This window comes from Modicisalibacter sp. MOD 31.J, assembly GCF_020147985.1.
In the GTDB taxonomy this organism is placed as follows: Bacteria; Pseudomonadota; Gammaproteobacteria; order Pseudomonadales; family Halomonadaceae; genus Modicisalibacter; species Modicisalibacter coralii.
Window position 1 is genome coordinate 339,768 of record NZ_JAGXFF010000001.1, and the last position, 48,621, is coordinate 388,388.

The 48,621-nt window shown below is 65.3% G+C and carries 40 protein-coding genes and 1 pseudogene (1 of these 41 cut by a window edge); 25 read left to right on the forward strand and 16 right to left on the reverse strand.

Going from position 1 to position 48,621, the window contains the following annotated elements; translation table 11 throughout:
• A protein-coding gene (locus KGR00_RS01540) for a transporter substrate-binding domain-containing protein (protein ID WP_224417948.1) crosses the window boundary here: on the reverse strand, nucleotides 1–628 show its 5' portion. The gene continues 200 nt to the left of window position 1, outside the view; the window shows 628 of its 828 coding nt (coding positions 1–628); its start codon is at nucleotides 626–628; its stop codon lies beyond the left edge, outside the window.
• Between the two features lie 627 nt (nucleotides 629–1,255).
• Between KGR00_RS01540 and KGR00_RS01545 the strand changes: the two genes are divergently transcribed.
• The 11 genes from KGR00_RS01545 to KGR00_RS01595 all read left to right on the forward strand — a co-directional run bounded on the left by KGR00_RS01545 (nucleotide 1,256) and on the right by KGR00_RS01595 (nucleotide 12,427).
• The gene (locus tag KGR00_RS01545; protein ID WP_224417947.1) at nucleotides 1,256–2,077 is read left to right on the forward strand and encodes an amino acid ABC transporter ATP-binding protein; all 822 of its coding nucleotides are present in this window, start codon (nucleotides 1,256–1,258) and stop codon (nucleotides 2,075–2,077) included.
• Nucleotides 2,078–2,088: 11 nt separating this feature from the next.
• A complete protein-coding gene (locus KGR00_RS01550) occupies nucleotides 2,089–2,760 on the forward strand; it encodes an amino acid ABC transporter permease (RefSeq protein WP_224417946.1) in 672 nt (223 codons plus the stop codon).
• A 10-nt stretch (nucleotides 2,761–2,770) separates the two neighbouring features.
• Nucleotides 2,771–3,433 (forward strand): amino acid ABC transporter permease, encoded by a 663-nt coding sequence (locus KGR00_RS01555; RefSeq protein WP_224417945.1) that lies wholly within the window; start codon nucleotides 2,771–2,773, stop codon nucleotides 3,431–3,433.
• A 64-nt stretch (nucleotides 3,434–3,497) separates the two neighbouring features.
• Nucleotides 3,498–4,370, forward strand: a complete 873-nt coding sequence (dapA, locus tag KGR00_RS01560) for a 4-hydroxy-tetrahydrodipicolinate synthase (protein ID WP_224417944.1) — start codon at nucleotides 3,498–3,500, stop codon at nucleotides 4,368–4,370.
• Nucleotides 4,371–4,436: 66 nt separating this feature from the next.
• Nucleotides 4,437–5,684 (forward strand): FAD-dependent oxidoreductase, encoded by a 1,248-nt coding sequence (locus KGR00_RS01565; protein ID WP_224417943.1) that lies wholly within the window; start codon nucleotides 4,437–4,439, stop codon nucleotides 5,682–5,684.
• A 24-nt stretch (nucleotides 5,685–5,708) separates the two neighbouring features.
• A complete protein-coding gene (locus tag KGR00_RS01570; RefSeq protein WP_224417942.1) occupies nucleotides 5,709–7,190 on the forward strand; it encodes an aldehyde dehydrogenase family protein in 1,482 nt (493 codons plus the stop codon).
• A gap of 65 nt (nucleotides 7,191–7,255) precedes the next feature.
• Nucleotides 7,256–8,275 carry a proline racemase family protein gene (locus KGR00_RS01575; protein WP_224417941.1) on the forward strand — a complete coding sequence of 340 codons (1,020 nt, stop codon included), beginning with the start codon at nucleotides 7,256–7,258 and terminating at the stop codon, nucleotides 8,273–8,275.
• Nucleotides 8,276–8,336: 61 nt separating this feature from the next.
• On the forward strand, nucleotides 8,337–9,050 hold the full coding sequence (locus tag KGR00_RS01580; RefSeq protein ID WP_224417940.1) for a GntR family transcriptional regulator: 714 nt from the start codon (nucleotides 8,337–8,339) through the stop codon (nucleotides 9,048–9,050).
• A complete protein-coding gene (locus KGR00_RS01585; protein WP_224417939.1) occupies nucleotides 9,047–9,676 on the forward strand; it encodes a short chain dehydrogenase in 630 nt (209 codons plus the stop codon). Before KGR00_RS01580 ends, KGR00_RS01585 begins: the two co-directional genes overlap by 4 nt.
• A gap of 424 nt (nucleotides 9,677–10,100) precedes the next feature.
• Nucleotides 10,101–11,051: an ornithine cyclodeaminase family protein gene (locus KGR00_RS01590; protein ID WP_224417938.1), complete on the forward strand. Its 951-nt coding sequence runs from the start codon at nucleotides 10,101–10,103 to the stop codon at nucleotides 11,049–11,051.
• Nucleotides 11,052–11,143: 92 nt separating this feature from the next.
• On the forward strand, nucleotides 11,144–12,427 hold the full coding sequence (locus KGR00_RS01595) for a D-amino acid dehydrogenase (RefSeq protein WP_224417937.1): 1,284 nt from the start codon (nucleotides 11,144–11,146) through the stop codon (nucleotides 12,425–12,427).
• Nucleotides 12,428–12,474: 47 nt separating this feature from the next.
• Here KGR00_RS01595 and KGR00_RS01600 read toward each other — a convergent pair whose 3' ends face one another.
• The 3 genes from KGR00_RS01600 to KGR00_RS01610 all read right to left on the reverse strand — a co-directional run bounded on the left by KGR00_RS01600 (nucleotide 12,475) and on the right by KGR00_RS01610 (nucleotide 16,266).
• The gene (locus tag KGR00_RS01600) at nucleotides 12,475–13,836 is read right to left on the reverse strand and encodes a VOC family protein (protein ID WP_224417936.1); all 1,362 of its coding nucleotides are present in this window, start codon (nucleotides 13,834–13,836) and stop codon (nucleotides 12,475–12,477) included.
• Between the two features lie 72 nt (nucleotides 13,837–13,908).
• Nucleotides 13,909–15,162 carry an aspartate aminotransferase family protein gene (locus tag KGR00_RS01605; RefSeq protein WP_224417935.1) on the reverse strand — a complete coding sequence of 418 codons (1,254 nt, stop codon included), beginning with the start codon at nucleotides 15,160–15,162 and terminating at the stop codon, nucleotides 13,909–13,911.
• Between the two features lie 159 nt (nucleotides 15,163–15,321).
• Nucleotides 15,322–16,266 carry a LysR family transcriptional regulator gene (locus KGR00_RS01610; RefSeq protein WP_224417934.1) on the reverse strand — a complete coding sequence of 315 codons (945 nt, stop codon included), beginning with the start codon at nucleotides 16,264–16,266 and terminating at the stop codon, nucleotides 15,322–15,324.
• A gap of 122 nt (nucleotides 16,267–16,388) precedes the next feature.
• Here KGR00_RS01610 and KGR00_RS01615 point away from each other — a divergent pair, with 122 nt between their 5' ends.
• The 3 genes from KGR00_RS01615 (at nucleotide 16,389) to KGR00_RS01625 (ending at nucleotide 20,877) form a co-directional block, all read left to right on the forward strand.
• Nucleotides 16,389–17,882, forward strand: coding sequence for an aldehyde dehydrogenase family protein (locus KGR00_RS01615; protein WP_224417933.1), 1,494 nt, complete (start codon nucleotides 16,389–16,391; stop codon nucleotides 17,880–17,882).
• Nucleotides 17,883–17,979: 97 nt separating this feature from the next.
• Entirely contained in the window at nucleotides 17,980–19,446 is a 1,467-nt protein-coding gene (nhaC, locus tag KGR00_RS01620) for a Na+/H+ antiporter NhaC (protein WP_224417932.1), read from the forward strand.
• A gap of 150 nt (nucleotides 19,447–19,596) precedes the next feature.
• Nucleotides 19,597–20,877 (forward strand): FAD-binding oxidoreductase, encoded by a 1,281-nt coding sequence (locus KGR00_RS01625; protein WP_224417931.1) that lies wholly within the window; start codon nucleotides 19,597–19,599, stop codon nucleotides 20,875–20,877.
• Between the two features lie 14 nt (nucleotides 20,878–20,891).
• Here the strand turns inward: KGR00_RS01625 and KGR00_RS01630 are convergent, their stop codons facing one another.
• The gene (locus tag KGR00_RS01630) at nucleotides 20,892–21,461 is read right to left on the reverse strand and encodes a hypothetical protein (RefSeq protein ID WP_129139466.1); all 570 of its coding nucleotides are present in this window, start codon (nucleotides 21,459–21,461) and stop codon (nucleotides 20,892–20,894) included.
• 209 nt (nucleotides 21,462–21,670) lie between these two features.
• On the opposite strand from KGR00_RS01630, the gene KGR00_RS01635 reads away from it, so the two are divergent.
• Nucleotides 21,671–23,080, forward strand: coding sequence for a PLP-dependent aminotransferase family protein (locus KGR00_RS01635; RefSeq protein WP_224417930.1), 1,410 nt, complete (start codon nucleotides 21,671–21,673; stop codon nucleotides 23,078–23,080).
• A gap of 33 nt (nucleotides 23,081–23,113) precedes the next feature.
• Here the strand turns inward: KGR00_RS01635 and gnd are convergent, their stop codons facing one another.
• The 4 genes from gnd to KGR00_RS01655 form a co-directional block, all read right to left on the reverse strand.
• On the reverse strand, nucleotides 23,114–24,091 hold the full coding sequence (gene gnd, locus KGR00_RS01640; RefSeq protein WP_224417929.1) for a phosphogluconate dehydrogenase (NAD(+)-dependent, decarboxylating): 978 nt from the start codon (nucleotides 24,089–24,091) through the stop codon (nucleotides 23,114–23,116).
• A gap of 94 nt (nucleotides 24,092–24,185) precedes the next feature.
• Complete coding sequence (locus KGR00_RS01645) at nucleotides 24,186–24,593, reverse strand: NUDIX domain-containing protein (RefSeq protein WP_224417928.1); 408 nt, start codon at nucleotides 24,591–24,593, stop codon at nucleotides 24,186–24,188.
• A 68-nt stretch (nucleotides 24,594–24,661) separates the two neighbouring features.
• A complete protein-coding gene (locus KGR00_RS01650) occupies nucleotides 24,662–25,912 on the reverse strand; it encodes a ribonucleotide-diphosphate reductase subunit beta (RefSeq protein WP_224417927.1) in 1,251 nt (416 codons plus the stop codon).
• Nucleotides 25,913–26,039: 127 nt separating this feature from the next.
• Nucleotides 26,040–28,949: a ribonucleoside-diphosphate reductase subunit alpha gene (locus tag KGR00_RS01655; RefSeq protein ID WP_224417926.1), complete on the reverse strand. Its 2,910-nt coding sequence runs from the start codon at nucleotides 28,947–28,949 to the stop codon at nucleotides 26,040–26,042.
• Nucleotides 28,950–29,546: 597 nt separating this feature from the next.
• On the opposite strand from KGR00_RS01655, the gene KGR00_RS01660 reads away from it, so the two are divergent.
• From KGR00_RS01660 to KGR00_RS01670, 3 genes are read left to right on the forward strand one after another with little or no spacing between them, the layout of a single operon-like run.
• Complete coding sequence (locus tag KGR00_RS01660) at nucleotides 29,547–30,263, forward strand: response regulator (RefSeq protein ID WP_224417925.1); 717 nt, start codon at nucleotides 29,547–29,549, stop codon at nucleotides 30,261–30,263.
• 5 nt (nucleotides 30,264–30,268) lie between these two features.
• Entirely contained in the window at nucleotides 30,269–31,906 is a 1,638-nt protein-coding gene (locus KGR00_RS01665) for an ATP-binding protein (protein ID WP_224417924.1), read from the forward strand.
• A gap of 23 nt (nucleotides 31,907–31,929) precedes the next feature.
• Nucleotides 31,930–32,382 carry a lipocalin-like domain-containing protein gene (locus KGR00_RS01670; RefSeq protein ID WP_224417923.1) on the forward strand — a complete coding sequence of 151 codons (453 nt, stop codon included), beginning with the start codon at nucleotides 31,930–31,932 and terminating at the stop codon, nucleotides 32,380–32,382.
• A 13-nt stretch (nucleotides 32,383–32,395) separates the two neighbouring features.
• Here KGR00_RS01670 and KGR00_RS01675 read toward each other — a convergent pair whose 3' ends face one another.
• Nucleotides 32,396–33,310 (reverse strand): LysR family transcriptional regulator, encoded by a 915-nt coding sequence (locus KGR00_RS01675; RefSeq protein ID WP_224417922.1) that lies wholly within the window; start codon nucleotides 33,308–33,310, stop codon nucleotides 32,396–32,398.
• A 134-nt stretch (nucleotides 33,311–33,444) separates the two neighbouring features.
• Here KGR00_RS01675 and metE point away from each other — a divergent pair, with 134 nt between their 5' ends.
• The 3 genes from metE (at nucleotide 33,445) to KGR00_RS01690 (ending at nucleotide 37,380) form a co-directional block, all read left to right on the forward strand.
• Nucleotides 33,445–35,730: a 5-methyltetrahydropteroyltriglutamate--homocysteine S-methyltransferase gene (gene metE, locus KGR00_RS01680; protein WP_224417921.1), complete on the forward strand. Its 2,286-nt coding sequence runs from the start codon at nucleotides 33,445–33,447 to the stop codon at nucleotides 35,728–35,730.
• 139 nt (nucleotides 35,731–35,869) lie between these two features.
• On the forward strand, nucleotides 35,870–36,664 hold the full coding sequence (locus KGR00_RS01685) for an MliC family protein (protein ID WP_224417920.1): 795 nt from the start codon (nucleotides 35,870–35,872) through the stop codon (nucleotides 36,662–36,664).
• Between the two features lie 101 nt (nucleotides 36,665–36,765).
• Nucleotides 36,766–37,380, forward strand: a complete 615-nt coding sequence (locus tag KGR00_RS01690) for an NAD(P)H-dependent oxidoreductase (RefSeq protein WP_224417919.1) — start codon at nucleotides 36,766–36,768, stop codon at nucleotides 37,378–37,380.
• Between the two features lie 476 nt (nucleotides 37,381–37,856).
• On the opposite strand, the gene KGR00_RS01695 is transcribed toward KGR00_RS01690, so the two are convergent.
• The 3 genes from KGR00_RS01695 to KGR00_RS01705 all read right to left on the reverse strand — a co-directional run bounded on the left by KGR00_RS01695 (nucleotide 37,857) and on the right by KGR00_RS01705 (nucleotide 41,072).
• Nucleotides 37,857–38,894, reverse strand: a complete 1,038-nt coding sequence (locus tag KGR00_RS01695) for an IS110 family transposase (RefSeq protein WP_224424105.1) — start codon at nucleotides 38,892–38,894, stop codon at nucleotides 37,857–37,859.
• 213 nt (nucleotides 38,895–39,107) lie between these two features.
• Nucleotides 39,108–40,433, reverse strand: coding sequence for a DUF2252 family protein (locus KGR00_RS01700; protein WP_224417918.1), 1,326 nt, complete (start codon nucleotides 40,431–40,433; stop codon nucleotides 39,108–39,110).
• A gap of 75 nt (nucleotides 40,434–40,508) precedes the next feature.
• Nucleotides 40,509–41,072, reverse strand: coding sequence for a DNA-3-methyladenine glycosylase I (locus KGR00_RS01705; protein ID WP_224417917.1), 564 nt, complete (start codon nucleotides 41,070–41,072; stop codon nucleotides 40,509–40,511).
• A 129-nt stretch (nucleotides 41,073–41,201) separates the two neighbouring features.
• Here KGR00_RS01705 and gloA point away from each other — a divergent pair, with 129 nt between their 5' ends.
• Both gloA and KGR00_RS01715 read left to right on the forward strand, forming a co-directional pair.
• Entirely contained in the window at nucleotides 41,202–41,642 is a 441-nt protein-coding gene (gene gloA, locus KGR00_RS01710) for a lactoylglutathione lyase (protein WP_129139451.1), read from the forward strand.
• A 65-nt stretch (nucleotides 41,643–41,707) separates the two neighbouring features.
• Nucleotides 41,708–42,400, forward strand: a complete 693-nt coding sequence (locus tag KGR00_RS01715) for a uracil-DNA glycosylase family protein (protein WP_224417916.1) — start codon at nucleotides 41,708–41,710, stop codon at nucleotides 42,398–42,400.
• Here the strand turns inward: KGR00_RS01715 and KGR00_RS01720 are convergent, their stop codons facing one another.
• The 3 genes from KGR00_RS01720 to KGR00_RS01730 all read right to left on the reverse strand — a co-directional run bounded on the left by KGR00_RS01720 (nucleotide 42,401) and on the right by KGR00_RS01730 (nucleotide 44,423).
• On the reverse strand, nucleotides 42,401–42,805 hold the full coding sequence (locus KGR00_RS01720) for a DoxX family protein (RefSeq protein WP_224417915.1): 405 nt from the start codon (nucleotides 42,803–42,805) through the stop codon (nucleotides 42,401–42,403).
• A 148-nt stretch (nucleotides 42,806–42,953) separates the two neighbouring features.
• A complete protein-coding gene (locus tag KGR00_RS01725; protein WP_224417914.1) occupies nucleotides 42,954–43,430 on the reverse strand; it encodes an NUDIX hydrolase in 477 nt (158 codons plus the stop codon).
• An 84-nt stretch (nucleotides 43,431–43,514) separates the two neighbouring features.
• On the reverse strand, nucleotides 43,515–44,423 hold the full coding sequence (locus tag KGR00_RS01730; RefSeq protein WP_224417913.1) for a LysR family transcriptional regulator: 909 nt from the start codon (nucleotides 44,421–44,423) through the stop codon (nucleotides 43,515–43,517).
• A 137-nt stretch (nucleotides 44,424–44,560) separates the two neighbouring features.
• Here KGR00_RS01730 and aceE point away from each other — a divergent pair, with 137 nt between their 5' ends.
• Nucleotides 44,561–47,251 carry a pyruvate dehydrogenase (acetyl-transferring), homodimeric type gene (aceE, locus tag KGR00_RS01735; protein WP_224417912.1) on the forward strand — a complete coding sequence of 897 codons (2,691 nt, stop codon included), beginning with the start codon at nucleotides 44,561–44,563 and terminating at the stop codon, nucleotides 47,249–47,251.
• 69 nt (nucleotides 47,252–47,320) lie between these two features.
• Nucleotides 47,321–48,621 (forward strand): annotated as a pseudogene (aceF, locus tag KGR00_RS01740) (dihydrolipoyllysine-residue acetyltransferase); the annotation flags it as partial.

A 48,621-nucleotide genomic window follows, 5' to 3' on the forward strand; every position in this document is an offset into this window, starting at 1 on the left:
GCTGAAAGAGCAGGTTGGTATCGTTGGCGTCGGCCAAGACGTCGGCGCGGTGGGACATGACTGCCAGGCGTGTCTCGTCCATGCCGGGCAGGCGCATGATCTTGGCCTTGTCGGTACTCTGGGTAACCGTCTTGTCCTGCACTGTGCCTGACATGACCGCAATGGTGATGTCCGGCTTATCGATGTCGTCCAGGGAGTCTATGTCGCCCGACAACTTTGGGTTGTCCTTGTTGTAGAGGAAGGACACTTGGTAGAGAGAGACGGGCTCCGAAAATTGGATGGCTTTGGCGCGTTGCGGTGTCTCGTTGAGTGCCATCCCGAGATCCCAGCGATGACTCTGGACGCCTGCTACGAGGTTGTCCCAGTTGGTATCGACGAAAGTGGCCTCCACACCGAGATGATCAGCGAATTCCCGGCACATCTCGACGAAGAAGCCGCTGTAGTCGTTGGTCCTGGGGTCTTTCATGACATAGGGAGCCGCGATGGCGGCACCGCACCGCAACTCTCCCGAATCCTTGACGGCCTCCCAGGTACTGTCGGCGGCGAAAGCCGTGGAGGTCGTGGCTAAACCGAGAGAGGCCACACAGCATGCCGTGGCAAACGAGCAGAGATTCTTGAGGTTGATCATTTCATAAGTCCTTATTTTTTATGACTGTTAATGAGGATTAAGAATGTCGTTAGACAAAGGTCGAGTGAGTTCACCTTCTTGCCTGGGGGATTTCAGGTCACATTATTCTAGGTATGCAGACCTGCATACAACGTAGGATTCCGATTCTGGAAAGTCAATAATTCCCTGCTGAGTGTCTAGCGGCTCGGGAGCCGGTCTCACGCTTGTCTGTGCCGACCAATGATCGCTTTTCTGGCTTGAACTTTCGTCGAGTGACGCCTCATGGGGCGCTGCCCCAGACAGGTGGAGGGGGTGTTTCGTCGATGGTCATGATTCGAATTTCTTCGTATAATTCCTTTTATTTCAAATACTTATAAAATAATAGGCCAGCATTTTCCGCTTTGGGAGAGCTTTTTCAGGGGATCTCTTGACACCTGTTGAAGGTGGTGCCTACATTTGTATGCAGATTTGCACACAACGGGTAGACCCCTGAAGGAACTCCAAGAACAAGTAGCAGCAGTTTCGTAGCGCGCTGGCGCAAAGGCTGGTTTCTCAGTTTCACCGGGGCTTATCGAGGCCGCTGGTGAAATCAGAAGGTTACGAAAAATATCCGATATTAGACGAATAAGATGTTGGTCGGAGAGGCTCATGAACATGGCGGAAAGACTCGACAGGAAAAACGTGAAATCGGGTATAGAGAATCCCGAGGTTGGCTTGAATCCTTTGGTCGATTTTAGAGGGGTGTGTAAGAAATTCGGTGATACTTGTGTCATGGATGACATGGATCTCAAGATGGAGCCGGGCGACAGGCTGGTTATCATAGGTCCCAGTGGCAGTGGCAAGAGCACGCTGTTGAGAGTCTTGATGGGGCTGGAAAAGATCGACAAGGGTGAAATCCATTTCGACTCGACGCCCTATATCAACGTCGACAAGAAGGGGAGAACGAATACCGACCTGTCAGTGCGGAACAAGATAGGCATGGTTTTTCAGCATTATACGCTTTTTCCCCACCTCTCTGTCCTGAGCAACCTGACGCTCTCGCCGGTCAAGGTGCACGGTGTGGCCAGGTCGGAGGCCGAGGATCGCGCCAGAGAATATCTGGCCCGCCTGGGCATGGAAGACAAGATATCCAGCTATCCCAGCAAGCTTTCAGGTGGTCAGAAGCAACGCGTGGCCATCGCCCGCGCACTCATGCTGGAACCGAGGCTCATGCTGTTTGATGAGGTGACGTCGGCCCTGGATCCCGAAATGGTCGCGGAAGTTCAGAAGGTAATGGTCGATCTTGCCGAGCAGAAAATGGCGATGATGATCGTGACTCACGATATGCACTTCGCCAAGCAGATTGCGACCGAGGCGGTCTTCGTGGCAGGCGGGAATGTCGTGGAGAAGTGTGACCCCAGAATCATGTTCACGAGCCCCAAGGAGGAGCGTACTCAGGATTTCCTCAACAAGGTCCTTCACTTGCAATGAGGTAAATCGACATGAGTTATGATTTCGACTTCAGTGTGGTTTTCAACAATTTCTGGCCTCTCCTCGAAGGGCTTGAAACCACGATTTTGCTTGCCCTGGGTGCCAATGCTCTGGGGTTGACGGTGGGCTTCATCGTTTGTCTCATGACCCTGAGTCCATTCTTGATTCTAAGAGCGCCGGCGAAGTTGTTCATCGAGTTTTTTCGTTGCACGCCGGTGTTGATACAGGTGGTCTGGTTCTTCTATTGCGTTCCCATTCTCTTCAACGTGTACCTGGACCCTATGACCATGGGGGTGCTCGCCCTGGGGCTGAATCTCATCGCTTTCAACGCCGAAGCCTATCGTGCCGGTGTCCAGGCAGTGCCGAGGGAGCATCTCGATGCGTGCGTTGCACTGGGTTTGGGGCCCTGGAACAGGACGGTCTATGTCGTTTTGCCTCAGGCCTTGAGAAATGCAATCCCGGTGCTCATGACCAACGGCATCACCATTCTTCAGCAAAGTGCACTCGTCGCCATCGTGGCGGTGGCGGATCTGATGTACGCGGGAAAAATCCTGGCAACGGATACGTATCGACCGCTCGAAGTCTACACGGTGGTGGCGGTTATCTATTTCCTCATGTCATTACCCATATCGCAACTGGTGACCATGATCGAGCGTCGCCAAGATGCCGCTGTGGAACGCTGAGGTAATTATCATGAATTTCGATTTCTTCCGCGTCTTCGACTACTGGGATGTGCTCCTTCATGGCTTGGGGATCACGCTGTTCTTCACGGTGACCTCGGCGGTCATCGGCACCCTGCTGGGATTCGTTGTCAGCCTCATCCGGATGGCGCCGAACCGCGCGCTGAAGTGGCCGGCACGGTTGTATGTGGAGTTCTTCCGCGGGACCCCGATGCTGATACAACTGTTCTGGATATTCTTTTGTCTGCCGTTGGTGATTGGGCAGGATATCCCCCCGTACCTGTCTGTATTGCTGTCAATGGTCTTGTTCATGGCGGCCATCACCAGCGAGACATTCCGGGGTGCGCTCAAATCCATCTCCGGTGAGCAGTACGACGCCTGTGTCGCCTTGGGTCTGAATTTCAGAGTCAAGTCGATCTATGTCGTCTTTCCGCAGGCCCTGCTTCGCTCGGTTCCTCCGCTGCTGTCGAACGTGGTGTCGCTCTTCAAGGAGAGTGCCTTGATTTCGTCCGTGGGGGTTGCCGATCTGATGTTCGTCAGCTCGACCATTTCATCCAGTACGGCTCGCCCCGTCGAGTTCTTGTCCGCCGCCGCGGTGATTTACTTTGCCGTCGCGTTTCCTCTGACACGCCTGGTTGACGTGTTCGAGAAAAAGATGTTGAGCCGCTACACATAAGCGATTCATTACATAAGATCTTCGTTGATGACAACGCTGTCAGGTATTAACAAGGAGAAAATCCATGAAGCTCGAAGGTATCATTCCCGCTCTCGTGACGCCGTTTGATGACGACGACAAGATCAATCATCAGGTCTTGGCCGATCTGCTCGAGCACCAGCTGAAGATGGGGGCCAGCGGTTTCGCCCCGCTGGGCTCCACCGGCGAGTCTTACGCAATGACCAACGAGGAACGTCGTGAGGTCCTGAAGACCGTCAAGGAAGTGGTCGGTGGCCGCGGCATGTTGATTGCCGGTGCCAACGCGCCCTCGACACGCGAAGTCATCGAGCAGGTCAAGCAGAACCGTGACGCGGGTTACGACGCCGTGCTGATCGCGCCGCCGTTCTACTCCGTGCCGTCCGACGAGGAGTTGCTGGGACACTACCGTGCCATTCTGGATGCGGTACCCGATGTCGAGCTGGTGCTTTACAACTATCCGATGCGTGTCGCCATCGAACTCGGTTACAGCGTACTGGATGGCCTCCAGGACGACCCGCGCGTGATCGCCATCAAGGAAAGCAGTGGTGAGCTGATGCGTGCCATCGATATCGGTACCAAGTACAAGGGCAAGATCGATCTGTGCTGCGGGTCCGACGATATCGCGCTGGATTATTTCCTGTGGGGCGCTACCAGTTGGATCAGCGCGCCGGCCAACATCATGCCGGAGAGCATCAACAAGTTCTACAAGGATTTCATGGCTGGTGATATCGAGAGTGCCAAGACCATCTCTCAGAGAATCTTTCCGGTCATGAACAGCCTGGAAACCAGCAAGTTCATTCAGAAGATCAAGTACGGTTGTGAGCTCAATGGCTTCCCGGTGGGCAAGGCCCGCATGCCACTGCAACCGCTGAGCGATGCCGAGAAGGCCGAGTTCCGCAAGGCCTACGAGCAGGTCTGATACCGAGGGTCGTCTGGCACGGGCGAGGAGTCGTTCGTGCCTGTCTCTACTGCGAGAGGTCAACTGATGAGCGTGGCTCCATCGACTGTCGTCATTGGCGGTGGCATCGTGGGCATTTGCTGTGCCCTTTACCTGCAGCGGGAGGGCATGCACGTCACCCTGGTGGATCCTGCCGAGCCGGGCGACAGCACCGCCAAGTGGAGCTGTGGGCAGATGGCGGTCAGTGAAATCATCCCACTCTCCAAACCCGGCATCATCAGAAAGATTCCGGGTTGGATGCTGGATCAGAAAGGGCCGCTGGCCCTGCGACCCGCGGCTGTTCCACAGCTGGCGACCTGGATGTTGCGCTTCATGGCCAATGCGCGGCGTTCCCGTATCGAGCGGATCGCGCAAGAGTTGGCCAGCCTCACGGCCACGGCCTATGAAGACTACCAGCCGCTGTTGGATAACTGTGAGGACAAGCAACTGTTCGGTACTACGCCGACACTGGAAGTCTTCGGTGACGCCGCGGGACTGCAGGAAGAACAGGAGTACATCGCGCTTCGCCGCCGACTTGGCTACAAGGTGGAGCCGCTGGGTGCCCAGGAGATCGCTGACCTGGAGCCGGTACTGGCCGGCAAGTTCTCACACGGCTTGTTGCTGGAGGACTGGCGAACCGTCAAGGACACCCAAGGCTTCATGGTGGCGTTGACCCGGAGCTTCCTCGCTCAGGGCGGGAGCCGGGTGCAGGGCAAGGTTCAGGAGATTGGGGCGCGTCAAGGCAAGGCCGAGCGGGTCGTTCTGGACAATGGTGAATCATTTCCCGCTGACCATGTCGTGGTCGCGGCCGGTAATGGCAGCAAGGCGTTCTTCAAGATGCTTGGTGTCAAGGTGCCGCTGATGGCCATTGGTGGCTATCAGGTGGTGGTGCGCGATGCTGGTCTCGACCTGCGGCATGCCACGGTTTATGCCGATGGGGGCTTCGGCTTCATTCCCATGAGCCGTGGTCTGCAGATTGGCGGGACGATCGAGTTCGCCGGCGATAACGCCGAGCCGAATCATGACCGCTGCGCGATCATTCTGGAAAAGGCCAAGCGCTTGTTTCCTTCGATGAATACCGCCGATGTCGAGTTCGGCACTGGATGGCGGCCTTTTCTGCCGGACACCAAGCCGGTGATCGACCGGTCACCAGCCCTCGAAAACGTCTACATGGCGTTTGGCCACGGCCAGCTCGGCTTGACCCTCGGTGCCACCACGGCGCGCTTGATCGCCGATATGGTGCAGGGCCGGCAAACTGCCCTGGACCTGGGCCCCTTCCGGGCTTCCCGTTTTTGAACCGCTTCGAAATAAGGTTTCGTCATGACAACGTATACGAATCTGTACATCGATGGGCAGTGGGTCGCGCCCGTTCTGGGCAAGACCTTCCCGGCCATTGATCCCAGTGACGAGGGGCTTATCGCGGAGGTGGCTTCTGCCACTGTCGAGGATGTCGACGCTGCCGTCCGGGCCGCGCGGGCAGCCTTCGACAATGGGCCTTGGCCGACGATGAGCGGCGAAGCGCGCGCGGGATATCTGCGTCGCGTCGCCAACGGGATCCGGGCGCGTATCGACGAGCTGGCCCAACTGGAAGTCCGGGATAATGGCAAACCCCTGCCCGAAGCCATCTGGGACATCGAAGATACGGCCGGTTGCTTCGACTTCTATGCCGACCTGGCCGAGCGAGGCGACGAGGCGCTCGAGAAGCCGGTGACGCTGGCGGATGACGGCTTCGTTTCCAGGGCCATCAAGCAGCCGGTGGGCGTTGTCGCCGCGATCACGCCATGGAATTTCCCGATGCTGATGGCGTCCTGGAAGGTCGCCCCGGCCATTGCGGCAGGCTGTACCGTGATACTCAAGCCGTCGGAGGTCACCTCGCTGACCGCGCTGGAACTGGCGGCTATCTGCGATGAGGCGGAGATCCCCCCCGGGGTCGTCAACATCCTGCCCGGAACCGGGGCCGAAGCGGGGGCACCGCTCACCGAACATCCGCTGGTGGACAAGATCGCCTTTACCGGCAGCGTGCCGACCGGCAGCCGGCTCATGAAGGTGGCCGCCCAGGACATCAAGAACATCAGTCTGGAGCTCGGTGGCAAGTCACCGCTGATCATCTTCGATGACTGTGATCTCGAGGAGGCCGTCGAATGGCTGATGTTCGGTATCTTCTGGAACAAGGGGGAGGTCTGCTCCGCGACGTCTCGCGTGCTGGTGCAGGAAGACCTCTATCCGAAACTGCTCGATCGTCTGGTCGAGGAGGCCCGCAAGCAGAAGATCGGCAACGGCCTGGAACAGGGAGTTCTGCTCGGGCCACTGGTCAATGCCGCCCAGTACGAGAAGGTGACCGCAGCCATCGCGGCGGGCAAGCGTGCCGGCGCCACTCTGCTGTACGGGGGCGAGCGCCCGGCCGGGCTCGACCAGGGTTACTATCTGGAACCCGCCATCTTCGTTGACGTGCCGGAGGAGAGCGATCTTTGGAAGGAAGAGGTCTTCGGTCCGGTGGTGGCGATCCGCCGCTTTGCCACCGAGGACGAGGCCGTGCGTGTGGCCAACGATTCCGAGTACGGCCTGGCCGGCGCCGTCATGTCCAAGGATCTCGAGCGTTGCGAACGGGTCGCCCGCGCGCTGCGTGCGGGCATCATCTGGATCAACTGCTCGCAGCCCACCTTTGTGGAAGCGCCCTGGGGCGGGTACAAGAAGAGCGGTATCGGCCGTGAACTGGGTGAGTGGGGTTACGAGAACTACTTCGAGACCAAGCAGATCACCCGTTACATCAGCGACAAGCCCTGGGGCTGGTTCATCAAGTAAGCCGGCGGGCCGGTCGTTGCCACCGAGCGGCCCGCTCGACAGCGGTATCGTACCGGGAGGGACATATGCGTTGGCGTAAGGCTCTACAGTTGGTCGACGTGCACTGCGAAGGTGAGGTGGGCAAGGTCATTACCGGCGGCGTGCTCGACATCCCCGGGAAGACGATGCTCGACAAGATGGACTACATCAACGATGTGGATGATTCCTTGCGCCGCTTGGTGACCCGGGAGCCGCGTGGCTGTCTCCAGATGTCGGTCAATCTGCTATTGCCGGCGACACGCCCGGAGGCGGATACCGGCATGATTATCCTCCAGGCCGACAAGGCGCATCCCATGTCGGGCAGCAACTGCATCTGCGTGGTGACGGCCCTGCTCGAGCTGGGCATGGTGGAGATGGTCGAGCCATTGACCCAGGTGCGCGTCGACACGCCCGCCGGGCTGATCACGGCTCGGGCTCAATGTGAAAACGGCCGGTGCAACAGCGTGAGCCTCGACATGGTGCCGGCGTTCGTCGACACCCTCGACCGGGAAGTCGATGTCCCCGGGGTAGGGCGCATCACGCTGGACATCGCCTTCGGCGGCGTCTTCTATGCGCTGGTCGATGTCGACCAGATCGACGTGGAGATCATTCCCGAGAACGCTCACCGCCTCGCCCAACTGGGGGCGGCGATCAAGAAGGTCGTCAATCGTGAAATCGACGTGCAACACCCCGAACTGGAGTCGATTCGCGGCGTAGCCTACGTCATGTTCCGGCATCGGGTGGCCGACAAGACCTACCAGACGTGCACCACGCTTCCGCCGGGGCGGGTCGATCGCTCCCCCTGCGGCACGGGGAGTGCTGCCAATCTGGCAACGCTGGTGGCCCGTGGGCTCGTCGAGAAGGGTGATACGCTGGTCTCGCGATCGATCATCGGCGGCGAGTTCCAGATCGGGCTACGCGATATCGGTGAAATCGCCGGCCGGCCGGCGGCCTTGCCGACGGTGACGGGCCGCGCCTGGGTCTATGGTTTCCACCAGCTCGGGGTCGATCCGAGTGATCCCTTGTCCGACGGCTTTACATTGTCTGACACCTGGGGCGCCGGGTAAGCGCCCTGTACAGCCGGGTGTCAGTGTAGAGCCCCCTTTTCGAGGCTAGCAGGAGACGACTATGGCTGGCACAGCAAAGCGGCACGGAGGCCGCTATATCTACGAGACCCTGCGACGGCGCATCCTGACACTGGAGATCAAACCCGGTAGTCCTCTCGATGAGGTGTCGCTGGCGGAACATTTCAATCTATCCCGGTCGCCCGTACGGGACGCCTTGGCTCGGCTCATGAGCGAAGGGCTGGTCACCGTGTTGAGCAATCGCAGCGCCATCGTCAAACCCATCGAGTTCGATCAACTGCCTCGCTATATCGACGCGCTGGATCTGGTTCAGCGTGCCGTCACACGGCTTGCGGCAGGGCAGCGGACCGCGTCCGATCTGGAAGCCATCCATGCCAAGAATCAGGAATACATGGCGGCCGTGGAACAATCCGATTTCTGCCTGATGTCGGAAAAGAACAAGGAGTTTCACCTGAGAATCTCCCTGGCGGCCGGGAATCCCTATTTCACTCAGTACTACGAGACGCTACTCGACGAAGGGCAGCGCCTGATTCATCTACAACTGAGTTTCATCGTCAGCGACATGGATCGCCAGATCGGCAACGATCACGAAGACATCATCCAGGCGATCACGGCTGGTGATGCCGACTGGGCCGAAAAGGCCGCGCACGAGCATACCGAGCTATTTCGTAAACGCTTCATCGACTATCTGAGCAAGAGCCATTCCAGCGAGCTTTCCCTCGATTGGATCGATCAGGAAACGGAGACGACAGAATGAGTGACAAGCGTCTGAAGATTCTGCTTATCGGGGCAAGCGGCACGATCGGCAGTGCCGTCAAGGAGCACCTCTCCGAGCGCCACGAGGTCATCTCGGCCGGCACGAAGAGTGGTGACATCCAGATCGATATCACGGATGTGGCCTCGATCAGGCAGGCCTTCGAGCAGTTGAGACCGCTGGATGCGGTGATCATGACGCTGGGCAAGGCGACCTTTGCTCCCTTCACCGAGCTCGAACCGGCCGAGTTGAACCACTCCCGTCATTTGCTGGGGATCGAGAACAAGCTGATGGGCCAGGTCAATGTCGCCCAGGTCGCCAGGGATGAACTCAACGATGGCGGTTCCATCACCTTGACCACAGGCATCCTCAACGAACATCCGGTACCTGGCAGTGTTTCTCCCAGCATGGTCAACGGCGCTCTCGATGCCTTCGTCAAGGCGGCCGCCATGGAGATGCCGCGGGGTATCCGCATCAATAGCGTCAGCCCCAGCGTGTTACGACAGTCCCTGGGCAAGTACGGTCCGTTCTTTCGTGGCTTCAAGCCAGTGGAAGCGGCCGATGTCGCCCTGGCCTACAGCCGCAGCGTCGAGTCGCTGGTGACCGGCGAAATCCTCAAGGTCTGGTGAATGGCCTCAGCCGATGCGCCATGGGCGCGCCCATCGGGCGTCGAAAACCGGCCCGCTTGCGAGTCGGGCCGGTCGAGGCCGGCTACGCAGAGAGTCGCCCTGTCCACCGGCATGTGGCGCTGTTTCGGGGTCTGCCAGGCCATCACTCCGCGGGGCCGAACATACCCGCTCAAGGCCAGTGGAGAGGGCATGCCACGGACGCCCTGATTGGCTAGTCTGAAGGGCAACGCGCTGTCGAGGCGCGTGACAACAACGAGCCAGGCAAGGAATTCCGCATGACCCTACGCAATCGTTCTGCTACCGACGCCTGTCGGCGGCTTCGGCTTTCTCAATCCTGCGGTGCGTGCCTGCGTCGAGATTCGGCTGGCCAGGCCGGCATGCAGCGCCGGAAGCATGGTGACATCCGCTCAGGAGGAGGGCCGACATGCGCATGATTACCGCGGAGGACGTGGCCGGGGCGTTGCCCTGGGTACCGCTGGTCGATCGTCTGGAGCGCTGTTTCGTCGAGGGCATCGAGTCGCCGCCGCGCCATCATCACGCCATCCCGCGCAGCGACGGCGAGGCCACCATGCTGCTGATGCCGGCCTGGGAGAAGGGCGGCTACATCGGCATGAAGATGGTCAATGTCTTCCCGCAGAATGCCGACCAAGGACTGCCGGCGATCGCCGGGGTCTATCTGCTCTGCGAGGGCGAGCATGGCCGCCCCCTGGCCTGCATCGAGGGCAGCGAGCTGACGCGCCGGCGGACCGCGGCGGCGTCGGCACTGGCCTGTCGCCGGTTGGCCCGCGCGGACGCCGAATCGTTGCTCGTCGTCGGCACCGGCAAGCTGGCGCCGATGCTGATCGAGGCCCATGCCGCGGTACGCCCCATCAAGCGCGTGCGTGTCTGGGGGCGTAATCCGGCCAAGGCCGCCGGACTGGCCGAGGAATACGCCGGGCGTTTCGACTGCGCGGCGGTCGAGGATCTGGCCTCGGCGGTGGGCGAGGCCGATATCGTCAGCTGCGCGACCCTGGCCAGCGACCCTCTGATCCATGGCGAATGGCTCAAGCCCGGGGCGCACCTCGACCTGGTCGGCGCCTTCCGGCCGACCATGCGCGAGAGCGACGCCGCCTGCCTGACGCGCGGCGAGGTCTTCGTGGATACCTACGCCGGCGCTCGGGGGGAGGCGGGGGATATCCACCAGGCGATCGAGGAGGGGGCCTTCACGTTCGAATCGATTCGCGGCGACCTTGCCGAATTGCTGCGCGGCGAGCGATCGGGGCGCGGTGACGCGCGGGCGATCACTGTGTTCAAGTCGGTCGGCGCCTCGCTCGAGGACCTGGCCGCGGCGATCGAGGTCTGGGAGCGGCTGGCCGATCAGCGGGATGCGTCCTGACACGCCCCAGGCCGGCTATCACTGGCATGAACGCGGCTGCCGGCTACGCGACTTGATCGTCGCTCGGTGGCGGCCTCGACGGAGAGCGGACCATGCATATCGGCATCATCGGTGCGGGGGTGGTGGGCGTGACGACCGCCCATGCGCTGGCTAGCCGTGGCCATCGGGTCACCGTGATCGAACGGCTCGACGCCGCCGGACTCGAAACCAGTCGGGGCAACGCCGGGCAACGCTCCTACGGTTACGTCTATCCTTGGGCCTCGCCGGCGATGATCAAGAAGGCATTGCCCTGGCTGATCAAGCCCCGCGGCCCGCTCAAGATGCGAATACCGCCGACGCCCTGGACCCTGCGTTTCCTGGCGGCGACCTGGCGCTTCGCCAATGCGCCGGGCGTCTTCGAGGCCAACAAGCGCGCGATGCTGCGCCTGGGGGCTTACAGCCGGCAATGTTTTCTCGAACTCGAGGAACACCGGGGGCTGGCTTTCGACGGCTCGCACGGTGGACTGATCGATCTGGCCAGCGACCCAGCCACCGCCGAGAGTCTCAAGGCCACCATGGGCCTGCTCGAGGAGATGGCGATCGATCATCAGTGGCTGACCCCCGAGGCACTGGCCGAGGTCGAGCCGGGGATGGGCGGCGATGCTCCGCTGGTCGGGGCGTTACGGCTGCCCGGTGACGGCACCGGGGACTGCCAGCGTTTCACCCAAGCGCTGGCCGACGAGTGCCGGCGGCTCGACGTGACCTTCCGCTATGCCACCGAGGTCGGAGAGATCGTCCGCGCGCGTGGCGTGGTTCAGGCATTGCGACTCGCTCCCACCGGCGTGGACGCGGCGGACGGCGGCGAAGACCTCTCGGTGGACGCCCTGGTGATCGCCGCCGGTTGCGCCTCCCCGGGGCTCGCCGAGGCGGTCGGCGTCAGGTTGCCGATCTATCCGGTCAAGGGCTATTCGCTGACGGCGCCGCTCCTGGACCCCGCCCGGGCGCCGCGCTCGACGGTGATCGACGATCGCTACAAGGTCGTGGCGACCCGCCTGGGGAACCGCCTGCGTGCCACCGGCTTCGTCGAGCTGGCCGAGTTCGACCGGTGGATTCCCGAGTCGCGCCTGGCGACCATCCGGGAGGCGGTGTCCTCGCGCTTTCCCGGCGCCGCCGATCTCGAGCGGGCCGAATCCTGGACCGGCTTTCGGCCGATGACCCCCGACGGCCCGCCGATCATCGGCCGGGCGCGGCTCGACAACCTGTATTTCAACACCGGCCACGGCACCTTCGGCTGGACGCTCTCGGCCGGTAGCGCGCAATTGATCGCGCAACTGGTCGATGATGACTCCCTGGCGCTGGATGTCGCGGCGTTCCATCCACGACGGTTCGGCCAATAAGCGTTCCTTCAACCGATCGCTGATCGCGATGTCGCCGGTGGCGGGCGTCAGCGCCCCAGGGCGTCCCGGGTGGCGCGCCAGGAGGTTTTCTCGCGCTCGGCATACAGCGCCAGCTCGTCGGTGACCGGGGCACCCAGTGCCGCCTCGAAGGCCTCGCGATTGGCGTTGCCGGTATAGCCCTCGTGCGTGCCATCGCCGAGGTTGGAGCGGAAGATGCCCGCCGCGCTCACCGGCAGGAAGTCCTCGTAGGTGATCGGCCGCGCGGTGATCAGGCCGCGCTCGAGCAGGGCCTCGCGGTCGTCGGTATCCACCGGCGCGGCGTCCCGGCCGGCCTGAGTGGGGCGGTACTCGAAGAACGCCAGCTCCCGGCGGCGCAGTTCTGCCTCGTCATCCGGGAAGGCGGCGAAGACCTCGGCCAGCTCGCGCTGGTGCGCCGCGTTGTCGTCGAGCCCTGCCGTGCGCTGGCGCGACTCGCCGAGCAGCCGGTCATAGAGGGCGCGGCCCTCGGCGGTCAAGGCCATGCCGCGCTGTTCGATCTCGCCGAAGCGGGCGGTATGCGAGCCCTGGCGCTCGCCGGCGAAGCGGATCGTTTCCTCCAGCGCCTTGAAACTGGTCTGGCGCAACAGGATCGGGCAAGTGCGGCGGGGCGGCCCCTCGATCACCGCCTTGGGGTTCATGCCCGCCTGGGGCATGCGCCGCTGGACCTCGTCGATGTCGAGGGTGCGTGGGGTCAGGTGGTTGATGTGCGGACCGCGAAAGCACACCACGTCGGCGATCAGGCGATGCTCCTCGTGCAGCGCCTGATAGGTGTCGAGATCGACGGTGGCGTCCTTGTGCCAGCGGAACGTCTCCAGCGCCTCGGCGACGAAACGCTCCGCCTGCGCCTCATCCAGGCCGCCCTGCTGCTCGTGACGCGCGATCAGTTCGCGCACGCCCGGGGTGAAGATGTCGCGCTCTTCGAGGATCGCCGCGGCGCGCTCGCGCAGCGCCGGGTCGTCGATCAGTTCCAGGCGCAGCAGCGAGGTGAACAGGCGGAAGGGGTTACGGGCCAGGGCGGCGTCGTCCACCGGGCGGAAGGCCGTGGCGTGGACCGGCACACCGGCCTCGGAGAGATCGTAATAGCCCACCGGATACATGCCCATCACCGCGAACAGGCGGCGCAGCATGGCGAGTTCGTCGGCGCTGCCGACGCGAATGGCGCCGTGGCGCTCGACACCCAGCCGGTGGAGCTCGTCGTGGGCCGCCAGACGCTCGGCGAGGGCGCTATCCCGCTCGAGCGTCTCGCGGTTTACCTGTTCGACCAGCTCGAGCAGCGTCGCGTACTGGGGCACTTCGCTCTGGTACATGGCCGACATGGCTTTCGAGAAGCGGTCGCGAATCTCGTCGCTGGGTAGGTGGGGCTGAGTCATGATCGGGCTCTCTCCGTGATGGTTGGTGTTGTACGAAAGCTGCCGTGAGACGCGAGGTCGACGCCGGAACGATCACGGCTGCAGCGTCTGCATTGCCCGCTCCAGGCGCGTCAGTCCGTCATCGAGCCGCTCGGGCTCGATGGTCAGCGGGGGCAGAAGGCGCAGGACGTTGCGCTTGCGCCCGCAGGGCATCAGCAGCACGCCGTGCTCGCGACCGGCGGCCAGCAACGCCGTGAGATGCTCGCCGCCGGTGGCGTTGGCGGTGTCCTCGAAGACGATGCCACGCATGCAGCCGATGCCGGTCAGCCGGCCGAGCATGGGAAAGCGCCCGGCGGTCTGCCAGTCGTGATAGGCCGCGACGATCGCCCGCTCCTGATGTTCGCCCCAGCGGGCGAGGTTCGCCTCGCTCATCAGCGTCATCACCGCCTGCGCCGCGGCGCAGGCCACCGGGTTGCCGGAATAGGTGCCGCCCAGCCCGCCCTTGGGCAGGGCGTTCATGATCTCGGCCTTGCCGGCGACCGCAGCCAGCGGCAGGCCGGCGGCCATGCTCTTGCCCATCAGCAGCAGGTCGGGCTCGATCGCCAGGTGCGAGAAGGCGAAACGCCGCCCGGTGCGGCCGAATCCGGACTGGATCTCGTCGACGATCAGCACGATGCCATGAGTATCGCACAGTGTGCGCAGGCGGGCGGCGAAGTCGCCATCGAGTAGCCGGAAGCCGCCTTCGCCCTGGACCGGCTCGACGATGATCGCGGCGACCTCGTCGGCCGGCAACTCGACCTCGAAGAGTCGTTCGAGAGCGGCCAGGGCGGTGTCAGCGTCGACGCCGCCGTCGCGGCTCGGGAACGGCAGGTGGTGTACCGGGCCCGGCAGCGCGCCGAGCCGGTTCTTGTAGGGCTTGACCTTGCCGTTGAGGTTGAGCGCGGCCAGGGTGCGCCCGTGGAAGCCGTCGTCGAAGGCGATCACCGCCTGGCGCCCGGTCCGGGCGCGGGCCACCTTGAGGGCGTTCTCGGTGGCCTCGGCGCCGCTGTTGGTGAGCATGCAGGTCAGCGGATAGGACACCGGCACGAAGGCAGCGAGTGCCTCGGCGACCGCCAGGTAACCGCGGTGAGGCACGGCATTGAAGGCGCTGTGCATCAGGGTATCGACCTGCGCCTTGACGGCCTCGACCACGGCCGGATGACCGTGTCCCAGGTTGAGCACGCCGATACCGCCGACGAAGTCGATGTAACGATGGCCGTCCTCGTCCCAGACCTCGGCATTGCGGCCGCGTTCGAGGCACAGAGGATGAACGATACCGAGCGAGTCACTGACGTAAGGGAAGGTCATGCCGGAGTCCTGTCGATTCAGCGGAGGGCGAGGGGTGCATCGATCAAAGCAGACGCCGGCGTCGCGCTTCAAACGAAAAAAACTGGCCAGTGCATTCCAAAAAAGACTGAATCTCGCGGTGTGGGACCCCGGGCCGGCACATCAGCATGAAGGGCGCCTTCAGAGCTCATTCGCCGATGGAATGGCAGGACGGGGTGGGCGTGCCGAGAGTTCCGGGCCGTCGACGTGTTCGAGTATCCAGTCGATGAAGCCCCTGACCTTGCCGACGTCACCCTTGTGCTCGGGATAGGCGAGGTAATAGGCGCTGCGGCTGAGCATCGAGAATGACCAGGGGACCACCAGCTGGCCGGCGCGTAGCTCCTCCTCGGCCAGAAAGCGCGGGACCAGCGCGACGCCGCAGCCGGCGCGGGCCGCCTGCATGGCCATGTAGAAGGTATCGAAGCGCGGACCGTGATAGCTGTGCGTGGTGTAGCAGCCCTGGGCCTCGAACCAGTCGTGCCAGGCCTCGGGGCGTGTCGCGCTCTGCAGCAGGACCAGCCGGGTCAGGTCGAGCGGATCGTCGAGCCCTTCGGCGGGCACCAAGGCGGGCGCGCAGACGGCGACCACCCGTTCGTCGAGCAGCTTGATGCACTCGGCTCGGGGCCAGGCGCCATGACCGAAGAAGAAGGCCACGTCGACGCGCTCGGCTTCGAGGTCGAAGGGCTCCACCCGGTTACTGATATCGAGATAGACGTTGGGGTGGCGGAAGCGGAAGCCGTTGAGGCGCGGGATCAGCCAGCGCGCGCCGAAGGTGGGCAGGGTGGTGACGTGGAGGACTTCGCTCTGGCCGCCGTAGGACTGCATGTAGCGGGTCGACATCTCGACCTGGGCGAGAATCTTGCGGACCTCGGTGAGGTAGAGCGAGCCCTCCGGGGTGACCTGAAGGCGCTTGCGCACACGCCGGAACAGCGGGTGCTCGAGAATCGACTCGAGTTGGGCGACCTGCTTGCTCACTGCGCTCTGGGTCAGGCTCAGTTCGTCGGCGGCGCGGGTGAAGCTCAGATGGCGGGCCGCGGCCTCGAAGCACTGCATGGCGGTGAGAGTCGGCAGGTGACGACGGCCCATGCGGCCCTCCTGACAAGAAAAAAAGGAATGATGTCGGTATAAAACGTCGTTTGAGGCAGGTCAAGTGGCGTGACGATACTGCTGGTGATTTCCCTCACCCCCGTTCAGCAGTAGGAGGAAGAATGATCGACACCATCATGCAGCGCCTCGGCGTGGCCGAGTCCCTGTACCGCGGCGGCGATTACGGCGTGTACTCGCCCACCGATGGCGCCGAGATCGGTCGGGTTCACCGGGAGAGCGGCGAGCAGGTCCAGCAGCGCATCGATCGCGCCCAGACGGCCTTCGAGGCCTGGCGGCGGGTGCCCGCGCCGCGCCGTGGCGAACTGGTGCGGCTGTTCGGTGAGCAACTGCGTCGCCACAAGGAAGACCTCGGCACCCTGGTGACCCTGGAGTGCGGCAAGATTTACCAGGAAGGCCTCGGCGAAGTGCAGGAGATGATCGATATCTGCGATCTCGCCGTCGGCCAGTCCCGCCAGCTCTACGGCCTGACCATCGCCTCCGAGCGCCCCGGCCACCACATGCGCGAGAGCTGGCATCCGCTGGGGCCGATCGGCCTGATCACCGCCTTCAACTTCCCGGTCGCGCCCTGGGCCTGGAACGCCGCGTTGGCGCTGGTGTGCGGCAACAGCCTGTTGTGGAAGCCCTCCGAAAAGACCCCGCTGTGTGCACTGGCCTGTCAGGCACTGCTCGAGCGGGCGATGAGCGAATTCGGCGACGAGGCGCCGGCGGATCTCAGTCAGGTGGTCATCGGCGAACGCGAGGCCGGCGAAGTCCTCACCGACGACCCGCGGGTACCGCTGATCAGCGCCACCGGCAGCACCCGCATGGGCCGCGAGGTCGCGCCGCGGGTCGCCGCGCGCTTCGGCCGCAGCATTCTCGAACTGGGTGGCAACAACGCCATGATCCTGGCGCCCAGCGCCGACCTGGACATGGCCGTGCGCGCCATTCTGTTCTCGGCGGTGGGCACCGCCGGCCAGCGCTGCACCACCCTGCGCCGCCTGATCGTTCACGAATCGGTGCGCGACGAGGTGGTCGAGCGGGTCAAGAAGGCCTATGCCAACGTCAGCATCGGCGATCCGATGAAGGGCAATCTGGTGGGGCCGCTGATCGACGCCCAGGCCTTCGATCAGATGCAGTCAGTGCTCGGCAAGGCCCGCGAGCAGGGCGCCCGGGTGTTCGGCGGCGAACGCCAGCTGGCCGATACCCATCCCGACGCCTATTACGTCTCCCCGGCCATCGTCGAGGTCGACGCCCAGGACGAACTGGTCAAGAACGAGACCTTCGCCCCGATCCTCTACGTGATTGGCTATCACGACTTCGACGAGGCACTGGCGCTGCAGAACGACGTGCCCCAGGGGCTCTCTTCGTGCGTGTTCACCACCGACGTGCGCGAGGCGGAAACCTTCGTCTCCGACATCGGCAGCGACTGCGGCATCGCCAACGTCAACATCGGGCCGAGCGGCGCCGAGATCGGCGGCGCCTTCGGTGGCGAGAAGGAGACTGGCGGCGGCCGAGAGTCCGGCTCCGACGTCTGGAAGAGCTACATGCGCCGCCAGACCAACACCGTCAACTACTCCCGCGAACTGCCGCTGGCCCAGGGCATCAAGTTCGACTGATGACACGCCGGAGCGCGTCGCGCTCCGGCGTTCCTTCCAGTACGTCTAAAACGCGATCCCCGATCCGCGCGCCAATAACAACTCCGGGAGAAGGTCGATGAGTGACAACGTTCGTGTGGGCGCCATTCCCAGCCTGCCCATGGCCCTGGCACCGCTACTGCTCACCGTGGCGCTGCTGATGACGCAGTTCTTCGTTTTCGGCGATTTCACGCCGCATATTCCGCTCGCCTTTGGCATCCTGATCTGCGCCTTCTTCGCGCGCCTGCGCGGTATCGCGTGGACGCGCATGGAGGCGTCGATGCTCAAGGTGATCAAGCTCGGCCTGCCGGCGATCCTGATCCTGCTCGCGGTGGGCATGCTGATCGGTACCTGGATTCTCTCGGGGACGGTGCCGACGCTGATCTACTACGGCATCAACCTGGTCTCGCCGGGCTGGTTCCTGGTCGCCACCTGTCTGATCAGCTCGCTGATCTCGCTCGCCGTGGGGACTTCCTGGGGCACGGTGGGCACCGTCGGCCTGGCGCTGATGGGCATCGGCCAGGGACTGGGGATCCCGGTCTATCTGACCGCGGGGGCGCTGGTCTCGGGGGCTTTCTTCGGCGACAAGATGTCACCGCTCTCCGATACCACCAATCTCACCCCGGCGGTCTGCGAGACCGACCTGTGGACCCATATCAAGAGCATGATGGCGACCACGGTGCCGGCGATGACGCTGGCGCTGCTGGCCTATGCCTGGCTGGGTGCCGGCTACGCCGATCAACTGGTCGAAGCCGGCAGTATCGACACGCTGCGTCGGACGCTGGCCGAGCATTTCACCCTGAGCTGGGTCACGCTGATTCCGCCGGTGGTGGTGATCTCGCTGTCGATGGCCAGACTGCCGCCGTTCCCCACCATCTTCGGCGGTGCCGCGCTCGGCGGTGTGGCCGCGATCCTGCTGCAGGGTAGCGACGTGCAGGCGGTGTTCGACGTGATGCAGAACGGTTATGTCGCGGAAACCGGCAACGAGGCGATGGATACGCTGCTCTCCAAGGGCGGGGCGATGTCGATGACCTGGGTGGTGACGCTGACGCTGTTCGCACTCGGTTTCACCGGGATGCTCGAGGCCTACGGCACCATCGACGCGATCATGATGCACCTGGCCAAACTGATGCGCGGACGCTTCAGCATGGTGCTGACCAGTTCGGTCACCACCGCGTCGGTGGGAACCGTGGTCGGCGACGTCTATACCACCCTGGTGCTGCCGGGGCGGCTGCTGCACGGGCAGTACCAGCAGATGGGCTACCGCACCTCGGTGCTGTCGCGCACCATCGAAGACAACGGCACGCTGCTGTCGCCGCTGATCCCCTGGAACATGGGCGGGAGTTTCGTCGCCGCCACCACCGGCGTGCCCACGCTGCTCTATGCGCCGTTCGCCTTTGCCTGCTGGCTGTCGCCGCTGTTCGGCCTGCTGTGGGCGCTGCTCGGTCGCTTCGTTCCGCGTGAATCGGCGCCGGCACACGCGGCGACTGAGGCTGGCTGGACCGGCGCCGTGCCCGGGGGCGCGACGCGGGCAGGTGGCGCCTGAGCGCGCGGCGTGATCGAGACGCCATCCCACGCGATGTGATCGGCGTGACAGTGGCCGGCCGGTAGTACCCGGCATTCCTGAACCGGGCTGACGCCCTGACCGAGAGGCCCGTCCGGCACCTTGCCGGGCGGTGCCGCGAGAGGAGGTAGCATGCAAGAGCAATGCCTGTGGCACACGACGTCCCCCGAAGCGGCGCCGGCATTGCCGACGCTAGAGGACGACCATCATGCCGATGTGGTGGTGGTCGGTGGGGGCATCACCGGTCTCAGTACGGCGTTGCACCTCGCCGAGGCGGGCGTCGATGTCGCCCTGCTGGAAGCGGGCGAGATCCCCAGCGGCGGCTCGGGACGCAATGTCGGCCTGGTCAACGCCGGGCTGTGGATTCCGCCGGACGATATTCGCGAGGCGCTCGGGGAGGCCGACGGCGAGCGCGCCAACACCATCCTGGGCGGCGCGCCGGGCGAGGTTTTCGCGCTGATCGAGCGTCACGGTATCGACTGTCACGCGACGCGCACCGGGACCCTGCACCTGGCCCACAATGCCAAGGGCGAACAGGAACTGGCGCGGCGCGCCGAACAGTTCCAGCGTCGCGGTTCTCCCGTCGAGCTGCTCGAGGACGATGCTTGCCAGCAGCGTATCGGTACGCCGCGCATCCGTCGCGCGCTGCTCGATCGGCGTGCCGGCACCATCAACCCGGCGGCCTACACCCGCGGACTGGCGAGAGCCGCCGCATCGGCCGGCGCGCGGCTGTACACGCAGAGCCCGGTGACCGGGGTGACCCGTGAAGGCGACCGATGGCGGGCGACCAGCGAGCGCGGCAGCGTGCTCGCCTCGCGGCTGGTGTTCGCCACCAACGCCTATACCGAAGCGGACTGGAATCGGGTTCGCGAGCACTTCTTCCCCGGGCATTTCTTCCAGGTCGCCTCGCACCCGCTACCGGACGAACTCGCCAGCGAGATCCTGCCGGAGCGGCAGGGCGCCTGGGATACGCGCATGGTCCTGAGCAGCATGCGCCTCGATGCCGAGGGACGGTTGATCCTGGGCAGCCTGGGGCGCGGCGAGGGCCGCCCGCTGTCCTACATCCGCTGCTGGGCGGACCGTATCCAGCGCCATTACTTTCCGCAACTCGGCCGGGTCGACTGGCAGTGCACCTGGTCGGGGCGGATCGCCTTCACCCCCGACCACACCCTGCGGCTGTTCGAGCCGGCGCCGGGCATCCTGGGCGTCACCGGCTACAACGGCCGCGGTATTACCACCGGCACGGTGGTCGGCAAGGGCTTCGCACACTATCTGACCCAAGGTGACGACAGCCTGTTGCCGCTGCCCATCCGCGCCCACCGGCCGATCCCGGCCCGGCCGCTGTGGAGCACCGGCTACGAGAGCGGCTTCACCCTCTACCATGCCGGGCAGTGCCTGCGCGTGCTGATCTGACGCTTGGCGATGTCTCAGGCGTGGGCCAGCGTCTCGTCGAGCCGGCCGATCTCGTAGAGGTCGTGCAGGTACTTGTCGAGCTTGGCCAGCAGGTGGGTGACCAGGATCAGGCCATAGGTCACGCCCATCAGCACCCAGGGTTCGTTGACCCAGGCGAGCCCGGGGCTTGTGACCTCGTAGGCGATGGTATAGACGCTCAGTCCGCCGACGAACAGCACCGCCAGACAGCAGGCGAGGATCAGCATCAGCAAGGGGGTGCGGCAATCCCGGCGCGGCGGGCGGGTGTGCCAGAACGCCAGATGGCGGATCCGCAGCCCGTTGGCGGCGACGAGCCGCTGCTGACGGCGGCGCAGCGACTCCGTGGACAGCCGCTGCGATTCGTCGGCCAGCACCCGGCGCACCCGGGTCTCGTCGCTGCCGGTGGTCGCCGCCAGCAGCCGGGACAGGGCGTCCACGTTGGGCACGTCGCCGTTGGCGTGGCGCTCGTCGTCGCCGAAGTTCTGGTCATAGTAGATGTCGTAGAGCTGATAGATCGAGAACGCGACCCCGGCGAAGATCATCAGCAGGGCGAAGGCGTCGAGCATGGCGCAGGTCTCCATTGCCGTTTCGGCCTAGGGTAAGTCAGCGGGCGGGTCTGTAACAGAATCAGCTGCGTCCGAAAAAACCGGATCAGTTGATATCGGTCAGGGTTTGCGGGGCGTCTCGCCAGAGTGCGGATTCCCGGTTCGGCGAGTCGGCGGCGTGGCCATTGTTGACGTATGCTGAGCGGTCGATATGCCACGACCCGGGTTCCATGAAACGTTACGAGCAGTTCGCCGAGGAGATTGCCGCCCTGATCCGCAGCGGTGTGCTGGCGCCGGGCGAGCGCATCCCCTCGATCAGACAGGCCAGTCGCCGTTATGGCATCAGTCCGTCGACGGTCTTCCAGGCCTACTACCGGCTCGAGCACCGGGGGTTGATCGTCGCCCGGGCGCGCTCGGGCTATTTCGTGCGCGAACAGGCCCGGCGGCTGTTCGCCGAGCCGGGCGTCGCCGCCCAGCGTGCCGATCCCGCCGAGGTGGCGGTCAGCGAGCTGGCCTTCTCGGTGCTCGATTCCCTGCGCGATAGCGACACGGTGCCCTTCGGTTCGGCGTTTCCCGCCCCCGAGCTGTTCCCCCTGGCGCACCTGGCCGGCAGCATGACGCGCGGCCTGCGCGGGCTGTCGGCCGAGGCGATCACCACCGCCATGACCGATGGCCACGTCGACCTGCGCCGCCAGATCCTGCTGCGCTACGCCTTGAACGGTCTGTCGCCGGCGCCCGAGGAACTCGTCGTCACCAACGGCGCCATGGAAGCGCTGAACCTGGGGCTGCAGTGCGTCACCCGACCGGGGGATCTGGTAGCCGTCGAGGCGCCGGCCTTCTATGCCTGCCTGCAGGTGCTGGAGCGCCTCGGCCTGCGGGCGGTCGAGATTCCCGTTCACCCCCGCCACGGCATCGATCTCGAGGTGCTGGCCGAGCGTCTGGCGACGCTACCCGTGCGGGCCTGCTGGCTGATGAGCCACCTGCAGAATCCGTTGGGCGCAAGCCTTGATGACTCGGCGAAGCGGGATCTCTACGCGCTCCTGAAGCGGTATCAGGTTCCTTTGCTCGAGGACGATGCCTATGCCGAGCTGCATTTCGGCGCCCGCCCACCCAGGCCGGTGAAGGCGTTCGATGACGAGGGGCTGATCATGCACTGCGGCTCGTTCTCGAAGTGCCTGGCGCCGGGGTATCGCATCGGCTGGATGGCGGCGGGGCGCTTTGCTGGCGCGGTCTCGCGGCTCAGGCTGATGACGACCATTTCCCCCTCGGTGCCGGCGCAGGCGGCCATCGCCGACTACCTGCAACGTGGTGGTTACGACCGCCATCTACGTCGCTTGCGACTCGCCCTGGAGTCGCAGCAGCAGGCCATGCTGGCGGCGGCCGACCGCCACTTCCCGGCCGATACCCGCATCACCCGGCCGGAGGGCGGGTATTTCCTGTGGTGCGAGTTCCCCGAACGGGTCGACTCCCTGGCGCTTTTTCGGCGGGCGCTGAAGGCGGGTGTCAGCCTGGCGCCGGGGCCGATCTTCTCCGCTACCCAAGGGTTCGGCCACTGCATTCGGCTGAGCTACGGCCACCCCTGGACGGCGCGCAGTGAGCGGGCCATGGCGACCCTGGGCCGGCTGCTCGCGGATTTCTGAAGGCGCTACTGACGCGCAGGCCTTGCCACGCTGCTACTTCGGCGGTTCGACGTGGCCACCGAAGCCGAAGCGCATGGCCGAGAGCAGACGATTGGCGTAGGTGTTCTCCTGGCGCGAGGCGAAACGCGCGAACAGCGCATTGGCCAGCACCGGGGCGGAAACGCCCTGCTCGACGGCGGCGTCGACGGTCCAGCGCCCCTCGCCGCTGTCGGCGACGGCGCCGGTGTAGTGATCGAGGCGCGGATCGCCGGCCAGCGCCTGGGCGGTGAGGTCGAGCAGCCACGACGAGACCACGCTGCCTCGCCGCCACACCTCGGCGACGTCGGCCAGGTTCAGATCGAAGCGCTCGCCTTCCGGCAGGTCCGGCGAGGCCTTGCTCTGCATCAGTTCGAAGCCCTCGGCGTAGGCCTGCATCAAACCGTATTCGATGCCGTTGTGGACCATCTTGACGTAGTGGCCGGCGCCCACCGGGCCGGCATGGATGTAGCCGCGCTCGGCGCGGTCGTCCGGGGCGTTGCGGCCGCGGGTGCGCTCCAGGTCGCCATAACCGGGTGCCAGGGTGTCGAACAGCGCATCGAGGTGCTCGAAGACCTCGCGCTCGGCACCGACCATCATGCAGTAGCCGCGCTCCAGCCCCCAGACGCCGCCGGAGGTGCCCACATCGACGTAGTGGATGCCCTTGGGCGCGAGCGCCCGGGCGCGGCGGATGTCGTCCTTGTAGAAGGTATTGCCGCCGTCGATGATGATGTCGCCCGCCGTCATCAGCTCGGCCAGGGCATTGATGGTGGTCTCGGTGGGCTCGCCGGCGGGCAGCATCACCCACACGGCGCGCGGCGCCTCCAGGCCGGCGACCAGTGCGGCCAGGCTCTCGGCGTGGCCGATGCCGTCGTCGTGCAGCGCCGCCACGGTGGCCGGGTTCTGGTCGTGGGCGATGACCGTATGGCCGCCGCGAGTCAGCCGGCGGGCGATGTTGCCGCCCATGCGGCCGAGACCGATGATACCGAGTTGCATGCGGATTCCTCGATGATACGGAATGGGGAGTCGGGACGGCGGCAAGCCTACCGTCAGCCGGGGCGGGACGCAAAGCACGACCGTCCCACGCGATTCACGCTGTCCACTCGGGATACGCCAGCGGCAGGACGTGTTCCCGGGTCAGGGCCGCCAGGGCGAGTGTCCCGGCCTGGTGCCGCGTGACCCAGCGCACTTCCTCGATCTCCGCGGCCGCCACGGGTGGGGTGTCGATCGTCACCCGGAACAGCTCGGCGTGCACCGTGACACCGGGTTCGTTGGCCGCCGGGGCTCGGTAGGCGCCCAGGTGGCGGCACGCGGTGACCGCCGATCCCAGTTCTTCGCGAAGCTCTCGATGCAGGGCCTGCTCGGGCGTTTCGCCCTCATCGATCTTGCCCCCCGGTTGCATGAACCACGGACTGCCGCGCTTGCGCACCAGCAGCAGGCGCTGGCGGTCGTCGACGATCACGGCGGCGGCGATGGGCAGAACGGTGGGGGCAGGCATGGGGGCTCCAGGGGGATGACACGAAGAAGCCCCGCCGTGGCGGGGCTCGTGGTCGCTTGCGTCGGGGCTCAATCCCAGCTCAGCGCGCCGCCGACCTGATACTCGGTGACACGCGTCTCGAAGAAGTTCTTCTCCTTGCGCAGGTCGATGATCTCGCTCATCCACGGGAAGGGGTTCTGTGCACCGGGGAACTGCTCCTTGAGGCCGATCTGGGCGAGGCGGCGGTTGCAGATGAAGTGCAGGTACTCCTCCATGATCGCCGCGTTCATGCCCAGCACGCCGCGGGGCATGGTGTCGCGGGCGTAGGCGACCTCCAGCTCGGTGCCCTCGAGGATCATCTGGGTGACCTCGTCCTGGAACTCGGCGGTCCACAGGTGCGGGTTCTCGATCTTGATCTGGTTGATCATGTCGACGCCGAAGTTCAGGTGCATCGACTCGTCGCGCAGGATGTACTGGAACTGCTCGGCGACGCCGGTCATCTTGTTGCGCCGACCCATGGAGAGGATCTGGCTGAAGCCGCAGTAGAAGAAGATGCCTTCGGTGACGCAGTAGAAGGCGATCAGGTTGCGCAGCAGCTCCTGGTCGGTCTCCGGGGTGCCGGTATGGAAGTCCGGGCGCGCCAGCGACTGGGTGTGCTTGAGGCTCCAGGCCGACTTGGCGGAGACCGACGGCACTTCGCGGTACATGTTGAAGACTTCGCCTTCGTCCATGCCCAGCGATTCCACGCAGTATTGATAGGCGTGAGTGTGGATCGCTTCCTCGAAGGACTGGCGCAGCAGGTACTGGCGGCACTCGGGATTGGTGATCAGCCGGTAGACGGCGAGCACCAGGTTGTTGGCGACCAGCGAGTCGGCGGTGGAGAAGTAGCCCAGGCTGCGCTCGACGATGCGCCGCTCGTCGGCGGTCAGGCCGTCGCTGCTCTTCCACAGCGCGATGTCGGCGTTCATGTTGATTTCCTGGGGCATCCAGTGGTTGGCGCTGCCATCCAGGTACTTCTGCCAGGCCCACTCGTACTTGAAGGGCACCAGCTGGTTGAGGTCGGCGCGGGCGTTGATCATGCGCTTGTCATCGACATCGATGCGCGCGGCACCCATCTCGAGCTCTTCCAGGCCGGCGGCGACGTCGAGCTCCTCGAGCGAGGCGCGGGCACGCGCCAGGCGGTCGCTGTCGGCGGCCTGGTAACGGCCGGCCGCTTCCTTCACCGCCGTGGCGTCGGGTTCCGCGGCCGGTGCGGCTGGCGCCGGCTCGGGAGCCTTCGACTGGCTAGGCTGTTCGGCGGTGGGGGCGTCGTCTTCGTGGAAATCGTCCCAGTTCAGCATGATCGTCCTCGTTCCTCGGAGGTGGAAGAGACAAGAGGGAAGCGCCCTTCGGGCGGAAGAGCAGGCGGCCATGAGCCTTCCTGCTGCGTCGGCGCGAAGCGCCGCCTTCCCTCTTCCTTCTTGGTCGTTACTGGCAGGCCTCGCAGCCCAGTTCGTCGATCTCGCCGGCCGACGGCGCGCGCGACCCGCTGCCGCCCTTACCGGTCAGGAAGTCGTCGATGCCGCGCGGCTCGGGTTTCGGCGCCTCGGTGGCCGGGGCGGGCGCCGGTTCGCCAGTGCTGCCGCCGGCGTTGCCCACGGCGTTGAGCTTGCCGCGGTCGACGGTCGATTTCTCCACCGAGGTGGCGCTCAGGGCGCGCAGGTAGTAGGTGGTCTTGAGACCGCGGAACCAGGCCATGCGGTAGGTGACGTCGAGCTTCTTGCCCGAGACCCCGGCGATGTAGAGGTTCAGCGACTGCGCCTGGTCGATCCACTTCTGGCGGCGCGCGGCGGCCTCGACCAGCCACTTGGGCTCGACCTCGAAGGCGCTGGCGTAGCGCGCCTTGATGTCGTCCGGCACGCGGTCGATGGGCTGGACGCTGCCGTCGTAGTACTTGAGGTCGTTGATCATCACCTCGTCCCACAGGCCGCGTTCCTTGAGATCGCGGACCATGTAGGCGTTGACCACGGTGAACTCGCCGGACAGGTTCGACTTGACGAACAGGTTCTGGTACGTCGGCTCGATCGACTGCGAGACGCCGCAGATGTTGGAGATCGTCGCGGTGGGGGCGATCGCCATGACGTTGGAGTTGCGCATGCCCTGGCTGGCGATCTTGTCGCGGATGCGCTGCCAGTCCTGGGTCGTGGAGGTGTCGACCTCGATGTAGTCGGCGCCGCGCTCGGCCTTGAGCTTCTCGATGGAGTCGATCGGCAGGATGCCCTGGCTCCACAGCGAGCCGTCGAAGCTCTGGTAGGTGCCGCGCTCGGCGGCGAGATCCGAGGAGGCTTCGATGGCGTGATAGCTGACCAGCTCCATGGAGGTGTCGGCGAAGCTCACCGCGTCGTCCGAGGCGTAGGCAATGCCCTGCTTGTACAGCGCGTCCTGGAAGCCCATGATGCCGAGCCCCACCGGACGGTGCTTGAAGTTCGAGTTCTTCGCCTGCGGCACCGCGTAGTAGTTGATGTCGATGACGTTATCGAGCATCCGCACCGCGGTCCTGACGGTCTTGCCGAGCTTGTCGCCGTCGAGCTTGCCGTCGACGATGTGCTGCGCCAGGTTGACCGAGCCCAGGTTGCACACCGCGATCTCGTCGGCGCTGGTGTTCAGGGTGATCTCGGTGCACAGGTTGGAGGAGTGAACCACCCCAGCGTGCTGCTGCGGGCTGCGCAGGTTGCACGGGTCCTTGAAGGTGATCCACGGGTGGCCGGTCTCGAACAGCATCGACAGCATCTTGCGCCACAGGTCCTTGGCCTTGACGCGCTTGAAGAGCCTGAGCTGACCGGTGTAGGTCATCGCCTCGTACTCCTCGTAGCGCTTCTCGAAGGCGGCGCCGTACAGATCGTGCAGGTCCGGGCAGGTGGACGGCGAGAACAGCGTCCAGTCCTTGTCGTCGAACACGCGCTTCATGAACAGGTCCGGCACCCAGTTGGCGGTGTTCATGTCGTGGGTGCGGCGGCGGTCGTCGCCGGTGTTCTTGCGCAGCTCGATGAACTCCTCGACGTCGAGGTGCCAGGTCTCGAGGTAGGCGCATACCGCGCCCTTGCGCTTGCCGCCCTGGTTGACGGCCACCGCGGTGTCGTTGACCACCTTGAGGAACGGCACCACGCCCTGGCTCTTGCCGTTGGTGCCCTTGATGTAGGAACCCAGTGCGCGTACCGGGGTCCAGTCGTTGCCCAGGCCGCCGGCCCACTTGGAGAGCAGGGCGTTGTCGCGGATCGCGCTGTAGATGCCGTCGAGCTCGTCGGGCACGGTGGTGAGGTAGCAGCTGGAGAGCTGGCTGCGCACGGTGCCGGCGTTGAACAGGGTCGGCGTGGAGGCCATGTAGTCGAAGCTGGAGAGCAGCTCGTAGAACTCGATGGCGCGCGCCTCGCGATCGTCCTCGTTGAGCGCCAGGCCCATGGCGACGCGCATGAACATCACCTGCGGCAGCTCGTAGCGGACGTCGTCGCGGTGGATGAAGTAGCGGTCGTAGAGGGTCTGCAGGCCCAGATAGGTGAACTGGTTGTCGCGGGTGTGATCGAGCGCATCGCCCAGGCGCTCGAGGTCGAACTCGGCGAGTGCCGGGTCGAGCTGCTCGAATTCGATGCCCTTGGCGATGTAAGCCTGGAAGGCCGGCTTGTAGAGCTCGGCCATCTCCTGATAGGTGGCTTCCTCGGCGATGCCCAGGAAGGCCAGCGCCTCGCGACGCAGGTTGTCCTGCAGCAGTCGCGCGGTGACGTAGGTGTAGTTGGGTTCCTTCTCGACCAGCGTGCGCGCGGTCATCATCAGCGCCTGCGACACGCCGTCGACGCTGACACCGTCGTAGAGGTTCTTCAGCGAGTCGTCGACGATCTTCTTGGCGTTGACGTTCTCGAGCTCGGCGCAGGCGTCATGCACCAGCGTCTCGACGCGGCCCAGGTCGAGCGGACGCACGGTGCCGTCGGCGAGGGTGACGTTGAGCGTGGGGTGCGGCTTGGCGATGTCGCCGCCGGCGGCCTGGCGGGCGCGGGCGTGCTCCTCGCGGTAGAGCACGTAGGCGCGGGCGACCTTCTGCTCGCCGGCACGCATCAGCGCCAGTTCGACCTGGTCCTGGATGTCCTCGATGTGCAGGGTGCCGTTGTCCGGCGTGCGCCGCTCGAAGGCCTCGACGATCTGCGCGGCGGCCTCGGCGACGAAGTCGCGGATGCGCGACGAGGTGCCGGCGTTGTCGCCCTCGACGGCGATGAAGGCCTTGGTCATGGCCACCGATATCTTGCTGGCGTCGAAGGCAACGACGTCACCGTTGCGCTTGATGACTCGCAGTTGCTTGGGGGCGGTCACGTTCATGCCCGTCGGATCGGGAGCGAGAGTGGTTTCCATGGCGCCGGTCATCCGTAGTGAGGAAGCTGTAGGAAAGACGTACGCCCCGGCTCGCGGGGCGTGAAAACGCGGCCAGGAGCGTCGTCGGGACGCTCATTGACAGCGTTTCGCTAAATTGTTAGTCGCCACATCATCTTGTGGCCGTGCTAGGTGGGGACACAAGATAATGTGCTTTTGAGTGCCCAGCAAGCGGATAACTTGTGGATAAGTTGTGCCTCGTCTGGGGGCATTTCTGGCGTCCGGCGCGGGGCGGCATGGTTGCGCCTTTCGTGGCGGAAGACGAATTTTTCGAAGGGCCAAAGAGCGTTTGTCGGGAAATTTATCGGCATTAAAATGTCGATAAAGGGTGTCACTCGGCGTGGCCGCCCGCCACGCCATGGCCCATACTCGTGACGACAGGGAAAAGTCATAACGGATCAGGGGGTTGCGCGACCGGCGCCACGAACAAGAATGATTTCAGGTATCATCCTCGGCCATTCGCTAAGGTTGAGGGTGACCATCTCGTAACGCCCTGTTGCTCGGTGTAGCATTGGCAGGAGTTGCGGGGGGTCGACAAGACCTGATCGTCAGCGGCGGCGCGCCGCCCCAGTCAACAGGATGGATGACAGCTTGGACAGCAAACACAAGGACCACGTACTGATCATCGAGGACGATGAGCGCCTGGCGAATCTGACTCGCGAATACCTCGAGGCCAACGGCTTCCAGGTCACGCTGGAGGCGGAAGGCACGCATGCCGTCGAGCGTATCGTCGAGCTGGAGCCGGACATCGTGATCCTCGACCTGATGCTTCCCGGCGAGGACGGGTTGTCGATCTGCCGGCGGGTACGCCCGCAGTATGCCGGTCCGATCCTGATGCTGACCGCGCGGACCGACGACATGGACCAGGTGCTGGGCCTGGAGATGGGCGCCGACGACTACGTGCCCAAGCCGGTTCAGCCCCGCGTGCTGCTGGCGCGCATGCGGGCCCTGATGCGTCGCAGCGATCCTGCCGAGAGCGGCAGTGGCGCGGTTCGCCTGACCTTCGGCAACCTCACCATCGACAGTGCCACGCGCGAAGCCTGGCTGGAAGGCGAGCGGGTCGACCTGACCAGCGCCGAGTTCGATCTGCTGTGGCTGCTCGCCGACAATGCCGGTCGGGTGCTGACCCGCGAGGAGATCTTCTCGTCGCTGCGCGGCATCAAGTACGACGGCCAGGACCGCTCGATCGACGTGCGCGTGTCGCGCATCCGGCCCAAGATCGGCGACGATCCCAACCAGCCGCACCGCATCAAGACGGTTCGCAGCAAGGGTTATCTATTCGTCAAGGACGCCTGAGTCCGATGCGCCGCACCCTGCGTGACAGCACGTTCCTGCGCGTCTATGCGTCGCTGCTGCTGGCCCTGATCCTGACCTTCAGCCTGGCGATGCTGGGATACCTGGTGGTCGATCAGGTGCGCCGCGAGCATTATCGGGAACGGCTGGCCAGCGCGCCCATGGCGCTGCTCACCACGCTGATCGGCGAGGTCCCCGAGAGCGAGCGGCCGGCCTGGCTGGCCCGCCAGAGCGCGCGTCTCAACATCGCCCTGATTCTGCATCCCGCCGAGCGCGTCGACTTCAATTACTTCCAGCGGGCCCGGCTCGACGAGGGACGTCCGCTGGTCAGGCAGGATGGCCTGGGCACCTGGCACCTGTGGCGGCGACTGCCCAAGGAGCCGCTGGTTCTCGAGGCCATGTTCTCGGAGCTCACCGAGCAGCAGATGCGCGGTCTGGTCGACAGCCTGCGCGGCTGGCTCGAGTCGATGCCGGCCCCCGAGGTGCCGCTCAAGACCCTGGCCGACAAGCAGGCCCTGCCGATCACCCTGACCGACCAGCCGCCCGACGGGCTCGACGAGCGCCAGCGCGAGCGTCTGCGCGGTGGCGAGGTGGTGCTGCGTCTCGAGCCCGTCGAGCGCAGCCTGTCGGCCCACGCCCGGGTCCTGCTGCTGGGCGACTCGGAGGAGAGCGGCAAACGCTGGCTGCAGGTGGGCCCGGTGCACGCCTTCGACACCATGCCGCTGACGCTGACCCTGGGGCTGGTGCTGGCGTCGCTGATGCTGCTGGCGGGGGCGATCTACCTGATCGTGCGTGGCGTCGAGGCGCGCATGGCGCGACTCGAGAAGGCAGCGACACGCATCGCCGGCGGTTATCTCGACACCCGCGTCAAGGTCGACAGCAGCGACTTCATGGGCCGGCTGGGGATGGCCTTCAACGGCATGGCCGCCCAGGTGCAGTCGTTGATCCGCGCCCAGCAGGAGATGATCCGTGCCGTCTCCCATGAGCTGCGCACGCCGGTGGCGCGTATCCGCTTCGCCGTGCAGATGGTCGACGACATGACCGACGATGACGCGGTGCGCCGCCAGCTCAAGGGCATCGACAGTGACATCGAGGAGCTCGATCAACTGGTCGACGAGATTCTCACCTACGCCAAGCTGGGCAGCGACAACGCCAGCGGCGTGCGCCTGGAGACCGAGAGCATCGATTGCCGGGCGATGGCCGAGCGGGTCGTCGAGGCGCTCGATTCGCTGCACCCGCACATCGCGCTGTCGATCGCCCCGGGCGACGAGATCGAGGTGGTCGCCGAGCCGCGCTATCTGCAGCGTGCCCTGCAGAATCTGGTCGCCAATGCCTGCCGACACGCCGAGTTGCGGGTGATGATCGTGATCTCGCGGGATACCCGGGCGGTACGCCTGGATGTCGAGGACGACGGCCCCGGCGTGCCCGAGAACGAGCGCATGGAGGTCTTCAAGCCCTTCGCGCGGCTCGACGACAGCCGCACGCGACGTTCCGGCGGCTATGGGCTGGGGCTGTCGATCGTCCAGAAGATCATGCTCTGGCACGGCGGCAGCGTGGTGGTCGAGGAGAGCCACACGCTGGGCGGGGCCCGCTTCAGCCTGCTGCTGCCGGCGACCACCCAGCCCACGCTCGGCGGCCCCGTCTGACGTTCCGAGAATGGAGATTCGCCATGCCCGACCCCGTACTTCCCACCCCCGAGGCGCTGGCCGGCGCCTGGCGATTGCAGCGTTTCATCTACCGCTGGCCCGACGGACGCGAGCGGGCGCCCCTCGGCGAGGCCGTCGGCCAGCTCCTCTATCTGCTCGATGAGGGCGGCCGGCCGGCGCGCATGGCGGTCCAGGTAGCCGCCCGCCAGCGGCCGCCGCTCGATCTCGGCAGCGACGCCAGCCTGGCCGCCCACTTCCAGAGCGGCTTCGCCTATGGCGGCGACTGGTCGCTGTCCGGCCGCGCGGTGCATCACGACGTCGACATAGCCAGCCTGCCCTTCTGGGAGGGCGCCCGCCTGACGCGCGAGGTGACGCTCGAGGCGAATCGCCTGGTGCTGGCCACCGACGCGCCCAGCCCGCAGCTCCCGGAGGGCGGTTACACGACGATCCTCGAGTGGACCCGCGACGCGCTCTGACTGAACGACACGCCTAGGCCGGCTTGATCCCCGACAGCACCGCGAACGAGGTCTCGCGGGCGGTGCGCAGGAAATCCTCCATCCACGGCAGTTCGCGGCTGTCCTCGCGGATTGCCGCGAACAGCGTGCTCCACACGCCCTGCTCGCCCAGCGGCAGGGCGCGCACGTAGTCGCGCTCCAGGTATTCGGTCAACGCCCAGTTGGGCAGCGCGCAGACACCGCGGCCGCTGGCCACCAGCTGCATCATCATGATCGTCAGCTCGGCGGTACGCACCTCGCGCGGTACCAGGCCGGCCGGGTCGAGAAACTGGGTGAAGACATCGAGCCGGGCGTGCTCCACCGGGTAGGTGATCAGCGTTTCGCCGGCGAGTTCCTCCGGCGTCACGTAGGGGCGGTCGACCAGCCGGTGCTGCTTGGCCACCGCCAGCAGCCCCTCGTAGCGGAACAGCGGCTCGTAGTGGACGCCGGCCAGCGGCTGCGGGTCGGCGGTGATCACCAGGTCGAGATGCTCGCGGGCCAGCGCCGGCAGCGGGTCGAAGTTGTGGCCGCTGGGGATGTCGACCTCGACCTCCTGCCAGTGATCGCGAAAGCGATCGATGGTCGGCATCAGCCACTGAAAGCAGCTGTGACATTCGATGGCCATGTGCAGCCGGCCCTGTTCGTCGCCGGCCAGGCGCGCCAGGTCGCGTTCGGCCATGCGCACCTGGGGAAGGACCTGGTCGGCCAGGGCGAGCAGCCGTTCGCCGCTGCGGGTGAAGGTCACCGGACGGGTCTTGCGCAGGAACAGCGGATTGCCCAGGCGCTCCTCGAGATCCTTGATCTGGTGCGACAGGGCGGACTGGGTGAGATGGACCCGTTCGGCGGCTTCCACCAGCGAGCCGGCATCACGCAGGGCGATCAGAGTGCGAAGATGGCGAAGCTCGAGCATATCGTGAAAGCCATTCAAGTTGATGATTAGATAATTTAGTTTGATTCACCTTGCCTGGCCAGTGAGACTTGCCGTCAGCGCGGATGGCGAAACCTGTTCGCATCTTACCCGGTTAACGATGGCAAGGAATAATCATGACGCTGGCTCATACTCTGGGGTATCCCCGTATCGGCGCCCACCGCGAACTCAAGCGGGCCGTCGAGGCCTACTGGAAGGGCGAGACCGCCCAGGCCGACCTCGAGGCCGCCGGCCGCGAACTGCGTCAACGCCATTGGCAGGCGCAGCGTGACGCCGGCCTGGATTTCATCACCGCCGGCGACTTCGCCTTCTACGATCAGGTGCTCGACGTTTCCACGCTGATCGGCGCGGTACCGGCACGCTTCGGCCCCGTCGACGGCGAGGTCGATCTCGACACCAGCTTCCGCATGGCCCGCGGGCGGGCACCGACCGGCACCCCCGCGGCGGCCTGCGAGATGACCAAGTACTTCGACACCAATTATCACTACCTGGTCCCCGAACTGCATCGCGGGCAGACTTTCCGGGTGGCCAGCCAGCGGCTGTTCGACGAGGTCGACGAGGCCCTGGCCACCGGCCATCCGGTCAAGGTTGTGCTCACCGGGCCGCTGACCTGGCTGTGGCTGGGCAAGGCCCGGGACGCGGGCTTCGAGCGCCTCGAACTGCTCGATGAACTGGTCGCCGTCTACGGCGAGATCCTCGCCCGACTGGGCAACCAGGGCGTGACCTGGGTCCAGCTCGACGAGCCGGCGCTGGTCCAGGATCTGCCGCGGGACTGGCAGCAGGCCTACGAGTCCGCCTACAACGCGCTGCAGTCGGCGCCGGTCAAGGTGCTGCTGGCCACCTATTTCGGTGACCTGGGCGACAACCTGGGGCTGGCCACTCGATTGCCGGTCGAGGCGCTGCACATCGACTGTGTGCGGGCGCCGGACCAGCTCGAGCGGGTGCTTGACCGCCTGCCGACCTACAAGATCCTCTCGGTGGGGGCGATCGACGGACGCAACGTCTGGCGCGCCGATCTGGCGGCGTTGCGCGAACGCCTGGCCACCGCGCGGATGCGGCTCGGCGAGCGCTTGTGGCTGGCACCGTCCTGCTCGCTGCTGCACGTGCCGGTGGATCTCGCCAGCGAGACGCGGCTCGATCCCGAGCTCAAGGGCTGGTTGGCCTTCGCCCGCCAGAAGCTCGACGAGGTGGCGATCCTGACCCGGCTGCTCGACGGCCGTGGCGACGGCGACGACCATGCCGCGCTCGAGGCAGCCACCGCGGCGCTCGACGCGCGAGGGCAGTCGACGCGGATCCACCAGCCGGCGGTGGCCGAGCGTCTCGCGGCGCTGCGTCCGGCGGACGCCCGCCGCGCCAGTGCCTACCCCGAGCGCGCTCGGGCGCAGCGCGCTCGGCTCGAGCTGCCGCTGTTTCCGACCACCACCATCGGCTCGTTTCCGCAGACCGCCGAGATCCGTGCCGACCGGCTCGCCTTCAAGCGCGGCGAACTCCCGGCGGCCGACTATGAGCGCCGCATGCGCGAGGAGATCGCCCATGTCGTCGAGCGCCAGGAGGCGCTGGGCCTCGACGTGCTGGTGCACGGCGAGCCGGAGCGCAACGACATGGTCGAATACTTCGGCGAGCGGCTCGACGGCTTCGCCTTCACCGATTTCGGCTGGGTGCAGAGCTACGGTTCCCGCTGCGTCAAGCCGCCGGTGATCGTTGGCGACGTCAGCCGCCCGCGGGCGATGACCGTGGCCTGGAGCGAGTACGCCCAGTCGCTCACCGCCAAGCCGATGAAGGGCATGCTCACCGGGCCGGTGACCATCCTGCAGTGGTCCTTCGTGCGCGACGATCAGCCGCGCGAGACCACCTGTCGGCAGATCGCCCTGGCGCTGCGCGACGAGGTCGCCGATCTCGAGGCGGCGGGCATCCGGGTCATCCAGATCGACGAGCCGGCGCTGCGCGAGGGGCTGCCGCTGCGCCAGAGCCAGTGGCAGGGCTATCTCGACTGGGCGGTGAACTGCTTCCAGTTGAGCGCGGCGGTGGCCCGCGACGAGACGCAGATCCATACCCACATGTGCTATTCGGAGTTCAACGACATCATCGCCGCGATCGCCGCGCTGGATGCCGACGTGATCACCATCGAGACCTCACGGTCGGACATGGAACTGCTCGATGCCTTCCAGGACTTCGCCTACCCCAACGAGATCGGTCCGGGCGTCTACGACATCCACTCGCCGAACATCCCCGAGGTCGACTGGATGGTCGCCCTGATGGAGAAGGCCGCCGAGAAGATTCCCGCCGAGCGGTTGTGGGTCAACCCCGACTGCGGGCTCAAGACTCGCGGCTGGGCCGAGGTGGAACCGGCTCTGACCGCGATGGTCGAGGCCGCCGGCGTGCTGCGTCGCCGTCTGGGGTAGCGCGCGCCGCATAGCGTCCATCATCGGTCGTCAAAAGGGCCACCCGCATAGCGGGTGGCCCTTTTTCGGCGACTACCCGGGCCCGGCGACTGGTATGCTTGAGGCGTCACGGATCGATTTTCGTCAGTCTGGAGTTCCTATGCGTCTCAATCCCGTCACCTGTACTGCGGCCATTGTCTCCATCACGCTCGTGCTGGCCGGTTGTGCCACCTCGCCCGCTCCCGAGGTCAAGCGTCCATCGGTCGCCGACCGGACGGTACAGCCGTCGGCGGCGAGCGCTTCCCGGGCGGTCCAGCAGGAGCCTGCCGCAGAGCCGCGGTCGCCACTGCTGCCCTCGGCGTTCTTCGCCGACGGCGCCGAGGACTTCATCGCCTGGCGCTGCACGCCGGCCCAGGACCTGATATCGGCCTTCCCCGACGATCAACTGCGCCTGTGGTCGGCGCAGGGGCATTACCTGCTCGACCGGGCGGTGGTGGCTTCCGGGGCGCGCTACGTCAAGGACGATCTGACCTTCTGGAACAAGGGCAAGGAGGCGGTGGTGACCAGCGACAACGGTCGGCTTACCTGCCGGGAGGACGTCCATCGCCGGACCCTGACCCGGGCCGACCATCCCGAGTCGATCTTTCATGCGCTGGGCAACGAGCCCGGCTGGACGCTGGATCTCGATCGCGATGCCCCGTCGATGACGCTGGTCACCGACAATGGCGAACGTTCACGGACGCTGGACTATCGGCTGGTCGCCCTCGACAACGGCGAGCAGGCCAGCGTCACCCTGCGGGCCGACGGCGCCGCCGAGCCGGTCGCCGTGCAGATGCAGGCCCGCGCCTGCTTCGACGCCATGAGCGGCAAGCCCTATCCGGTACGGGTCAGGCTCCAGGTCGGCGAGCGGGTGTTTCGCGGTTGTGGGCAGGGGATCGAAAGGGCACCGCGTTGATTCGATTTCATCGAATGAGTTGGGGAGTTTTTTGCGATTTTCATTGCAAAAAAACCAAGTAGCATGGGTGGCATCGACGCTTCACTACCGGAGACACGACGATGACCACCCCGACCAAGGTATTGCTGCTCAACAGTTCGATCCTCGGCGACAACGGCCAGTCCCGCGGCCTGGCCGAACACTTCAAGGCGCAGGCCGAGCGCCGCGGCGGCGTGACGATCACCGAGCGCGACCTGGTCGCCGAGCCGCTGCCGCACCTCGACGGTGCCGAGCTGGGCAGCTGGATGGTCGCCGAGGCCGAGCGCGACGCCGACCAGCGTGAGCTGGCCGCGCGGTCCGAGACGCTGCTCGCCGAACTGTTCGCCCACGACGTGATCGTGCTGGCGACACCGCTCTACAACCTGGGGATTCCCACGCAGCTCAAGGCCTGGTTCGACCGCGTGCTGCGCGCCGGGCGGACCTTCCGCTACACCGAGAAAGGCCCGCAGGGGCTGGTCGAGGGCAAGCGTGCCGTGGTGCTGGCGGCGCGCGGCGGCCAGTACGCGGGCACCGAACTCGACTCGCAGACGCCGCACATGACCCACATGCTGGGACTGATGGGCATCCAGGACGTCGAGTTCGTCTATGCCGAGGGGCTGGCGATGGGCGACGAAGCCCGCGAGAGGGCGCTGGGCGAGGCGCGTCAGGCGATCGAGGCCCTCGTCGACCGGCTGTAATTTCTGGTTCTTCGCGGATCGACATGAAACGCTAAGTCACCGCTATGGGGCAAAATTCTCTCCCACGAAAACCGGGCTGGATGGCCCGCTGGCGCATGGGGATTCTTGTGGGAGGGAACTTGTTCCCGATTGACGCCGCAGGCGCCCGGCGTGTCCGGGGGATAGTGCCCGCCGCGATCGCGAATAAATTCGCTTATATGGACCCGTCCCGTTGTGCAAGCCAGCAGCGACGAGACATGAGGTGAGACTGCACGCTTATATCCGGCCTCTTGTGGCGCCTGCGGCGCCGGGCCCTGATGGAATGCGCGCTCTCTGGCCTCTTATCTCCCACACGGCCTCCAACGGGCCTAGCGAATTATCAGTGTGCCAGAGAGCCGGTCTTGCCGACCATGTCATCGAGGCAACTTGCCCGCGCAACCTCGGAAAACGCTTTTCTGTATCCGCTTGCGCTTCTTGCCTTTCTTCCCGTCCGGCCCTCAGATCACCTGGCCCTGAGGCTGATAAGGCCGGCTATGAGCCAGCACGGACCAACAGATACGGGCCAGCTTGTTGGCCAGCGCCACGATCGCCTTGCGTTGGCCCACGCGTGCCGCCAGCTCACAGACCCAACGGGCCAGCCGGTCGGGAGCCGCCTGGCGCTGGAACTGGCGTAAGGCCGCCCGGGCCCCATGCACCAACTGGCGTCGCACCTCGCCGTTGCCCCGTTTGGTGATGCCCTTCAACCGCGCCTTGCCACCACTGGAGAACTGCCGCGGTACCAGACCGATCGAGGCACTGAACTGGCGGCCGTTGGGGAAGCGCCGGGGATCGCCCAGATGGCTCAGCAACAGCGTGGCATTGACCGGACCGATGCCGGGCACGCTCATCAGCCGTTCGGCATCCGACGAGGCCTTGGCCAGTGCCATCAGCTGCTTGTCATAACCCTTGAGCCGCTCGTCCACGTCACGCCATTGGGCGATCAGGTCTTCCAGCAGCAGGCACAGGGCGCTACCCAGTCGCTCGCGGTGTCGCTCGATCAACTCTCGGGCGACGCCCTGGCGAAGCACCGCGTGGCCCTGGGCCACCACGAGTCCGAACTCGCCCATCAGACCGCGCAACTCATTGCCGATCGCCGTGCGCTCGCGAACCAGACGTGTGCGTACCCGATGTATGGCCTGAAGCGCCTGTTGCGCCTCGGTCTTGATGGCCACGTGGGGCGTGGCGGGACGCGCCGCCGCCTCGGCGATCCCCGCCGCATCGCGGGCGTCGTTCTTGTGGCCCTGGACGAAGGGCTTCACGGCCTGGGGCGGCAACAGGAGCGCGTCATGCCCCATCGCGCGGATCTCACGCGCCCAATAATGGGCCGAACCACAGGCTTCCATCGCGACCCGGCACGGCGGCATCTGGCTCAGTGTCAGGCGCAGTTGCTGGCGGCTCACCGACTTGCCGAAGACCTTGCGGCCGTGTGCATCGATGGCGTGCAGTTGGAAGACGTGCTTGGCGAGATCGATACCCACAATGCTAATCTTGTTCATGAATGGACCCTCCTCTCGGGATGCCGTGGGTGCCCCATGCACCGATAGATGGCGTTACAAGCTCATCTTGGCACAAGGGGGGACGGGTCCATTCCATTTCCCACAAGGACAAGCCAACTGGGGGCTGTGGGAGGGAGCTTGTTCGCGATGAATCGCGCCGCATTTCCCAGCATAATGCGATGAACTTAGTTTCTTACCCGCCGACGCCGGGCCTCAGCGCCCGGCGTCGTCGTGTCCGGTGCGCGCCTCGACGAACGTCCGGTGGTCCTGGGCGACACAGTCGGCATAGCTCATCGCGAGCGTCGTCACCATGTCGGTGAAGGCCTCCATGCGGCCCTCCAGACGGCGACAGGCATGCCTGGCAAAGCGCGCCGGCTCGCCGGGATTCAGGGCGCGCGAGCCGCGCAGATGTTCCCGGGCGAGAATCCGTCCCCACTGGCGGACCAGCTTGCGGTAGGCCTTGCCGCCATCGATCTTGTGGGTCGGGTAGTCGGCCTTGAACGGTGAGCGCTCGCGTACCGAGAACACCGTGTCGCCGAGATGCAGCCACCCCAGGTAGATGTCGGGATGTTCGGCGATGGCGCGAAACGCCGCGGCGTGGCGGATCCCCTCGTGGGGGAAGGCCGAGCGCCAGGCACGTTTCTCCGCGCGATTCATCAGTCGCCAGCCTTCCGGCGGCGTCTGCTGCTTGACGTCGAGGATCACGTCGTCGTGGCCATGAGCCTCGTCGGCCTCGATCAGCACGTAGAAGCGCTCCAGTCCCAGCGAGCCGGTGCCTGCATCCAGCCGGCGCGCCAGGTCCTTGACGCGAAAATGCCCGGTGGGGCTCTTGGCGGCACCGCCGGCGAGGGTCTGCGGGTATTCCGTTTCCACCGCCTTGCGCAGCTGACTGGCGCGGTCGGCCGGCAGGTTGGCCAGCTTGTTGGGCCGTTCGGCGAAGCGTCGGCCGTCGGCGTCGCGGCGGGTCCACTTGGCGAGCATGCGCGAGCGGCTCTGCTTGGCGCTGACCTCGCCGAGAAACCCCTTGAGCACGCCCTTGGCGGTGTCCAGGTCGACCGCGCCGGGGATCTCGCCCTCGACATGGCGGGCCAGCTCGGCCTGGTAGTGCTCGAGCAGGGTGGCCACGGCCTTGCGCGTGGCCTTGGCCGAGAGGCCGACATTCTCGCGGGCGTCGAGCACCACGCTGATCGCCAGGCGCCAGACATCGTACTGGTAGTCGCCGATCAGCGCGTCGTCGAAGTCGTCCATGCCGTAGCGCACGCGGTCGTCGTGATGTCCGTAGGCGCCGAAGTTGTAGGCATGGGCGTCGCCCTGCAGCCAGGTCTGGGTTTCGGCGATGCCGCCGAACAGTGCGAAGCGCCAGTCGTGCCAGACATCGTCCCAGTAGAGGTGGTTGGTGCCGCGAAAGAAGCGATAGGGCGATTCGGCCAGCTTGGCGTACTTGGCCTCGCGGTCGGCCTCGGCGAGGTGGGCATTGGCCTGGGTGATGGCGTCCATCACCTGGCGGGGACGATTGTGCTGGGTCAGCGGTTGCGACATGCGGTGCCTTCTCTTGTGACGCGCCGGCGGTGCCGAACGGGATTCACGAATCGATCAGACTAGCATGCCACTGTGTCACGACGATGACGGCGGCGCGACGGCCTCGGCGCGCGTCCAGGGCGGCCGTTCGGCGCGGATGCGGGCCTGCACCGGACAATCCTCGCGGTGGGCGCCGGGCAGGTAGCCGGTACTCATCAGAAACTCGTTGACGATCTCGGGCCCGGTGAAACGGAAGGTGCGCTTGAACAGCTTGACCCAGTCGGCCAGGGCCAGTGGGTGGTGGCTGTCCAGCCAGGCCTGGAAGCTGCCGTGCGTCGCCTGCAGCTCGCGGACCACCCCGGCATTGTGAATGGCGGCATCCACCTTCAGGCGATTGCGGATGATGCCGGCATCGGCGAGCAGTCGGGCGCGTTCGGCCTCGCCGTAGTCGGCGACCCGGGCGATGCGAAAGCCCTCGAAGGCGGCGTCGAAGGCCTGGCGCTTCTTGAGCACCGTCAGCCACGATAGTCCCGCCTGGTTGATCTCCAGCACCAGGCGCTCGAACAGCACGTCGTCGTCCGTGACCGGAAAACCGTACTCGTGGTCGTGGTAGGGGCCATGATGGGGATGGCCGGGGGCCAGGTCGCAGTAGTCGGCCATGTCGGGTTCCCGCGCCGAGGTGAATGAGGCGCCGTGTGTGACGACGCGGCGATCATCGGGCATCATGCCCCAGGACATGGCGTCGGGGAAAGTTGTCCGACGCCCCGCCAGAACCAGGGAGGAGTGAACATGGAATACCTGCACACCATGGTCCGGGTCAGTGACCTCGACGAGTCGCTGCATTTCTACTGCAACCTGCTGGGGCTCAAGGAGATCAGCCGCAAGGAGAGTGAAAAGGGGCGCTTCACGCTGGTCTTCCTGGCCACCCCGGAGGACGAACCGCGGGCTCGCGAGGAGCGCACCGCGATGATCGAGCTGACCTGGAACTGGGACCCCGAGGAATACACCGGCGGGCGTAACTTCGGCCACCTGGCCTATCGGGTCGATGACATCTACGCCCTGTGCGAGCACCTCCAGGCCAATGGCGTAACCATCAACCGCCCGCCGCGCGATGGCCACATGGCGTTCGTGCGCTCGCCGGACGGCATCTCCATCGAACTGCTGCAGAAGGGCGATGCGCTCGAGCCGCAGGAGCCTTGGGCGTCCATGGAGAATACCGGCAGCTGGTAAGCGAAGAGGGGAGAGTCAAGAAATAAGAGCTAAGAGGCTATTGGCTCAAGCTCAGGGAGGAGCCCATGCAACTGGATGAGACCCTGCACGCCGCGTTCCGCCGCGAGGCGGAGCACCTGGATGGCGTCGATCTCGCGGCCTACGAGAAGTACGATCGCGACCCGTGCGAGCCGATCATCGGCCTGGGTCCGCGCGAGGCGCCGATCGGTTTCTTCGGCCGCGATCCGGGCGAACAGGAAGTGCGCTGGGGCGAGCCGTTCATCGGCGCCGGCGGCCAGAAGGTTCGTGAGGGGCTGTATCGGGCGATTCACGGCACGGCGATGCCCGATTTCGCGGCCTCCCGCGAGATCGGCCGGTCGGCGTTCTGGGCCAACACCGTGCCCTACAAGCCGACCGGCAACAAGGCCTGGTCGATGGCCGTCAAGCGCCGCTTCCAGCCGTTGATGGCGGCGGTTCTGATCGACGGCTGGCAGGGGCGGGAGCTGATCACCCTGGGCCGCGAGGCGTTTCTGTGGTTCGGTATCGGCCAGTCGCGCGAGACGCACCAGGCCCTGGAGGCGTTCTGGAAACGCGATGACCGTTTCGAGACTCACCACGACACCACGCTGACGCTGGAAAACGGCCACCAGGCGACCTTCCGGCTGCACCCGCTGCCGCACCCGTCACCGCTCAACCAGACCTGGTACAAGCGCTTTCCGGAGCTGCTGGCGGCGCGGCTCGAATCGCTCGATGCCGCGCGCCGGCTGGGGTGGGCCTGATCAGTCCGGGCGCACGGCCATCCGCCCGCTGCCCAGGAAGATCAAGGTCAGGGCGCCGATCAGGAACATGCCCTGCAGTTCCAGCGCCCAGCCGCCCCGGTCGGTAAGAGCGAGCAGTTGCCCGGTATGTACCAGGGCGATGGCGACGAGCATGTTGCCGGCCATTAGCGCCCCGGCGATGCGCGTCTGCCAGCCGAGGATCGCCATGACCGGCCCCACCACCTCGCCGAGCAGCACGCCATAGGCCAGGAAGGTGGGCAGGCCGTGATCGGCGACGAGCCCCCCGATCCAACTGAGCGTCCCCGGGTTGAGCAGCTTGGCGATTCCGTGCAGGAGTATCAGGCCGCCGACGCCGAGCCTCAGCAGCAGCTTGCCGAGCGCGTCGTTGTGGAGGGCAGAGAGCATCGTATTCCTCGTCGTGGGTGGTGGGCGTAACGCAGGCCCTACTATTCCACGATTGAGGCGCCGGGCCCAGCCGGGGCGATTCCACGCTGACGGCCCGTGTCCTCGGGTAGAACCCCTGGCCATGAATCGCTCGGCCTTGCCGATTCGTCTAGCCGTGACGGTTGGCGATTCGCGCTTTCCGCTCGGCCGCCATTCCGGCCACCTCGACGACATCGAGGCTCAGTGCCAGGTCCTGACTTGCCAGGCCATCTACCGGGAACCACCGGGCGTCCAGTGCGTCATCGCCGGCCACGGGGTCGCCGGATAGCCAGCGACACAACACGGCGATGAGCACGAAGTGCTGTCGAACATTTCCGGATTCGTCGTGATCGAAGACATCGACCGCGGTGAAGGTTTCCAGGGCATCGGCGCGCACGCCGGTCTCTTCGTGGAGTTCGCGTAGAGCCGCGTGTTCCACGCTTTCGCCGAACTCGATCTTGCCGCCGGGAAAGCCCCAGTGGCCGGCATCCGGTGGGTTCTTGCGGCGGACCAGCAGGACATGACCTTCCCGAATGACCGCCGCGATCGTCGCGGGAATGGGGTGGTGAAAAGCCGCTTTCGCCGGCGAGTCGGTGCTGTGTATCACGGGAATTTCCGGTTCGATGATGCGCGATGAATACTCGAAGATCGCCTGTCATGGCCGGCGCCTCAGCCAATGGATGGCTCGCCTTCAAGAAGGCGAGCCGTGGCGTTCGCGTAGCCGTGCCTCGACGATATCGACGAAGGCCCGTGTACGGGGTGACAGGCTTCCCCGACTCGGGTGTATCGCCACGATCTCCAGCGGCGCCGGGGAGAGATCGAGTGGCAGCTCGACGAGATCGCCCGATGCGATGCTCTCCCGGCAGAACTCATGGGGGATGATCGCATAACCGATACCTGCACGCGCGCCGGCGATCAGCATCTGACTGCTGTCGACACGATAGCGGGTCGGCACCTCCAGGGCGATCAACCGACCCTGCCCGTCGACGAAATGCCAAGGGTTGGCCTGCAGTGCGGTCAGCGTCGAGATGCAGGGCAGGTGACCCAATTCCGCGACGCCAGTGGGCCTGCCGTGGCGGGCAATCACCGATGGCGCGGCGACCACACTGCTTCGCATGTTGACCAGTGGGCGAACCACCATGCTGCTGTCGGCCAGCTTGCCCCGGTGATAGCAGATCGACACGTCCACGTCCCTGCGCACCGGATCGAGCGGCGCCATGCTGGTGATGCAGTCGATGGCGATACTCGGGTTGTCGGCGGCGAACTCGGCGATGCTTTCATTGAGCCATTGCACCGCGAACTCGGACGGAATGGCGACCGTGATCCGGCCACTCAGGGTACCGTGACACCCCTTGATGTCATGTTCGACTTCCTCCAGCTCGCCGATAAGATCCTTGGCCCGCTGGTACAGGCGTTGGCCTTCGTCGGTGAGCCGCAGGTGTCGCGTGTTTCTCAGCACCAGTTGATGGGCTAACTGCGTCTCCAACTGCCCCAGGTGTCTCGCCGCCGTCGACTTGGGAATGCCCAGCGCCTTCGCGGCGGCCAGTATGGAGCCCTGTCTGGCGATGGCGACGAAGACTTTGAGGTAATCGAGATTCATGGGCTCAAATCCGGGAAAGTGTTTCCAGTTCCGCCGCGTTGTCAGGGCCGGGGCACGACAGTAGTGTCTTCGGCAAGTCGGCGGCCGGCCTCTTGTACAGCACCCTTGATCGTTTCCTTTGAAAGAGGCTCGACACTATGAGCGACGTTGTCAGCAACCTCGTCGATCCGGATCCCATTGAAACACGCGAATGGCTGGATGCCCTGTCCTCATTAACGCGATGCGAGGGCGAAGAGCGGACGCGTTTCATGATTCATCGCCTGCTCGAGGCGGCCGGTGACAGCGGCGTGTCGTTCGAGGGCGGCTTCGCGACGCATCACCGTAATACCCTATCTCCCGATCAGGAGCCAGGCTATCCCGGCGACCTGACGCTGGAGCGCAAGATCCGCGCGGCGGTACGCTGGAACAGCGTGGCCATGGTGGTGCGCGCCAACGCCAAGGACAAGAGCCTCGGCGGGCACCTGGCCAGCTACATGTCGAGCTGCACGCTCTACGAGGTCGGTTTCAATCACTTCTTTCGGGCCGCGTCCGAGGACTTCGCCGGTGACCTGATCTATTTCCAGGGCCACATCACGCCGGGCATCTATGCTCGCTCCTTTCTCGAGGGGCGGCTGACCGAACGGCAACTGGACCGTTTCCGGCAGGAAGTCGGTGGCGGCGGCCTGTCGTCCTACCCGCACCCCTATCTGATGCCGGATTACTGGCAGTTCTCGACGGTATCGATGGGGCTGGGGCCGATTCAGGCGATCTATCAGGCGCGCCTGATGAAATACCTGGATAACCGCGGGCTACAGCCGCTCCAGCAGCGCAAGGTCTGGGCCTTTCTCGGTGATGGGGAGTGCGATGAACCCGAGACGCTGGGCGCGCTCAATGTGGCGAGTCGGGAACGGCTGGACAACCTGATCTTCGTGATCAACTGCAATCTGCAGCGTCTCGATGGGCCGGTACGCGGCAACGGCAGCGTGATGCGCGAACTGGAACGAACCTTTCGCGGTGCCGGTTGGAACGTGTTCAAGGTGGTCTGGGGCAGTGCCTGGGATCGCTTGCTCCGTGACGACCGCAGCGGCCTGCTGCAGCGGCGCATGGACGAGGCCGTCGATGGCGAGTACCAGAATTTCAAGGCGCAGGGCGGGGCCTACACGCGCGAGCATTTCTTCGGCAAGTACGATGCCCTGGCGGAGCAGGTCGATTCCCTGTCGGACGAGGATATCCAGGGACTGATTCGTGGCGGACACGATCCGGTCAAGGTCCATGCCGCCTACCGGGCCGCAATGGCCTCCGACAACGGCCGGCCCACCGTGGTCCTGGCGCATACCGTGAAGGGCTATGGTATGGGCAGCGAGCACGGCGAGGCAGACATGGAAGCCCACAACATAAAGACCATGACGCCGGAAGGCTTGAAGCAGCTTCGCGATCGCTTCGAGGTGCCGATTAGCGATGAGCAGCTTCAGGACGGCGGCATGCCGTACTACCGGCCGGCGCCGGACTCGCCCGAAATGCGCTATCTCCATGCTTGTCGCGAACGGCTGCATGGCTTCCAGCCCGCTCGACGTACCCACCACGAGACGCTGGTGATTCCCGAGCTCGACGACAAGCCGTTTGCCGCCCAGTTGAAGGGCACGGGCGAGCGCGACGTCTCGACCACAATGGCCTTCGTGCGTGTGCTCAGCGGCTTGACCAAGCACAAGCCGCTGCGCGACAGAATCGTGCCGATCGTGCCTGACGAGGCGCGCACGTTCGGCATGGAAGGCATGTTCCGTCAGCTGGGCATCTATGCCCCGGAAGGCCAGAAATATGAGCCGGCCGATGCCGGGCAGATCATGTTCTATCGCGAGGACCGGGCCGGGCAGATTCTCGAGGAGGGCATTACGGAGTCCGGCGCCATGTCGTCGTGGATCGCCGCAGCGACCTCGCATGCCAATCACGGCACGCTGCTGATTCCCTTCTATGTCTTCTACGCCATGTTCGGCTTCCAGCGCATCGGCGATCTCGCCTGGGCCGCCGGCGACATGATGTGCCGGGGTTTCATGGTCGGCGGCACGGCCGGGCGGACCACCATCAACGGGGAAGGCTTGCAGCATCAGGATGGGCACAGTCATCTGTTCGCGTCGGCGATCCCCAATTGCCGCACCTACGACCCGACCTACGCTTACGAGATAGCCGTCATCGTGCGCCACGGCCTGCGGGAGATGTACGAGCGTGGCAAGGATGTCTTCTTCTATCTGACGGTCATGAACGAGAACTACCCGCACCCCGCCATGCCCGACGGCTGCGAGGAAGGCATCGTGCGTGGCATGTACCTGCTCGATGCCGATGAGGCCGATGACGGTCGCCCTGCCGTTCAACTGATGGGTAGTGGCACCATCCTTCGCGAAGTCGAGGCGGCCGCCGCGATACTGCGCGAGGCGCACGGCGTGGCTGCAGACGTCTGGAGCGTGACCAGCTTCAACGAGCTACGCCGCGACGCCCTCGACTACGACCGTCGACGCTTTCTCGCTCCGTTCGAAGACCATGAGCCCCCCTGGGTGACGCGGCAACTGGCCGATCGCGGTGGGCCCGTCGTCGCGGCGTCCGATTCCATTCGCTTGTATGCCGACCAGATCCGGGCCTGGGTGCCGACGGACTTCCATGTGCTGGGTACCGATGGCTTCGGTCGCTCCGACACCCGCGAAGCGTTGCGACGGTTCTTTGAGGTGGATCGCCATTACGTGGTGGTCATGACGCTCTGGGCCCTGGCCGAACGTGGCGAGATAGCGCCGAGCTTGGTTGCCGAGGCCATGACGCGTTACGGCATCGATCCCGGTATGCCCAGTCCGCTCGTCAGTTGAGCGCGATGGCAAGGCCCGTGCCAGGTGGGCGGGAACAGGACGAGAGGACGAGGAAAGACCGTGGTTGAGAAAAGCTTATACGTACCCGACATCGGTGGCAGCGAGAACGTCGAGATCATCGAGGTGGCCGTCGCCGAGGGCGATGAGGTCAATGCCGAGGATGCGCTGATCACCCTGGAGTCCGACAAGTCCTCGATGGACGTGCCCAGCCCCCACACCGGCAAGCTGGTATCGCTGGCGGTCAAGGAAGGCGACAGCGTCTCCGAGGGTGACCTGATCGGCACCATGGAGATCGAGGGCGGCGACGATGCCGAGCCCGAAGCGGCGGCCGACGAGGAGGCAAACGACGAGCGTGCCGAGGCCGATGAGGCACGTGGCGACAAGGCTGGCAAACCCGAACCGTCTTCGGACGATGGCTCGTCGAGCCCCGAGGCGCAGATGGCCAGCGAGAAACCCCGCGACGGCAAGCTGGTCCACGCCGGCCCGGCGGTGCGCATGCTGGCCCGCGAGCTGGGCGTCGACCTGGTGCAGGTCAAGCCCAGCGGTCCCAAGGACCGCGTGCTCAAGGAGGACGTGCACGCCTACGTCAAGCAGGTGATGAGCCAGAAGCCGGCCGGCGGAGCGAGCGCGGGCGCCGCCCCCGCGGCGGGTGGCTCGGGCATCCCGCCGATCCCCGATCAGGATTTCAGCCAGTTCGGCGAGGTCGAAGAGAAGCCGATGGGCCGCCTGATGAAGATGGGCGCCACCAACCTGCATCGCAGCTGGGTCAACCTGCCGCACGTCACCCAGTTCGACGAGGCCGACATCACCGAGCTGGAGGCCTTCCGCAAGTCGATGAAGGCCGAGGCCGAGGCCCAGGGCGCCAAGCTCACGCCGCTGCCGTTCCTGATCAAGGCCTGTGCGCTGGCACTGCGCCAGTACCCGCAGTTCAACGTCAGCCTGAAGAGCGACGGCGAGACGGTGGTGCACAAGAAGTACGTGCACATCGGCATCGCCGTGGACACGCCGGACGGCCTGATGGTGCCGGTGATCCGCAATGCCGATCAGAAGTCGCTGATCGAGCTTGCCAAGGAGTCCGTGGAACTGGCCAAGAAGGCGCAGTCGAAGAAGCTCAAGCGCGAGGAGATGACCGGCGGCTGCTTCACTATCTCCAGTCTGGGCTCGATCGGCGGTACGGCGTTCACGCCGATCGTCAACGCGCCGGAAGTGGCGATCCTCGGGGTCTCCAAGTCGCAGACGAAGCCGGTATGGGACGGCCAGGCCTTCCAGCCGCGGCTGATGATGCCGCTGTCGCTGTCCTACGACCACCGTGCGGTCAATGGCGCCGATGCGGCACGCTTCACCGCGTATCTGGGTCAGGTGCTCACCGA

Coding starts and splice junctions, on each gene's coding strand:
- KGR00_RS01545 (WP_224417947.1), top strand. CDS start 1,256: ATGAACATGGCGGAAAGACTCGACAGGAAAAACGTGAAATCGGGTATA.
- KGR00_RS01550 (WP_224417946.1), top strand. CDS start 2,089: ATGAGTTATGATTTCGACTTCAGTGTGGTTTTCAACAATTTCTGGCCT.
- KGR00_RS01555 (WP_224417945.1), top strand. CDS start 2,771: ATGAATTTCGATTTCTTCCGCGTCTTCGACTACTGGGATGTGCTCCTT.
- dapA (WP_224417944.1), top strand. CDS start 3,498: ATGAAGCTCGAAGGTATCATTCCCGCTCTCGTGACGCCGTTTGATGAC.
- KGR00_RS01565 (WP_224417943.1), top strand. CDS start 4,437: ATGAGCGTGGCTCCATCGACTGTCGTCATTGGCGGTGGCATCGTGGGC.
- KGR00_RS01570 (WP_224417942.1), top strand. CDS start 5,709: ATGACAACGTATACGAATCTGTACATCGATGGGCAGTGGGTCGCGCCC.
- KGR00_RS01575 (WP_224417941.1), top strand. CDS start 7,256: ATGCGTTGGCGTAAGGCTCTACAGTTGGTCGACGTGCACTGCGAAGGT.
- KGR00_RS01580 (WP_224417940.1), top strand. CDS start 8,337: ATGGCTGGCACAGCAAAGCGGCACGGAGGCCGCTATATCTACGAGACC.
- KGR00_RS01585 (WP_224417939.1), top strand. CDS start 9,047: ATGAGTGACAAGCGTCTGAAGATTCTGCTTATCGGGGCAAGCGGCACG.
- KGR00_RS01590 (WP_224417938.1), top strand. CDS start 10,101: ATGCGCATGATTACCGCGGAGGACGTGGCCGGGGCGTTGCCCTGGGTA.
- KGR00_RS01595 (WP_224417937.1), top strand. CDS start 11,144: ATGCATATCGGCATCATCGGTGCGGGGGTGGTGGGCGTGACGACCGCC.
- KGR00_RS01600 (WP_224417936.1), bottom strand. CDS start 13,836: ATGACTCAGCCCCACCTACCCAGCGACGAGATTCGCGACCGCTTCTCG.
- KGR00_RS01605 (WP_224417935.1), bottom strand. CDS start 15,162: ATGACCTTCCCTTACGTCAGTGACTCGCTCGGTATCGTTCATCCTCTG.
- KGR00_RS01610 (WP_224417934.1), bottom strand. CDS start 16,266: ATGGGCCGTCGTCACCTGCCGACTCTCACCGCCATGCAGTGCTTCGAG.
- KGR00_RS01615 (WP_224417933.1), top strand. CDS start 16,389: ATGATCGACACCATCATGCAGCGCCTCGGCGTGGCCGAGTCCCTGTAC.
- nhaC (WP_224417932.1), top strand. CDS start 17,980: ATGAGTGACAACGTTCGTGTGGGCGCCATTCCCAGCCTGCCCATGGCC.
- KGR00_RS01625 (WP_224417931.1), top strand. CDS start 19,597: ATGCAAGAGCAATGCCTGTGGCACACGACGTCCCCCGAAGCGGCGCCG.
- KGR00_RS01630 (WP_129139466.1), bottom strand. CDS start 21,461: ATGCTCGACGCCTTCGCCCTGCTGATGATCTTCGCCGGGGTCGCGTTC.
- KGR00_RS01635 (WP_224417930.1), top strand. CDS start 21,671: ATGAAACGTTACGAGCAGTTCGCCGAGGAGATTGCCGCCCTGATCCGC.
- gnd (WP_224417929.1), bottom strand. CDS start 24,091: ATGCAACTCGGTATCATCGGTCTCGGCCGCATGGGCGGCAACATCGCC.
- KGR00_RS01645 (WP_224417928.1), bottom strand. CDS start 24,593: ATGCCTGCCCCCACCGTTCTGCCCATCGCCGCCGCCGTGATCGTCGAC.
- KGR00_RS01650 (WP_224417927.1), bottom strand. CDS start 25,912: ATGCTGAACTGGGACGATTTCCACGAAGACGACGCCCCCACCGCCGAA.
- KGR00_RS01655 (WP_224417926.1), bottom strand. CDS start 28,949: ATGGAAACCACTCTCGCTCCCGATCCGACGGGCATGAACGTGACCGCC.
- KGR00_RS01660 (WP_224417925.1), top strand. CDS start 29,547: ATGGATGACAGCTTGGACAGCAAACACAAGGACCACGTACTGATCATC.
- KGR00_RS01665 (WP_224417924.1), top strand. CDS start 30,269: ATGCGCCGCACCCTGCGTGACAGCACGTTCCTGCGCGTCTATGCGTCG.
- KGR00_RS01670 (WP_224417923.1), top strand. CDS start 31,930: ATGCCCGACCCCGTACTTCCCACCCCCGAGGCGCTGGCCGGCGCCTGG.
- KGR00_RS01675 (WP_224417922.1), bottom strand. CDS start 33,310: ATGCTCGAGCTTCGCCATCTTCGCACTCTGATCGCCCTGCGTGATGCC.
- metE (WP_224417921.1), top strand. CDS start 33,445: ATGACGCTGGCTCATACTCTGGGGTATCCCCGTATCGGCGCCCACCGC.
- KGR00_RS01685 (WP_224417920.1), top strand. CDS start 35,870: ATGCGTCTCAATCCCGTCACCTGTACTGCGGCCATTGTCTCCATCACG.
- KGR00_RS01690 (WP_224417919.1), top strand. CDS start 36,766: ATGACCACCCCGACCAAGGTATTGCTGCTCAACAGTTCGATCCTCGGC.
- KGR00_RS01695 (WP_224424105.1), bottom strand. CDS start 38,894: ATGAACAAGATTAGCATTGTGGGTATCGATCTCGCCAAGCACGTCTTC.
- KGR00_RS01700 (WP_224417918.1), bottom strand. CDS start 40,433: ATGTCGCAACCGCTGACCCAGCACAATCGTCCCCGCCAGGTGATGGAC.
- KGR00_RS01705 (WP_224417917.1), bottom strand. CDS start 41,072: ATGGCCGACTACTGCGACCTGGCCCCCGGCCATCCCCATCATGGCCCC.
- gloA (WP_129139451.1), top strand. CDS start 41,202: ATGGAATACCTGCACACCATGGTCCGGGTCAGTGACCTCGACGAGTCG.
- KGR00_RS01715 (WP_224417916.1), top strand. CDS start 41,708: ATGCAACTGGATGAGACCCTGCACGCCGCGTTCCGCCGCGAGGCGGAG.
- KGR00_RS01720 (WP_224417915.1), bottom strand. CDS start 42,805: ATGCTCTCTGCCCTCCACAACGACGCGCTCGGCAAGCTGCTGCTGAGG.
- KGR00_RS01730 (WP_224417913.1), bottom strand. CDS start 44,423: ATGAATCTCGATTACCTCAAAGTCTTCGTCGCCATCGCCAGACAGGGC.
- aceE (WP_224417912.1), top strand. CDS start 44,561: ATGAGCGACGTTGTCAGCAACCTCGTCGATCCGGATCCCATTGAAACA.